The sequence below is a fragment of the Parendozoicomonas sp. 209JJ7-1 genome (assembly GCF_058147085.1).
This window is the reverse complement of sequence record NZ_JBYVJU010000017.1, coordinates 1-57,671: the sequence shown is the minus strand read 5'-3', so window position 1 is coordinate 57,671 and position 57,671 is coordinate 1. Positions and strand designations below refer to the sequence as shown.

Genomic DNA, 57,671 nt, shown 5'->3' with positions numbered 1-57,671 from the left:
TTGTTTTTCCGGGTTCCGCTTTATCTTCTATCTCGGGATAAAACCGGGCCTGCATGCAGGCCCGCCGGTTTATTAGTGGTCGGTGGTCAGGTGATCTTCCAGCAGTGTGTTTTCACGATCCATGACCCGACGGATATAAGTCATACCGAAGACACCGGACAGCGCGGCCACCATTCCGGACATGGTAGGAATGGTCGCCTGTGACACACCTCCCGCCATGGCACGGGCATCACCACCACCGGTTACGGCCATTACGTTAAAAACCTCGATCATCCCGGTTACAGTACCCAGCAGCCCCAGCAGCGGACAGAGCGCCACCAGGGTTTTGATCATGGGTATACCCTGATTGATCTTTTCCCGCGTCTGGGAAATCAGCAACCGCCGTACCTGCCTGGCATGCCAGGACTTACGTTCAGCCCTGGCTTCCCAGATATCGATGGATTGCTGAACATCACGGTGCATGGCTCTGCGAAAGTACAGGAAACGTTCATACATCAGAGTCCACAATACCAGGGTCAGCAGGCCGATCCACATCATGATCGGGCCGCCGGCTTCCATAAACCTGCGAATAGCATCCAGGATGTCATAAAGCATGATCATCATGCCGTCCTCCCTTATGCGCCTGCAGGTACACCAGCAGATTTACGGGACGCTGCACGCTGCTGGGCTGCCGCTTTCTTTTTCTCAAACTGAACTTCGGTGCGCTGGGCAACAATGCCAGTGCTCTGTTCAACAATAATGTTGATAATCTTCTTGGCACGGCCATTTACAATGGTGTGCAGAAGAACGGTGGGAATGGCAACAACCAGACCAAGTACCGTGGTTACCAGGGCTCCGGAAATACCGCCGGCCATAGCCTTGGGATCACCGGCACCAAAGATGGTAATGGCCTGGAAGGTAATAATCATACCGGTTACCGTACCCAGCAGACCCAGCAGGGGCGCGACTGCGGAAATAATTTTCAGCAGGTTCAGGCCGCTTTCAATCTTCGGCACTTCACGGACAACCGCTTCAGAGAGCTTCAGCTCCAGGGTTTCCGGATCGAGTTCCGGGTTATCTTCATAAACCTTCAGCACACGGCCCAGAGGATTGGCGGTACTGGCGGAATCACTCTTCAGCTGACCGTTCACCTTCAGTCCCATCACGGACAGAACCAGCAGACGGAACAGGCCCAGCAGCAGAGCAAAAACACCCACACCGGTGATGATGTAACCGATTACGCCACCCTGTCTCCAGCGCTCTTCCAGGTCGGGACTGTCAATCAGTGCAGCCAGATAAGAACCACCGCTGGGGCCTGTGGGATCAACCCCAAAAGGGGTCAGGCCACTGCTGGAGGCACCAAGATCACGACCCCAGCTCTGGTAAGGACCACTGGGCTGACGGGCCAGGGAAGAAAGGGTGCCATTTTCGTAGGTCAGGTACTGGCCATCTTCCGAAACCACGTTGAAGGAGCCAACCCGCACAACCTTTTGGTTAGTCTTTTCGCCATCGGGGGAAACAACGGTAGCATCAAAGGAAGCGATACGACCGGATTCCGTCATTTCACGCTGCATCTCGAACCACAGACGTTCAATTTCAGCGATGCTTGGCAGTTTCTCGGAACCGCTCATCTTGTCGATCAGCTGATCCAGGAACTCTTCACGACCGGGATACTGGACACTGGTCAGGGAGTTTTCCACAACACTGCGCAGGTCGCCGGTACCGGACGTCAGGTGACCGAAGAGTTCGGTCAGGTTACCCAAGCGGTCTTTCAGCTGACGCTGCTTCTCAACCAGCAGACGTTCATTCTCTTCAAACGTCTTTTCCAGACGGGCAGATTCACGCTCTTTGGCGGCGCGGGTCTTTTTGGCGTCTGACAATTGTTTCTTCTGGGTGTTGCGCTGGGACAGGAAACGGGCTTCACGCTTCTGGTTGCCCTTGGCCTCAGAAATCTTGCCCTGCTGAACCTGCTTCAGCAGCTGATCCAGAGAAGCTGCTTTCTCTTCCGCCATAGCGAAAGGAGTGCTTGCAGCCAGGGTCATGGACACAGCCAGCAGCGCAGATTTCACCAGGCTTTTCTTTCGAACGCTGGTTTTCATGGTTGTTTTTATGGTTGCTTTTATCATTGTTGTAACCATTACTGAGCCTCCGGTGCAGAAATCGGCAGCTTCAGAATATCGATTGAGGCTTGTTTACGGGCGATACGCAGACCTTTCTGGATAGCGCTGCGGTACTCGCTGTTGTCCAGCTGAACCCACTGACGGGCTTTCTGGTCCCAGGCACCTGAAACCTGTGTGTCAGTTGTCTGGTACAACAGGGCGATACGGCCAACCCGGAAGAATTTCACTTCCCGTTCAACACCGTCAATCTCTACGGTACCGTCGTATGTATCGATCTTGCGGCCGTATTCATTCTCAATCTTGTAGGCTTCCAGAACCTGACGGAATTTCTCCGCAGTGGAAAGGTCAGAGCGGTCCACATTGGCCCGCAGGAAAGCAATCCGTTCTTCACGCTCACCTTTCAGGAAAGGTATATCCAGCTCAACAAACTGCTCCAGTCCATCAATCATACGGATGATCAGGGGAGTCACCTGACGCTGGATAACAGTAACCTGTTTAATGGAGTCGCCTATATCTCCAAGACGGCGCTGCTGGTCATCAATCTGCTTCTGCAGACGGTTGTTATAGACATTCAGGCCGTCAATCTGCTTGCTGACGGTTTTGAATTCAGCGAGGAGGGTATCAGTCTGACTGACAATGCCGTCTATCTTCTGCTGTGAGGTTTGCGCAGCACGGGTTTTGTCAGCGCCAACATCCAGGACAGACTGGACACTTCCTGTCTGGGCACTCGCGGAACCCGCAAAACCGACAACTGTCAGTGCTATTGCGGCCGCCAGAGCTTTAGAGCGATTTGCTTTCATACGAACAGCTTTCCATCTGCGATTTTAGAGTTATTAGGTTTTTTTGTTATTCGACTGACTCGACGCCCTTACCTGTAACATCCTGGTACTGGATCTTTCGAGTATCAGTATCCGTTTTTATTATTTGCTTACCAGCGCAATCAGGACTCTATTTTTATATTTTTTCCCTGCCTGCGCCAGTGATGTTTGCCCGCATGCCAACACTGTTTCTTTCACTACAAGAGTTCTACCCTCATAGAGGTTGTTTGGCCCAAATGACACCGCAAATGGCCAGATCAGCCAGATAGTTTCTACAACCTGTTATTGAACGTAAAAACCCGGATTCCGGATACATTCACAAACACTTAAGCCTGCCTGAATGCAAGATTTAAGTAATTAAGCTTCTAAATAAACAGACGGGGGAATTAATCGGGAAAAGACAGCCCTTCGGACTGGCCCTGAAGGGGCGCTGACAGATGGAAGTGAGCGATAGCCCATTCTTCATCACTACCTTTCTGTTCTTCCAGCACCATACTCATACGCAGGGGTGGCATATGGCGCTTTTCTCCGGAACTGTCGGTTTTCAGGACATAAGATACGGCGAGATCATATCCAACATAAAGTGATGTGCCGGTGCGGAACCCATGGATATTGGACGGAGTCAATGAGGTTTCAGCCAGTTCACCAAAGTCCCTTCTAAAGCCTTTCAGCATCTCCTCCCGGCCACCGTGAAATACCTCATCGGCTCCGGTTCCGTAGGAATAGGTCTCCCCCGTGGAAAACCACTTGATCACGACATCGGCATCAAGGGTTTCATACACCTGACAGTAGCGCTCAACGAAGCTGAGCAGTTTCTCCATATTTTCACCGGTCAGCGAACCATTCTGCGTTTGTGTCATCAGATCGTCTCCTGCTTTACAGGCAATATAGACCCTAATTTTCTTTAATATTCTCCCTCGTAACAAAAATGGTCAGTGAGGCTAACAGCCTGGAGAAGTGGATATAAAAACCATCTCAGATATTCCCGACTATCATTCTTCCCTTATTTCGTCCCCAGCGGTTTCGAGAGTTTAACAACTGAAATTTTTCACTACTCACACTCGGTGGTCAGGGTATAATCCCGCGATTCTTTTTTCCCTGTTCCGTGAGGAGCCATGTCAGACTTTATCCAGGAAGTGTGCAAACGCCGCACTTTTGCCATTATCTCCCACCCGGACGCCGGTAAGACCACCATTACCGAAAAGCTGCTGCTGTTCGGAAACGCCATCCAGATGGCGGGAACGGTCAAGGGCAAGAAGTCCGGGCGCATGGCCACCTCCGACTGGATGACCATGGAAAAAGACAGGGGCATCTCAATCACTACCTCCGTGATGCAGTTCCCTTACAACGACCGTATGGTCAACCTGCTGGACACCCCCGGGCACGAGGACTTTTCTGAAGACACTTACCGCACCCTGACCGCTGTGGACAGCTGCCTGATGGTGATTGACGGCGCAAAAGGTGTTGAGGACCGCACCATTAAACTGATGGATGTGTGCCGTATGCGGGAAACTCCCATCTTCACCTTCGTCAACAAGATGGACCGTGAGGTGCGGGACCAGATTGAAGTGATGGATGAAATTGAGTCCATCCTGAAGATCGACTGCGCCCCTATCACCTGGCCCATCAGCATGGGCAAGAGCTTTAAGGGCGTGTACAACCTGTACACTGATACCATCCATGTATTTCAGCCTGGCATGGGCCACACCATTCCCGATGATGTGCAAATCAAGGGCTTGGAGTCCGACGAAGCCAAAGAACTGCTCGGCGAAATCCACGAAGAGTTTGTGGATGAAATTGAACTGGTACGCGGGGCCAGCCATGAATTCGATATAGAAGAATTTATGGCCGGCCAGCAGACACCTGTCTTCTTTGGTACAGCCCTGGCGAACTTCGGGGTTCGGGAGATGCTGTACTACTTTACCGAATGGGCTCCCAAGCCTTTGCCCCGTCCGACCAAAGACCGGGAAGTCGCACCCATGGAAGAGAAGTTCTCCGGCTTTATTTTCAAAATTCAGGCTAATATGGACCCGAAGCATCGGGACCGTATCGCCTTTATGCGGGTCTGTTCCGGCAAATACACCCGTAATATGAAAATGAAACATGTGCGTTTGGGCAAAGATGTGAAAGTGGCCGATGCCGTGACCTTTCTGGCCGGGGATCGTTCCCAGGTGGAAGAAGCTGTATCCGGAGATATTATCGGCCTCCATAACCACGGCACCATCCAGATTGGCGACACCTTTACGCAGGGAGAAGAGCTGCGCTTTACCGGGATTCCGCACTTTGCGCCGGAACTGTTCAAACGTGTCCGCCTGAAGGACCCGCTGAAAATGAAGCAGCTCCAGAAGGGCCTGAAGCAGTTGTCAGAAGAAGGCGCGACCCAGCTGTTTATGCCCCAGCGCAATAACGACCTGATTCTCGGCGCGGTGGGTGTGCTGCAGTTTGATGTAGTACTTCAGCGTCTGAAAGATGAGTACAAGGTTGATGCCATTTACGAAGCCGTTAACGTGCATACAGCCCGCTGGGTAGAGTGTGATGATCCGAAAATACTGGATGATTTCAAGCGCAAGAATATGGAGAACATTTCCATAGACGGCGGCGGACATCTAACCTACCTGGCCCCGACCCGGGTAAACCTCTCCCTGGCAGAAGAGCGCTGGCCGGATGTTCTGTTCCGGAATACCCGGGAGCATTAATAGCAGCATTAATAGCGCTGTCTGACCCAGTCTGAGACTGTAAAGTTACTGCCGGCAACTTTACAGTCTCAGGCTTACCATTCTAACCAGACAGGTTGCCTGTCTCTGCTACCTGTTTTTTAACAGAGGCTTTTACCGGTACCACCAGTCCATTGCTAAAGTGCAGCTCAAGGGCCACAACCTCACCTGTCATCAGTGTTTTATTCAGCCCCATCATCATAATATGCAGGCCACCGGGCTTGAATTTCACCCGTTTTCCAGCAGGTATAGTTATAGAGTCCTGATGTTCCATACTCATTCGGTTCTCTTTCTTAACCGTGTCGTGGAGCATAATGTTATCCGCCACCGGGGATACGACTTTCACAAGAGAAACATCCGTCTTGCCCAGGTTTTTAATATTCATATAGGCGGCGGTATTGGCACTGCCCGGAGGCATGGCTCTCACCCTTGGCTCAGTCACCAGAATATCATTGACCGGTGCCGCATTTGCCTCTGTTACAACTGCTCCTGCTGCAAAAAACAGTAAAAACACCAGTGTCAGCTTCTGTGTCATTATTTTGAACATTGACGCACTCCTGCTTTCCCGGATGAGTATTGGAGATATAGTGTAGGCTTATATTTTTATTAAAAAATAATACCGACTTTTGTACAGAAATGAACCAGAACCCACCTATGCTGTTCGACAGCCACTGCCATTTGGATTTCCCTGTCTTTGATCACGACAGGCACCAGCTTCTACGGCAATGCGCTGAGGCCGGCATTCAGCATATATGCCTTCCCGCCACAATTCAGGAGCACTGGAACAGACTCGAAGCCCTGACCGGAAAACATGCAGCAGGAAAAAATAGCACAGGTGTAACTGTCTGGGGCGCTCTTGGTCTTCACCCCTACTTTCTGGCCGACCATGAAGAAAAACATCTTGAGGAACTTGATCAGAAACTGTCTGCCCGAAGCCGCCATCTCGTAGCCGTAGGAGAAGCCGGACTCGATTTGTATATTCCTGACCCCAACCTTCCACGGCAAATTGCCCTGCTGACCCGCCAGATAGAAATAGCCACCCGCCACGGTCTGCCACTTATCCTTCATGTACGCAAAGCCCATGACCAGGCGGCAAGCCTGTTAAAGAAAATGAGGTTTCAGGAAGGAGGGATTGTTCACGCCTGGTCCGGCAGCGAGCAGCAGGCTCAAGTATTTATCAAGTTGGGATTTAAACTGGGTATAGGCGGCAGCCTGACCCACGACCGGGCGAAACGCTTGAGGAAACAGGTTACCAGACTTCCTCTGGAAGCTTTTGTACTGGAAACCGATGCCCCCGATATTCCACCCGCCGGCATGGCCGGACAGCGTAATACACCTCTTACGCTCTTGCAGGTACTGAAGGTGATGAAAGAGATTCGCCAGCAGCCCTCTGAGCAGCTGGCGAAGATTCTTTTTGCCAACACCTGTGCAGCACTGAAACTGCCAAATTGTTCTTAGAGCCTGTTACAGCTGTCTAGGTTCCATTCTCATTCTGAAGCGATTCCCGCACTGGGCGATTTCTTGAAAGAATAAAAAGAACAGGGTTGGTACACCGTTGTATACGGGCCAGCAGTTCGCTTGAGCGCATGGGGTGGTAAGAATACATTGATATCGCTGTCCGCTTCGGAACCACCGACTACACCCATAGATATCTTGGTGGCTGTTTTATCTGCAATCGTAAAGTTAAAGCATCGTAAACCGAGCAAAAAAAACATAGGAAATACCCACTTTGTACCTGCCAGGATCTCACTGTCTGGTTGGGCGCAGGCGCTCCAGCACTGGTCTTCTGGTATATTTCCCGAACTTACCGTACATAATTCTTTTGAGCGTTGGTCCAGACAGTCGTCCCTTGCTTTGAGCTGAGGAGAACATTGTGTGCAGTTCTTCTCGTGTGCGCAGTCAGTCGTCTTCATGCAGTCAAAAGCATCTTTTTGTTTACTCTTGCAGTCCGTTTGCTTGGTGCAGTGCGCGAATGTAGGAAATTTTGTGTTGAGATAAGCTGGATTCTCATCTTTGCTTCCAATAGTGACGACTGATACAACAGGATTAGAGCCGGTGCAGTATTCCACAAGAATATCGTCTCCAAGACATCGTGGAAAAAAATCCTGCTGAAAAGGCGTATGCTCTCTGAACGACAGTCCTGTCTCTAACTCAGACATTGGGTAAGCCATGCTGCTTTCCGGACTGACAAGGCCTGTGGCTATCAGGTTTATAATAAACAGTAGCCGTATACTAGAAGGCTGTGTAAGTTTAATATTCATCAGATCAATTGCCCCTGTATTAAGGAACCAGATGTTTGTCTGAAAATAGATTCACCTTGCAGGATTGTCTAACGCGGTAGAGAAAATATGTTTGGCTGACGCCGGTATTGAGCGAATGCACAAGACAGTTTCCTCCTGAGTGTTTTGTTCCCCAACCCTGTTGAATGGTGTAATCCATTTTGACTCATTGAAGCCGCTCTTTAGGTGGAGCGGATCACCCCATTAGTTACAGCTGTCTGGGTTCCATTCTCATTCTGAATCGATTTCCGCACTGGACGATTTCTTGAAAGAATAAAAAGAACAGGGTTGGTACACCGTTGTATACGGGCCAGCAATGCGCTTGAGCGCATGGGGTGGTGAGAATACATTGATATCGCTGGTCGCTTCGGAACCGCTGACTACACCCATAGATATCTTGTCGGCTGTTTTATCTGTAATCGTAAAGTTAAAGCATCGTGAACCCCACAAAAAAAGAAAAGGAAATTCCCACTTTGTATCTGCTACGATCTCACTGTCTGGTCGGGCGCAGGCGCTCCAGCACTGGTTTTCTGGTATATTTCCCGAACTTGCTTTACATAATTCTTTTGAGCGTTTGTCCTGGCAGTCGTCCCTTGCTTTGATCTGAGCAGAACATTGTGTGCAGTTCTTCTCGTTTGCGCAGTGATCCTTCTTTATGCAGTCAAGAACCTCTTTTTGTTTACTCCTGCAGTCCGTTGGCTTGAGGCAGTGCGCGAATGTAGGAAGTTTTGTGTCGAGATAAGCTGGATTCTCATCTTTGCTTCCAATAGTGACGACTGATACAACAGGATTAGGACCGGTGCAGTATTCCACAAGAATATCGTCTCCAAGGCATCGTGGAGAAGAATCCTGCTGAAAAGGCGAATATTCTCTGGACGAGAACCCTGTCTCTGACTCAGACATTGGGTAAGCCATGCTGCTTTCCGGACTGATAAGACCTGTGACTATCAGGTTTATAATAAACAGTAGCCGTATACTAGAAGGCTGTGTAAGTTTAATATTCATCAGATCAGTTGCCCCTGTGTTAAGGAACCAAATACCTGTCTGAAAATAGATCCATTTCGCAGGGGTGTCTAAAATTGTCTAACGCGGCAGAGAAAACCTGCTTAGTTGAATCCATTGCAGTCCTGCCCAAATGTCCGGATTATCCAAACAAACCCTATGGCAACATGGGCGTACTCCTGCACTATCAATGCTCTGACACCGTCTCCCAACGGGAACCCTATATCCCTCCAGCCTAATTCAGGTAATTCGGCAGCCAGAGAGCTATTTCAGGGAAGACAACCAGCAGCGCAGCCGCAACCCCCATCAGCAGGAAGAACGGCAGCGCTGCCCGTGCCACTGTGCTGATAGAGTTTCCGGTCAGCCCCTGCAGTACAAACAGGTTAAAGCCCACCGGCGGCGTTATCAGCCCCATCTCCACCATAATCACAATAAACACCCCAAACCACACCGGATCAAAACCAGCCTGAATAATCAGCGGCAGGGTAATAGGCAACACCATTACGGTAATGGAGATACCATCCAGAAAGAAGCCCAGAACAATATAGAAGACACCAAGTAACAATATCAGCTGCCAGGGTTCCAGAGAAAAATCCCGAATCTGTGAAGCCAAATCCTGAGGCAGATGCAGCAAACCCATGGCCGTAGAAAGAAAGCTGGCAGTAATCAGAATGGAGCAGATCATACTGGAGGTCAGCACTGCACTGATGGCGCTGTCCATCAGCTTCTGCACACTGAACTGCCCGGTTACAGCAACCAGTAATACCGCGGCCGCAACACCTAAGGCTGCCGCTTCCGAAGGTGTTGCCAGTCCAGAATAAATACCTCCCATCACCAGAGCAATCAAAAGCAGAATGGGTGACAGCTCCAGCAGGCCTGCTGTGATATCCCTTAGCCCGGCTTTTCCTTCCCGGGGTGGTGCCAGCGCAGGATTCATAAGGCAGCGAAACATAATCCAGCCGGAATACAGAGCCGCTACCAGCAGACCGGGGAAAACACCAGCGGTAAACAGGTCAAGAATGGAGACTTCCGCCAGAACGCCATAGACAATCATCAGGATTGAAGGCGGAATCAGCAGGCCAAGGCTGCCAGCGCCGGCCAGGGAACCTAAAGCTAAACGGCTGTCATAACCCCGTTCTTTCAAAGCCCCTGTAGTCATCTTGCCAATGGTTGCGGTTGTGGCGGAGCTTGAACCGGAAACAGCCGCAAAAACCGTACAGCCCATAATATTTGTATGGAGCAGTCTGCCGGGAATCCGGTCTACCAGAGGCGACAAACCATTAAACAGCCGGTTGGAAATATCCGAACGGAAAATAATCTCCCCCATAAAAATAAACAGGGGAACAGCCGACAGATGCCAGTTATTGGCGCTGACCTGAATCACCTTGGCCATGGTGACGCCAATACGGGTGGTATTAAAATCCAGAATAAAGAACAGCGCCGATACCGCTACCAGCAGCAGCGCAGAAAAGATTCTTACTCCTGCTCCCAGCCACAGCAACATCAGCAGCAGTACCGCCAGACCTGTTGATAGAGCGTCCATAATCACTGGCCCTCCACTGATGGCTGTTCAGAGCCTGTCCAGTTCCGCAACAGCACCGCTAACAACTGAATACAGAAGATACCCAGCCCGAGCATAACGATACTTTGGGGTATCCACAGGGGAATCTCGGCAATACTTTCGCTCACCGCCTCCCGTTTAAAGTTCCGGGCCAGACTTTTCCACAGGTAAAAACCAAGATAGAGGCTTACCCCCAGCGTCGCGGCCAGGGCAGCGGTTTCCACCAGTTTCTGGCCCAGGGCATTCAACCTACCAGTCAGCAGATTCACTCGAATCAACACATCACGGTTCAGGGCTTCACCAAGGGCAAGGAAAGTCATAGCGGCAACAGCGTAAGCGCCCACTTCATCCAAAACATAGGTGGAGCTGCCAAAGAAGGAACGAAGGATAATTTCCAGAAGGATATGAATGACAAGGCCCAGCATCAGCGCAACAGCCAGCCAGGCACCAATGCGCGCGAGCGCATCGGCAAAGCGACAGAACAACTGCATAAACGTTTCCTTTGTCGCTTACTGGCGGGCGGCGACTTTCTTACGATAGGCTTCCAGCACCTTGCGGCCTTTAGTACCGGCTTTTTCCAGCCAGCCGGTAGTGGCCACATCACCCGCTTTGCTAACGTGATTCTGGAAGGCGGGATTAATATCCATCACTACGGTGACATTCTCTTTCTTGGCCCGCTCAAAGTTACGGGCCTGACGCTCAATCACTTCTGTCCACTGGCGTTCCATCACTTCATCCGCAGCCTGGCGTACGGCTTTCTGCACATCTTTGGGCAAATCTTCCCAGGTATCCAGATTCATGGTCACCATGTTCAACGGTGTGCCGTAGTTGATGGGCATGTAGTGGTCGAGCAGCTGGGGGAATTTCACGGAGAGACCCGCTTCTGCTGAAGTAAGTACAGCTTCAATACCCCCTGTGGATAACTGGGGAATTACGTCTGACCAGCCCAATTGTACGGCGGTGGCTCCAGCCTGTTTGAGAGTGATTGCACCGAGTGCGTCGTAGGTTCTGATTTTCAGATCGGTCAATGCTTTGGTTGAGGTGACCGGTTTTTTCGCCCAGATCCCTGCGGATGGCCAGGGGGAGGCCCAGAGCAGTATCTGATTATTATCGAGCAATACTTCTTCGTACCAGCTCCGTGATACATCGAACAGGTCTTTGGCGTCCTGGAAGTCGCTGGTGATAAATGGCAGAGCGGAGAGGGAGAATACCGGGTGGATGCCCCCCAGAGTTCCGGTAAAGGTGTCGGCCAGGGGAACGGCGCCATCACCTACGGCGTCGAGCTGGTCTTTGGATTTAAATCCCAGGGCGGCGCTGAAGTGAGGGGTGATTTCCACCTTGCCTTTGGTTTTCTCTTCTACAAGCTTTTTAAACAGCAGGTCACCTTCACCGTGAATAGAGGTGCTGTTAAATTCGCTGGCCAGGTCCCATTCGTATTCTGCTGCATTGATAACTGATGCAGAGAAGCTGATAGCCAGACCTGCAAATAGAGCAGCCAGTGTGTTTTTTGCTTTCATCCAGTTATTCCTGTTCTTTTTGTTATACGGATTTAACTTCACGTTCCGAGTTACCGGAGTGAAACCGGATAGCTATTTCTGCTCCTTCAATACATCCCTGTATCAAGTACCCATAGGGCATTTCATCCATGGCCTTTGAAATAGCTATCCGGCCCCCCTTCTTCGCTGATGCCGAATCAACATCTAGAAATCAGCCTTTTATAAATTAAAAGCTGAACTCTTCTTCGGTGAGTTCCATCAAGTTATCAGCTCCGGACAGTAATGTATTTATATGACAGTTTGCCCGGGGCAGAATACGGTCGTAGTAGAAGCGTGCGGTTTTCAATTTGGCGCGATAGAAGGCGCTGTCACCTTCGCCATCGTCCAGCTTTTGCTGGGCAACAACGACGGCTTTCATCCAGAGATAAGCCACAACGGTATAACCGGAGAACATCAGGTAATCCCAGGCTGCGGCATTCACTTCATCAGGGTTACTGGCTACGGCTGTGGCCACTTTGGTATTTACACACTGCCACTGGTCCATCAGAGAACTGAGCTGCCCGGCATAAGGCGCTTCGCTGTTTTCGGCACAGAAAGCGATGACTTCCTCAATCAACGGCTTAAGAATTGCGCCTTTACTGGCCAGGATTTTACGGCCCAGCAGGTCGAGCCCCTGAATGCCGTTGGTGCCTTCGTAAATAGCGGTAATGCGGGTATCCCGGTATTCCTGCTCAATACCCCATTCCCTGACATAACCGTGGCCGCCAAGAATCTGGATGCCGTGGCTTGTAGCTTCCAGGCTGGTTTCCGTCACAAAGCCTTTTACGATAGGTGTCAGCAGGGCGAGCATGGTCTGTGCTCGCTCACGCTGCTCAGAATTTTCGCTGTTTTCCAGATCCACCATTTTGGCGCAGTAGTAACTGAGCAGGCGGTTCCCTTCGGAAAAGGCTTTCTGGGTGAGCAGCATCCGTCGGACGTCCGGATGAACGATAATCGGATCAGCGGGTTTGCTGCTGTCTTTGCGAACGGGAGCACGCATTTGCAGACGTTCTCTGGCGTAGTCCAAAGACTTCTGGAAAGAGCTCTCAATATGGCCGTTGGCCTGCTGGGCCACTTCCAGACGGGATTCATTAATAAAGGTGAACATGCAGTTCAAACCTTTATTCAGTTCGCCAATCAGGAAACCTTTGGCCCCATCAAAATTCATGACACAGGTAGCATTACCGTGGATACCCATCTTCTCTTCCAGGGAACCACAGCTAACGCCGTTCTTTTCCCCCGGTTCGCCGTTATTATCCAACTGATATTTGGGAACCAGGAACAGGGAGATACCTTTGGTACCGGCGGGCGCATCCGGCAGGCGGGCCAGTACAATATGAACAATATTCTCGCTCAGGTCATGGTCGCCGGAGGAGATAAAAATTTTGCTGCCGGTAATGGAATAAGAACCATCGTCGTTTGATTCAGCTTTGGTGCGCAGCAGGCCAAGATCGGAACCGCAATGGGCTTCGGTCAGGCACATGGTACCGGACCACTCCCCCTGTACCAGTTTGGGCAACCATGCCTGTTTCAGATCTTCACTGGCATGGTGAAGAATGGTCGCCACCGCACCCCAGGTCAGGTTTACGTACATGGTCCAGGCGTGGTTGGCGGAGACAATCATCTCGTGCACGGCCATGTTCAGGGATTTCGGCAGCCCCTGACCACCCAGCTCTTCGCTGTGGCCCAGGCTCATCCAGCCGTCTTTAACAAACTGCTTGTAGGCTTCCCGAAAACCTTCCGGCGCTTTGACTTCGCCGTTTTCCAGAGTACAGCCCTGCTGGTCACCGGTCTGATTGATTGGCGCGAGAACCTGTTCGGAGAATTTTGCCGCGCCGTCGAGAATAGCACTGACCATCTCAGAATCGGCTATTTCGCCGTTGGGTAATCCTGCGTAATGGGCGGGATAATCAAGAACATCATTAAGCGCAAATTCAATATCACGCTGGGGAACTTTATACGTCACCATTCACTCAAACTCCGGAGCCGACCGCTGTTGTTCTGGATATTGTTATTTTGAGAATTGTTATTCTGTTTATGGTTGCTTGTGCGGATCAAAACTCTTGCCGAGCCAGCGAAGCCGCTGACCCGACAGATTACAGTACGGAGCTGTATTAACGCGGTGCCAGACGGATAGCGCCGTCCAGACGAATGTTCTCACCGTTCAGGTGTGTGTTCTCAGCGATGTAAGCCACCAGACTGCCAAACTCTTCCGGATGACCCAGACGGTTCGGGAAAGGAATGGACTTGCCCAGGGATTCCTGGATGTCTTCCGGCAGGGTCTTCATCAGCGGAGTATTGAACAGGCCGGGAGCAATGCTCATTACACGAATGCCGTAGGAAGCAAGGTCACGGGCCATGGGCAGAGTCATGGCTGCCAGGCCACCTTTAGCGGCGGAATAAGCCTGCTGACCAATCTGACCGTCGGTACCGGCAGCGGAAGAAGTGAAGATCACCACGCCACGCTCGTTATCTTCCAGAGGCTCAGCCTTGGCCAGACGGGCAACAGCCAGACGGGTTACGTTGTAGGAACCGAACAGGCTGATCTTAACGATGCGCTCGAAGTCTTCCATGGGGGCGGGTTCGCCGGTCTTCCTGTTGATCATACGCTTGGCACCACCGATACCGGCAATGTTAGCGATGATACGGGCAACACCGTGGGCTTCTTCAGCGCCTTCCAGGGCAGCTTTTACGCTGTCGGTATCAGTGATATCACACTGGAACGCAACACCGCCGATATCAGCGGCAACACGCTGGGCACCTTCCAGGTTTACGTCCAGAATGGCAACCCTGGCACCTTTCGCCGCCAGTTCACGGGCAGTGGCTTCACCCAGACCGGAACCACCACCGGTAACAATCGCAGCGTGACCTTCAATTTTCATACTGTTTCCTCCAGGAACGTCTTCTCAGTTGTTCTGCTGTTGTTTTTTAGCGTAACGGTACCACCAATGCCCTCGCGCAGCATCTGCACCTGGGCATCCCGGCGGGTAATTACACCCTGCTGGTTGATGGAACCTTTCTCAGTAATTTCGTGATCTTTAATGGATGGGCCTTCCTGCAGTACCGAAAAACGATGAACACGCATAGAGCTGGCCGTATATTGCTGATTAAACGTCAGCATACGCTTTTCAACTTCAGCCAAAAGCCGGGCATTATTAATTAAGCCCTGTTCATTGGCTTCAAGGGGTGAACCGGTAAATGCCTTACACTCTTCAAAGTTAGGGAAAACCAGAATACAAACCGTTTCCCAATCCTGGCCCAGCACAATCACATCCTGGGCTAAAGGCAGCAGAGCATTCACCAGAGACACCCGCAGCTTGCCCACAGGCACCCAGGTGCCTGACTGCAGTTTAAAATCTTCAGATACCCGACCATCAAAAATAATACCGGCGGAGGGATTGGCTTCTTCCATCAAATAAGCAGCATCACCGGTTTTGTAGAAGCCTTTCTTATCAAAAGCCTCAGCGGTTTTCTCACGGTTTCGCCAGTAGCCGGGCGTTACCTGCGGGCCACGAACCCGCAGCTCATGGCGGCCTGCCACTTTGGCAAAACGAATCTCACAACCGGATACCGGCACACCGATATTATCGGTACGCACCGAGTCATAGTGGACACCCGTCGCCAGAGGCGCAGTTTCTGTCGCACCCCAGGCGGTAACAATGGCCACTGAATCCCGCCCAGCCTTTTGAGCCAGCTTACCCAAACGATCCCGAATGGACTGGGGCAACGCAGAGGCGGAATAGAACAGCATTTTCAATCGGCTGAAGAACTTCTGGTTCAGTTCATCATCCTGCTCCAACGCTGTAGCCAAAAGGTCATAACCCAGGGGAACGTTGAAATAAATTGTGGGCGCAACATCCAGCAGATTGACCAGAGTCGTATCAAACTGCCCGGTTACAGGCTTACCAGCATCAAGATAGAGATGACCGCCATGGCGCAACGTCATGGTAAAGACTTCATTGCCACCAAAAGTATGACTCCAGGGCAGCCAGTCCAATACAACCGGTGGCTCATCTTCCAGAAAGGGATAAATCTGCACCAGCTGCTGCTGGTTGGCAGACATCATCCGGTTGGTGTTAATCACACCCTTGGGAACACCGGTTGAGCCAGAGGTGAAAAGAATTTTGACGACAGTGTTTAGGCCAGTGGAGGCAAAAATTTCATCAATATTGCCAGGATCGGTCTCTACCAGGCTGTCCAGTTCCAGCATGCCGTCACAGCCATTGGTACCGGCAATGCAGATGCCGTAATCCAGGCTCAGACGAGCGACAACATCCTGGTACTGTCCGCCGTCTTCTACAAAAATCGCCCCGGGAGTCACCAGTCCAAGACAGTACTCCAGACGATTAAACGCCTCCGGAATCGTGGAATAAGCCGCAGACACCGGCACCACCGGAATGCCCGCATAAATAGAAGCCAGAATCACTGTAGCGCTGGCAATGGAGTTGGCAGAAAGCACCGCTACCGGGCGTGCAGCATTACAGCCATGGGAAAGCAGAAACTGCCCCAGACCCCGAGCACGGGAAAAAATCTCCCCATAGCTGATGGACTCCCACTCACCATTAGCGGTTCGCTGGGAGATAAAGGGCCTGTTGGGGTCTTGTTCCGCCCAAACCGGCAAATGTTCGAGTACACGCTCCGGGTAACCACCCAGAGGCACTTCTGAGCGCAGGATAAAGCCCTGCTCGCCGTCATCCTCCCGCACAATCTGTGGGGCCGGAAAAATATTACTGGTCATTGTTGTTTTTGTTCTCTTTCCCTGACCATTTCTCCAAACACTTCATGTTTGGAGACTTAAGAGGTACACGACCATGCATATTGGCTGGGTGAGGGAGTTTTGTTTTCCGCGCCTCAGGGCAGGGACTGCCCTGAGGCGCGGAAAACATAAAACCCAGCACCTGACCGGAACGCGATCAAAACCTGCTTAACACATTTACAACGTTGCGTCCGTACCCAGCAGGGTGGTGAACTCGTGGGAGAACACGCAGCCGTTACCGTGAGCCAGGGCAACTTCAGCGCCCTGAATCTGACGATCACCCGCATTACCACGCAACTGCTCAGTGGCTTCAATCAGCGTAAACAAACCATACTTACCCGGATGCGCAAACGACAGACCACCACCATTGGTGTTCACCGGCAAACCACCGCCAGGAGCGATATGACCATCAGCAACAAATGCGCCACCTTCACCCTTTTCACAGAAGCCCAGATCTTCCAGGAACATCACCGTGTTAATAGTGAAAGCGTCGTACAGCTGCACCACATCCACATCCTTCGGCGTCAGGCCAGCATTGGCAAAGGCACGGGCACCGGATTCCTGAGCCGGAGTCGTGGTCAGGGTTTCAGCTTCCTGCAGTTCGCGGTGCCAGTGAGCACCGGCTGATCCCAACATATAAACAGGCTTCTGTTTCAGGTTCTTTGCACGCTCAGCGCTGGTCACGATAATAGCCGCACCACCATCGGTCATCAGACAGCAGTCCAGGGCCTGAATCGGGTCAGCCACCATGGGAGAGTTGATAACATCTTCCACAGTAATCGGCTTGTTCTTCATGACAGCGTCAGGGTGCATGGCCGCCCACTTACGGGCAGACACCGCAACTTCCGCCAACTGCTCACGGGTGGTACCAAACTCGTGCATATGACGGGCCATAGCCATGGAGTAACCGGGCAGAGGCTGATCATTGCCGTAGATACCATCGTAAGTGGGAGTATCGAGGATACCGAAGTTACGCACAGCGCCAACATTGGAACCGTAAGCAATCAGCACGGTTTCACACAGACCGGCTTCAATAGCCATGGTGGCTTCCTGCAGATGGGACAGGAAAGAAGAACCACCGGTCTGGTCAGAATTAGACCACTTGGGACGAATACCCAGATATTCCGCCATCACCAGGGTGGGGAACATATGATAGAAAGTACCGCCGCAGATACCGTCGATATCAGACAGTTCCAGACCAGCGTCTTCTACCGCCTTGATAGCCGCATTGGCCATATGATCCATGGGAGAGCGCTGCAGACGAGAACCCAGACCATCGTAACCGACGCCAACGATAGCGCCTTTACCACGCAGTGAATAAGTCATTGTCTTACGCTCTCCCCTCAGAAGCCTGCTCTACCGCTCTGAACACTACAACCGGCTGGTCGGAATCCTTATAGGTACCGAAATCAACCTTCTCGATAGAGGCTTTCACCCGCATACCGATTTTTACGTCACCGGGGGCAATATCAACAACCCGGCTCAGCATACGTGCGCCTTCATCCAGGTCGATCAGGCACAGGTTGTAGTCACCACCCCACTTGGATGGACGACGTACGGCAGTGGTAGAGTAGACAGTGCCGAAACCGGACACTTCTTCAAAGGAGAGATCCCGTTTGCCTGTTTTGGGGCAGATCACCCGGGGGTAAAACACAAACTCGCCGGTACCGGCGGACTTCTGAATCATAAAACGGCCATCACGCAGATGGGCCAGGTACTGGGCATCGGGCCCTAACGCTTCCAGCTCATTACTCACCGGGATTAACCTCTTTGTCATTCTGTTCAGACCGCCAGACAGACAGCTTGCCGGACATTTTTCTCGCCGGGTCCAGCGAAGGAATATTCAGTGTACACGCTATTATTTTGAAGTAAACCCTTTATAAAGGGTTGCAAAAAACCTTAGATAAACTGGCAATATCTATCAGGAGAATAAGCAAATTGCACAAGAATAATAAGCGTGTGCACTTTTTTGATCATCCCGCCATGAAGTCACACCATGAAAGAGAAGAAAAAGTTTTGTCCTTTTAGGGCCTGCCAGACAACCAAAAGGACATGACACTTATCTTTATTTCTTTATGGAACAGAGCTGGATTCAAGCAATAAGTGCAATCAACTGCCCTGTTTTCCAGAATGGCCGCCCGCTCATCACAGGACAAGACAATAAGCAGCGAATAAGCGGCTCAGGAACAGCGCCATAACAAAATGGCATGCAATGCTATTCAGTAAACATTTCAATGCTGGGGAAATAATAAAGGGGTGAAGTTAAGTCTTGGACACAACCAGAAAAATCCGGAAGCAGATTAGGCAAACCCACCCCCGGATTTTTTAAGAGCCAACTGGATGGTTATCGAGCATCCTTTCTTAAATTCTGGGCAACATACAGCCAACGACCTCTAATCTCTTCAAAATAATCAACCAGCATATCAAAGGCATCTTTATTATAGGGTATAGAAGAATTCATCGAGTGTAATATTATCTGACCTTGTTGAGCAGGTAATTTACTAGAAAAACCCTGAAAATCAGCCTCACTCATAATACCCTTGGAATAAAGCTTGCCTGCAATTGAAATATAGGACGCATCATATTCCGTGAACACATTTGCATGCTTCCTCAAACTGTCTAACTGTTTTTGTGCCAGTGGATTTTGCGCACTCCCAATGGGGGGAGTCGGCTGAGCGGCTGCCTGATACTGCATTTGATCTTCTGGGCGATAGGGCCTCATACCAGGCAGTCCCCTCCTTTTTGAAGAAACGATCTCTGGTGACTCACTGCCTCCACCAGAATACGGAGGAGTATGATGTGTGGTGGGCTGATGTGTATACCCCCCTGAAGATGGATATTTTTCCCTTATCAATTCTTTGGGCACCCATTTCAGTTTCCTTATTGCTACCGTCAGCAGATGTTCAAATGAATCTTGATCGGCATGCTGCATACCAGCAAAGCCTTTTGCCAGGGTTGACCGGAAAACTGATTCTGAAGCTGCGGTTACAAACTGTTTGAACTCCCTCTTTAACTTTTTGCCTGCCCCCTTCGGCATAGCTGGCTTTTTAGCGGGTTGCGCAAGAATAACGGTGGTGAGTTCAATATGAGGATTGTTAATTCGATCATCTATAACCTTATAAAAGCTCTCATAGGTTGAAAAACCACCTACTTTTCTCAAAGCACCAGGTGCACGTACCCCCTGCCTTTCAAAAACACGTATTAATGATTTCCTTATATTTTCAGGGTGTTCCAGTTTAACTTTCCTTGTTTTGGCGTACATATCATCCAAAGCTGCTTCAGCAATGAAGAAAACAGCTTCCATATCTTCATCGGACTTTTTCAAGTCCAGAAAATTCAGCAACTTATATAAAAATGTTATAGATTGTGGTGTCCTTCCATGGGCAACAACCCCCAGCTGTTGCAATATATAACTGAGGAATTCTGCATTTTCAGGGGGAAGTTTATCCTCTTCAGCAAAACGTGCCTGCTGAATTACAAGAAGAGGGATAATCGCTGCCGGATAGTGTTGAAGAGCAGGCCAGTGGAAAGCCTCACGGACAACAGTATTTAAAGCACCAAACTGATTAAAGACAGATGACAGTGAATCTGTTAAATCCACCATATTAAAAACCTGGAGCAGGCTGGCTCGCGAGAAAGAAGTTGATGCATCCACCATATCAACCAATGGCGCAAAGTTCAGATTCAGCAGAGCCAGGGCCAGATCCCCCGTTAGCTCCTGGTTAATAATCTGGTTACCAATCATATCGAGAGTGTCTAAAAGGGGTTTGGCTGCCCCCGCCTGGGTTCTAATTTTATCCTGTCGCTTCTGAACGGGGACATCATCCAGACTCGGGCTGAAAATTGTTACCCCTGATACATGGGGCAACCCTGTCAGAACATCCTCGCCATCATCCATGGGAGAGGCGCTACGGCTGCTCCTGCTGTCATCACTCTCCGCGCCTGAGTCCGACTCTGACCCTGATGAAGAACTGTCACCATAATAATCCCGACTGGCAGCCTGTGCAGAAGGTCTGTTATGACGTTTATGGGAAGAGCTGGCATGATGCCGGCTGCGGGAGGAGCTGGAACTGCGCTCGGAATGTCGATGTTTATGCCTTTGCCCCCTTTCCCCTTCATCTCTGTGGTACCTGTAACCTGACGCAGCAGCCTCCCGCCCCCTTTGATGGTCATTCATTACACTATCATCACCCCCTTCCTGCATGGAAACGGGTAAACCCAGTAACTGCAACAAAATGTCAGCCTCGTTTAAAGTATCAGGCTCTGCACTTGGGATACCACCCGCTATATAGCGCCCAACTCTTTTTTTATAAGAAGCTCCCTTTTTGCTTTTTATATGACTTACGATCTTGCCCTGAGTCCGGGTATTACTAATCTTCAGCAGCAAAGCTGCCGCCAGAGATTCAGATTGATCCCCCCCCAGCACCTCATCAACTCCCCAGCCATCACTGGCCATTATTTGTGCCGCCTGCGCAGCTATCGAAGTATTAATAGTTTTTGGCCCGTTCCCCCCTGCCATCCCCAATGCGGGCAACACCACCAGAAAAGCGGCTCCAAAAAACGAATACAATACTTTTCGGGTATTTCCTGGCCAGTAAAACGCACACCTGTATATCGACCATATCGACTTCATATATTCACCTGCTGGCTACCGATATTATTGAGTTTTCTGTGCCCCCCCGGGGGACCGGGCATAGAAAGATAGCAGCTGTCAGCGATGTGTAACCTATAACCTTTCTCTGTCGTTTTTCAAACAGACAAAAACCATCACCATCAATTGATGAGAATAGAAATCAGTGCTTATAGCGAGAAGAAAAATAAAATGACAGGGTTTAATATATGTTCTAAAAAAGATGAATTACATTTAAGAATAAATTACCTGCCACTCCACCCCTGTGCAAATGTTTTGCCTCGACATTTCTGTGAATAAGGCTTAGTAAAGTCAGGTAGTGCTGTAACGCTGTTCCTTGATTAATGCTAGGGCTTCTTCTTCACTTATTGTCCTGGCAGTCGTCATCAAGCTAACCATTACACCTGCAGCGATTGAACACAGCATGGATGGGAATACAGCGAAACCGAAAACTTCCTGCATAGCTGGAATCGTCTGGAAGCAAACTGCCCCTAACATACCGCCAAATATGGCTGCCATTCCACCTTGCCAGGTAGCACGTAACCATAAACGTCCCATAACACCTGCTATAGCCTGACCAGTAATCAGCAGAGCAACCATGCTGGTGATATAGCTGATGATATCTTCCGCTGTAAGGGTACCTATTAAAGCCATCAGAATAGATAAAGTAACAGCGAACCTGGAATATACAACGACTTTGGATGCATCAGGCTGACGCCCTGTGAAAAGCTGGTAGATATCATTCACAAGAATGTTCATGGCGGCACTGGCGTCACCTGCTGCAGAAGACATTGTTGCACTCAAACCGGAGATCAGAGCGACCACGCCAAGCCAGAGGGGCAGGATAGTCATGGCAATATATGGGAATGCAAAATTAACCTGTTCCAAATCTGGATTGTGGGCATAGGCAGTCATTCCCAGAACAGGGGGAATGAAACAGAAGGCCAGACTAATCAGGCCGGTTACATAAAAACCGTTCCTCAGGCTTTTCTCATCGGAAGATGAATAAATTCTTTGGCGGAAGGAGGGCACTGCCAAAATGGCCATGATTTCGGAAAAGATAATAGAAAGAGCGTGAACAGGGTTGAGTTTATCTAATCCAAGAAAACTATACGCGCCTTCTGGAGCCGCAGCTTTCAAACCTGCAAAGCCTCCAACCGTATTCAGGGCGGCAATAGCTAATACAATAAATCCGATAAATAGAATAACAGCCTGTGCTGATGCGATCCATGTCACTCCACCATAGCCATCCTTGAGAACAAACAGTGCAACAATGCTGCCTACAATAATGCGTGCTGTTATTACATTCAGATCGGTCAACCAGGCAAGATACATACCTCCACCAATAATATGGGCACCCAGCCAGCCAACGGACGCCAGGTACATTCCGACTGTAACCGTGTTACGAATCCAGTGGTTTGCTTCATAATACACGCCTATTTCTTCAGATATGGTGTTGACTTCCCAATTGCGGGTGTGGGCGAAAAGTTTGCCGCAAACCGAGATCCCTACAGCCATACCAAGACCATAAAGAAGTGCTGCCCAGCCATTGGTATAGGCAAAACCTGTTGCTCCCATGCTGGAGCCAGTACCCACCTGCGTAGCAACGGAAGAGCCTGTGATGAGAATGAACGGCACACTACGCCCAGCCAGAGTAAAGTCATCCCCACTGCTTTTTGATTTTTTTCCAGCCATGACATGGCTTATGACAAACATAAGAATTATGTAGCCCGCAAAGTACAGTAACAGAATACTTTTACTATCCATTATCTATCTCAACAGGCGCAGATCTGCATCTACAATAGTCGGACATTTCTTATTTAAAAAATTTCAATAATGGATGCGATATGGAACCTGATATTTATGAGCATCTGGGGGTGACTGCACTCATCAATGCCGCAGGTACATATACCGTGGTTGGTGGTTCCAGGATGAGCCCTGGAACCCTCGCTGCTATCCAGCAGGCAGCCAGTCAGCATGTAGACATTCGAGAACTTCAGAAAGCTGTGCATAAAAAAATTGCGGAAATGACTCGCAATGAAGCTGCCTACATATGCACAGGAGCAGCCTGTGGGTTATATCTTTGTACTGGTGCCACTATCGCCAGAAAACATGGACGCCCCGTTTACCACTTAGACAAAAGTGCTATCAGAAAGAATGAAATCATTGTTTTCGCAGCACACAGAAACCCTTATGGGTTTGCCATAACCCAATTTGGCGCAACTGTTAGAGAAATTGGATATCCCAATACTATTTTGCCTCTGACAAAACAGGATCTGGAAATGGCAATTAATGAAAATACGGCCGCCATTTTTTTCTTTGAAGGAGAAAAAGGGGGATGGATTGCGCCGGGAGGCTTACCATTTGAAGAGACCATTGAGGTAGCCAGAGAGCATGATATCCCGGTTATTGTGGACGTTGCCGCACAAATTCCTCCTATAGATACGCTATGGCGCTATACCGAAGCGGGTGCGGATGCTGTAGTCATATCTGGCGGAAAAGATTTGAAAGGTCCACAAGCAAGTGGCCTTGTTCTGGGTAAAGAACAATTACTCTTCCATGTCACGGAGACAGGCTTTCCTAATTATGGCTATGGACGAATGTTGAAAACTGGCCGGGAAGAGATTGTCGGACTCTACTGGGCCTTAAAGGAAGCTTTGGAAACTGATCATGATGCCAGAGACCAATGGGCGGAAGAACAAATCAAAGTCCTAGCCAGCTCCCTTGAAAGGTCTATTTTTTCTGTTGAACGAGTCTACCCAAATGAAGCAGGTCAGCCAATGGGGCGTGCAAGTGTAAAGTTTCCAGCACATATTGAAGCGAAACACGTGCTTGAACTGTTGATGCAGGGGCCCAATCGAATAATGTGCAACTCCGAGTATCCTCACCAGGTTTTCGTAAATCCTATGACTCTCAGGGATGGCGAGATTAATCTCATCGTTAAAAAGTTTCTGGAAATCGAACAATTCCTCAAAGAGTAACGTTATATATCCATCAGTCCCCATAAGATGAGGGTTCGATTCCCGCTGCCCGCTCCAGAATATGCTCTTGTTGCTCAGTTGGTAAAGCGCCCCCCTGGTAAGGGTGAACTCGGCAGTTCAAACCTGCTCAAGAGTTCCATCTCTCATTTAATCTCTCACTTATCTGGTCTTGTTCATGCATTTCCGTGCGTAGTCGTATGAGTTGGTGCTGAAGGTGGATAGTGTGTTGTGAGGGTAGAGAGTGTTGTGAGGGTGGTAGAAGCTATGCAGGTGTGTATTGTCTTCATGTAACTTCTCCTTCTGGTGGTTGCCTGGCCGGAAAAGTTTAGTTGCCCCGGTAAAAGAAAACAAAATCCTCTACTTTAACTTTAGTGTGTCTACCAGTAGCCAGCGGTCACTGAAGTTATGCAATTCCTAATGTACAGCAGGGCTGCCCTGCTTATTGCCGTTATTTTTCATAGCCAGTATGTTTCCGCGGGCAAAAAAATGTATGACTTCTGGGGGTATGAGGTTGCACAGAATGATCGCCCTTTGCTGATGAGCACCTATGAACAGGTTGAGCGTATTGCTCGGGATTCTGCCATGTTGGAGCCAGAAAACGCACTGGGCTTTTACAATATAACAGCGATTCCTGAGCTTTTTACAGAACTCTTGTTCGGCGATCCAAATTACTGGCATGAGTGGCAGTCCATGTTAAAAACAAGAAAGGTTCTTGAACTGCAGGCAGGTGAAAAAGCCCCTCTCGATTTTAATGGCAGGGTTATCGTTAAGGTACATGGTGGTGTTACCCATGAGGGTACTCCCATAGTTGGTTTCGGCCTTAACGAAGGTATAAAAGCTAAAATGAAAGCCAGTACGTTTGGTAAGAACCTGGCCAGGTTTCTTTCGGACAGTAATATCCAGGTGACGCGGATTGACTTCATTGCCTGTGGTGGCGAAAAAGTTGCCTCAGCTTTTTTTGACGGGGTAAAAGCCAGTGGAAAATTGAAGGATATAGAGCTGTACGGATTTGCCGGACATCAAACATTTATTGGGAGTGAAGAACAGGTTGAGGAGGATGGACACGTCTTTTATGAGCGAGAGATTTTTGCCATCGAAGATGCGAAGGGAAATACAATGGGGGAGACAAATGTCCGTGATTTTTTTGTTCGCGGTGAACTTCCAAAGCTTCCCAGCCGTTATCTATTGCACTATAAGCAGGGAAAACCACGAAAAATCCCCTTGGTCGATACAGGTGTATACACCGAATACTGTGTTCTGTAGGTTCAGGGAGAGCCTCCCGGGGACAGATTTGAAAGAATGGGGAAACAAGAGCGTGTTTTCGCTCTGACTACCCCCGGCGTAAACGGAGCCTTATAAAAACGCACACCCGTCGCATTAAACAACCCATTGGCCACCGCCGGCGCGCAGGGTAAGGCTGCAGACTCACCAACACCCAGAGAAGGATACTCTGGCTTATCATCAAGAATCAGTTCTATCTCAGGCAGCTCGGTAAAATTGAGAATCGGGTAACCGCCCCATTCCAGGCTGGCCACCTTGTGTTCATCAAACAGTACCCGTTCCTTTAATGTACGACTGAGGGTTTGAATAATATTGCCATGGACCTGATGGCGGACACCGGCCGGATTAATCACCCGCCCTGCGTCCTGACCTGCAACCACTCGAATTATCCGAATATCACCGGTTTCCGGATTTACTTCCAGATCCACCATCCATGCCGCCATAGCCGCGCCAAAACCGGGAAACTTACTGTGCACATAATGACCATAAGCAAAACCACGGCCATGCAACCAGCCTTCGGTAACCCGTTTAAGTCCTTTATGCTTATCTTCAGCCTGCCAGCCTCCCCGTTCAGCCACCAGCTGTATTAAATCACAGGCACGGGCATTCCCTTCCAGGTGCTTCAGGCGAAAAGCGACAGGGTCAGTATTTGAACGCTGCGCCAGTTCATCAATAAAACCCTCATGGGCAAAATTGTTTGGCAGAGCGGAAACACCCCGCAGCCAGGAAGAACGCACCAGTGGCGCGGTATCATCACAGCTGATATCAATAGCCGCGTAGTTATATGGCGGAACAGAAGTCCTGTCCCCCATCTCAAACACTTTTTCATCAGCCCGAATCTTACCGGTCAACAGTAGCGCGAGATTGGTACCATCATTGGATGGGTAACGGGTTTTAAAGCGATAACCTCCAGCCGCTTTTCCGTCTGTGGACAGGCTGCCAGTAATATCCATTACCTGAGCCGTGCCTTTTGGCTCCCAGCCATGTTCCTGCTCTCGACTTAGCTGTACGCGCACTGGCCCGCCCACAGCCCTTGATAACAGGGTCGCATCCGAACCAACATCATCGGCGCAGTTACGGCCATAACAACCGCTGGCCTCCATACGGATAATCTCAATGCGATCTTCCGTCTCGCCGGTTAAACGGGAAATATCCGTCCTTAATGAATGAGGGTTCTGAGTACCGGACCACAGTCTGATACCTTCTGACGATACATCGGCCACAGCGCAGGACGGCCCGATAGAACCATGCATATTGTAGGACCAGAGATAAGTTCGCTTGAGAACTGTTTTTGACGACGCAAACTCAGCTTCGACATCCCCAGTGGATTTCAACGGCCTGTTTTTAGCGGGATTGTCCCGTAACGCCTGTTCAAGGGAAGACATATCCGGTAACGGCGGAAAATCTTTCCACTCAACCTTTAACTCTCTGGCTGCTTTAACAGCCTGCTCTTCCCGCTCGGCAACAATACCAATAAAGTCTCCCTCAATAACGATTTCGACAATACCGGGAATATGGGAGATGGAATCTGCATCCACCCGGCTAAGGCTTTTTCCTACAAAAGAACCTGTATCCCGGCCGGTGTACGGCGGCCTGACAACCCGGCCATGGAGCATACCGGGCATCCTGAAGTCATGAACAAAGGTCAGTTCCCCTGCGGCCTTGGCAGGAATATCTATCCGTTGTCGTGAACGGCCTATCTGACGGTAAGCAGCCCGATCTTTTAAGGAAACATCATCTTTCAGCAACAGGTCATAACGCTGCCCGGCCACCAGTTCCCCATAACTGATTGATTGCTGAGAGTTGGAAATCACCGAAATAATACCTCTATCCACCTGTAACTGTTCCGGTGAAATGTCCCACAACTCTGCCGCCTTACTCACCAGAAACTGCCTGGCCTGGGCTGCCGCTTTCTGCAGAGGCGCTGAGGTAATCTGGATAGTGGCGCTGGCAATGGTTGGCCCCTGGTTGGGTACGTCGCGGGGATCACCCAGCACCATGGTGATAGTGTCCGGCGCTATATCCAGCTCTTCCGCTACAATTTGCCCAAGGGCTGTACGAATGCCGGTGCCCAGGTCCACATGGCCGTTAAAAGCCAGCACTCTTCCATCATCCAGAACCGCAATAAACAGCTCAGGTTCCGTAGCGACATAGTCCGTCCGGTTGCCGGGCTGGCCAGGGGCAGGTTTGGGCGGTGGCACAGGATCGCGGTATACGGTCAAAATACCTTTGTCGTGTAACAGCTGCTGGCGCGAAGGAACTACAGAGGTTACTGCATTCATGGGTATCCGTTTTGTTATTATTCGCGTTATAATAATTTTAAAGTGTATACATTATATTTTGCGCAACGAAAACCCTTAAATAAAAGGCTTTCAAAAATCACATATAGTGTTACCGCTATAATTTTTAAATATTTCAGCTATGACACTGCCCCTTTAAGAGCAGTCACCGCCCGACCCCGTTCTGGCCGCCTCTTGTTTAAGAAGCATTGCTGACAAACTATTGCTAATGAGGATAATGAGCAAATATTCTTCCCCCTCCGAACAGGGCTACGTACTCTCTGAGCAGGTTGGCCACCTTATTCGCAAGGCCCAGCAGCGCCATACCTCCATCTTCCAGCAATACAGCAGTGATATGCAACTGACCCCCATCCAGTTTGCCGCCCTGTGCGTTATAGTGGAAAAGGACTCCAGCTCTCTGACCGAACTGGTGAAAGCCACCGATATTGATCAGGCCACCATTCGCGGTGTTGTCAGCCGTTTGAAAAAACAGGAGCTTATTGATCTGTGCTCCGACCCGGAAGACCAGCGCAAGGTTATCGTAAAAGCGACGGAAGAAGGCCGCAAGGTACTTTCCGATATGATGCCAGTGGCCAAACAGATTACTGAGAAAACCCTGGAAAAACTGAACCCCACAGAGCGGGTGGCACTGTTCCACCTGCTGGAGAAAATCACTTGAACACGACGCTCTCTCTGGTAAACCGTTCCTGATTTTTCAGAGCGGTTTACGGCCTGACAACCCTGTTTGCTTCCAGCGGAACTCCCTGCTCTCCCGATGACTCTAATAGATTCCATACTCTCTCTGGACACTATGAAAAATGATACGGGTTTGTACCTCACCAGGTGCCTTTAACAGGCCGGCAATCCCAAGGCCACTCAAGAAGCCAAGCCAATGCCGTTGGAATCAAAAGTGCACACGCCGATGCAGAGATACTCTCCAGCAAATACGGCAGCAAAAGCGCAAAAATCAGGTGGACCAAAAACGCTCCAAGTATAAAATGGAACCTTATCCTTTAATTAAATCTGTACCCAGCCATTTGACAGTGGAAATAAAAAGTGAAGAACCTCCGCTGATTCTGCACCATACAACCATGCATGAGATGAAGAGTCTGCTGGTTGCCATCAGGCACTATACCTATGCTCCCACTCATCCGAAATCTGGTGAGAGCAACCTTCAAAACTGGATAAAAGCACTGAGCGTCCTTAAATCCTGTATTCATCAGGTCCACGAAAGATTCACAGGAAAAAATCCGAACAGGTCACTTAATCCATTAGAATTATCTGGAAGCAATATCGCCATTACTGTCGACATGAGCGGACCCTCATGCTTAGCTATGGCTCAGCAATATATAAACAACGTGGATAAGGCCATTGAGCATTTTCATAAACAAATAACATCATTCGATCAGGTCTCTGGAGATATGGATACCGACCTGGATCAGAAAGCAGCCGGCACGCAGAAGACCGGCAATTAAAACCCTGAGCAGACAGCCATTAGCCGACAACCTCTTTCCTGACGTTCTCTTCCTGGGTTCCTATGTCTTCACAGGATGTTTTCGACTCCGAACAACGGGAATATTCCAGGGATCTTTCAGTGACCCTGCCCAGCCGTAAATTGAAAAGATCCCTTATATAATTCTGATACAACTTCCACGGACGCCGGGAGCCCTGCTTGGGGATACGTTCTACCACCCGCTGAATATAACCTGGCTGTATATCCACAAAAGGCTTCTGCTGCATACCCTGAACATTTCTGGCGACACACTGCTGCCAGCCTTTCTTGTCCATGTAGTTCATAATCTTGCAGAAATACGCCATTATCAGGTCGGCTTTCAGTGTCCAGGAGGCATTGATGTAGCCAAACACCATGCTCATATTGGGTACGTCTTCAAACATCACACCCCGGTAATACATCTTGGACGGGAGATGAACCTGTTCGCCATCCAGGGTCAGCTCCATTCCCCCCAGCAACTGCAGGTCAAGCCCTGTTGCCGTGATGATAATATCCGCCTCAAGCTCTTTACCCGACGCAAGCCGGATACCGGATTCCGTAAACGTATCAATATGATCCGTTTCTATGGATGCCTGGCCATTCCTGATGGTCTTAAACAAGTCACCGTCCGGCACAACACAGAGACGCTGGTCCCAGGGCTGATATTTCGGCGAGAAGTGCCTCATATCATACCCTTCGGGCAACTGTTTCTTAGCCAGTTTAAGAATCAGGTTACGTGCGGAATCAGGAAATGTTCTGCAGTACTTATAAATCAACCATGACATGGAAATATTCCGGCCACGGGTGACGCGATAAACCCATTTTTCCGGCAGAACCTTACGCAGCCCGGTTACAATGGGGTCATCCTGGGGCAGGGTCATGATATACGTGGGCGAGCGCTGGAGCATGGTGACATGTTCCGCTTTCTCTGCCATGGCCGGTATCAGGGTGACAGCGGTTGCTCCGCTGCCAATAACAACCACCTTTTTGCCGCTGTAGTCGTAATTCTCGGGCCAGTGCTGAGGGTGGATAATATCCCCGGCAAACCTCTCCTCCCCTTTAAAATCCGGACGGAACCCCTGCTGGTAGTTGTAATAGCCAGTACAACACATCATAAACTGGCATTTCACAATCCGGGGTGAGCCTGCGGCCTTATCGGTGACCCGTAAATTCCAGCGGGCGCTGCCGGAATCCCAGTCAGCGGATGTCACCCTCTGGCCGTAGCGAATTCTCTCCCCTATGCCATTTTCTTCAACAGCCTCGGCCAGGTATTGATAAATATCTTCCCGGTCAGCAATACCGTGGGGACTGGTCCAGGGTTTGAATTTATAGCCAAAGGTGTACATATCGGAATCGGAACGAATACCCGGATAACGGAAAAGGCTCCAGGTTCCACCTATATCGTCACGCCCTTCCAGAATAATAAAGCTCTTCCCGGGGCAGAGTTTCTGTATATGGCAGGCGGCCCCTATTCCTGAAAGACCGGCACCAATAATCACCACATCGTATTCTTGTTCTGTCATGTGCTGCCTTATTCCTTGTTTCTCTGCCATGGTGGCCACTTGCATTAATCGGAAATTTTTTCGGCACGGCGGAACTTCTCAACCTGCCGGTTTCTGCGCGTAATAATACTGAGGGCAATAGACTGGTATTTGGCAGGGAAACAGCGCTGAAGAAAATCAATAATCTTCGCATCTGTTCCCACAAGAATTCTCGGACACTCTTTTTTCACACCAGACAGAATAATCTGCGCGGCTTTTTCAGATGTGGTTTTTGCCAGCCTGTCGTTAAATTCCTTTTTCTGCTGTTCCTCGGAAAAATCCGGCCCGGCCAGATCCAGCTTACGAGAGTTGTTGACTATATTGGTTTTAATTCCACCGGGGTGCACACAACTGACATTTACACTTTCACCCGACAGTTTCAATTCCATACGCAGGCTTTCGGTAAAACCGCGCACACCAAATTTGGCCGCATTATAAGCCGTTTGATTGGGCATACTGATCAGACCGAACAGGCTGGAGATATTAACGACATGTCCCCATCCTGCTTTTTTCAAATAGGGAAGGAAGGCCCTTGTACCATGAACCACGCCCCAGAAATTTATGTCCATCAGCCAGTCAAAGTCTCTGTCTGACATAGACTCAAGGCTGGCATTAAGACTGACACCGGCATTATTGAAAATCATATTGATAACACCAAACTTTCCGGCGATATCATCAGCCCAGGCATAAACCTGATCAGGCTGACTTACGTCCACAGTCTGGTAATGTACATCTTTGGTATAGCTGTGACACAGATGTTCTGTTTCCCTCAGCGCCTTCTCATTAACATCCGACAGCGCCAGTCGGCACCCTTCCCGGGCACACTCAACAGCCAAGGCCCGGCCTATACCGGAACCTGCACCTGTAATAGCAACAACGCCTCCACGCAAATTCCGCAGCATATGAATACCTCACAACTCAAAAGCACACTAATACAGATCCGATGATCTGCAGACCTGTTGTTATTATTCTCCGGCCTGTGAGCATAGAAGCAGGCAGGTAAAGAGCCGGACAGCTCTGGATGCTTAATATTGCTCAAGTTACCAGTGTACGACAGGTGAACACATGTCAATTCAATGGTTATTTTACGTCAAACTTGTCAATATGAGTGTGTTTAAAGGCCATTGGCGTTAAACCGGTCCAGGATTTGAACGACTTGGAAAAGTTGGATGTATCGGTAAAACCCAGCCGTGTGGCTATATCATCCAGGGCAACACCCTGTTCCAGAAGCTCCCGGGCCTGCATCAGCCGGGCCTTGGATTTCAGCTGCTGATAGGTCATACCATGTTCTTTCAGGCGGCGCTGCAAGGTACTGGCAGACATAAACACCTGCGCCGCTATCTCTTCCAGGGAAGGTTTTGCGCCTTCCATCCGACGAATCCTGTCCACCAGAGTGGAAACCAAATCCCTTGGCTCAAGGTCTTTTATCTCATTTTCGCAAAGTTCTGCCGCAACAGTGGTCAACTGTTTATCAGAAGTTCCGAAGGGATACGACATCCACAGGGTTGGCACCTGGATTTCCATATCCGGCTGCCCGAACCTGACCTCTATATCCTGCTCCTGAAAATACGCCGGCAAATGCTCGGGTTCCGAAACAGTCATAATTATTCTCGTTCGTCCGGATAACCGGCAATCAGCCAAAAGGCTGCGTACAATGGCGTCACAGGTCACCAGGGTGGAAATCTCGAACATAATGGCCAGGCCGGGATGATCCCCCTCTTTATAACCAGAATAACCAGAATCCTTGATGAATTTCATGGTGCTGTATGTCGGACCAGGAAGCAGCTCAGCACGGGTAGTACTGGTTCTGGTGCGAAAGTACTGGGCCAGAAGAATACTGGCCTCGCTCAGGGTGTTCGCCCCCTGGATCGCGATACCCAGAGCGCCATGGCTGTTCATTCCCATAAACTGCCCGAATTCCACCGCCGTCTGGTAATAATCTCCCAGAGCATCAATCAGGTTTGCAGTGATCCGGTTCATGGTTTTATCCGCGATACGGGCCGGAGGCGTAATAAGCAACGCCAGGGGGCAATCACTTCCCCTCACCAGCTCTGCCGCGCTGATCCCACGCAGATGGGCAAAATCCCTGCAGGCGGCCAGATACTCTCCGGCATAGGAGTAGTCTCCCGTACCGTATACGTTAAGAGACATACTCTGACCTCTCAGCACCATGACAATGAGACCGTATCACCTGTATGGACACGCAACAATTGACCATAATTCCCTTATCCGCTGACCAACAGTCATTGTTTTCATACAGGCGTTGTCAGGAAAATCCACGGTCAAAAATAATAAGAACATTGATGAGATCCAGGATATGAACATTAAACCCCGCAGAATGGCATTTCCGTTTTCCAACATGAAAGCCAGGCTGTTCTTTCATAACAACAGCCTGAAATCGGCTTTCGTCGCTGCCCTGTCTTCAACATTCCCCCCCGGCGAAGGGGAGTTTATAGATTCCGTCCGCAATTACCGGGACCAGATCACTGACCCGGTTCTCAAAGAACAGGTGCGGGGATTTATAGGGCAGGAAGGCCATCACAGCCACCAGCACAAACAGGCCAATATAGCCCTGAAAAAACTGGGCTGGGACTCCCCCAGACTGGAGAAACAACTGGAACGGGATCTGAACCGTATACACCGCCGGTGCAGCCACAAGTTCCGCCTGGCCCTGACGGTGGGTATGGAACATATGACAGCGATCATGGCGGAATTTATCCTGAAAAACGCTGATATTATCGCGGACGCAGAGCCGACAGCCCGCGACCTGTTCTACTGGCATGCTGTCGAGGAGATAGAACACAAAGCTGTCGCCTTCGATGTTTATATGCAGTGTTGTGACAATGACCAGAAATATCTGCGCAGAACACTGAGTTTTATCAAAATCGCCTTTTTTGTTCGTATCTCCCTTTACGTGGTCGCCCTGCTCTGGTGGGCGAAAATCTGGCCAAGCTGGAAGGACATCAAAGACTTCAGTAATTTCCTCTGGGGAAAACGAGGGATCATGACCCAGATACGCCAGCCCTATAAAGATTTCTTCCGTCCCGGCTTCCACCCCTGGGATCACCAGAACCAGGATCTGGTCGAAATGTGGAAGAGAGATCTATATCGCCCTGAACATGACAGGGGCAGTGAGCTGTACCAGGACCAGGAAGTTCCGGCCTGAAGAGCTCCAATCCAAGAAGCCCAGTGACAAAACCAGAGACGGTCCGCTCAAGCGGTCTTTTTGCGGAACAGCGCAACCAAGACCTCATTGCATTTCTGGTGGCAGAATTTTATCCGTGCCATCACTTCAACAATGCCGTCATCCGAAACATAGAATATGCCGTGTTCCGGATGGCACACCAGCCAGTGCTCCTCATCTATTCGGTAAAAGCCTAAAGGCACGAAATTATCTCCATCCCCCATCCAATCCATATAGATACAGTCACCAGGTCTGACCTGTCGAAAGCAGGGGGACAGCTTGCCCTCCACAGAATCAAATTCACCAAGCTTGATATTTGTCCAACTACACATCTTTGCGCCTGTTACACAATCAACCGGGTGGGAGACCAGTTCTTTCAACGGCATCGAGACTGCATAACCTTCCTCGTGATTCTTAATCGCAGCGTCAATCTCAATGCATTCGCACTCTTGCAACATCTTCTCGAACATACTGAGTCTTTGGTAATTTATACTCGGATCTGACCTCATTGCACTTTTAGCCCGCCCGGGAATCTGGTCAGGGTGTTCAAACTCGCCGTTAGACTGCATCAGCAGCCATTCACCCACAAATGCGACGCTGGATGCATTTTTCAGAAGCGTGATAATATGACCCGGAGCCATAGGATTAGTGGCCAGTGTTGTTTGATAGGCACCATCAATATTGCAATCCATCTGCACGGACAGTGACGAATCATTACACATCCCGGTTAAAAAGGTTTTCTGGTCACCCGGGCATTCCATTCTGACACACTGGATGGCCTTCTGTTTTTCTTTCGCCTCAGCGCCATCCCTTATTTCCTTAAGAGCTGCTGCTAAACGTGCTTGATTCAACCATCTGGTTACGACGAATGAACCCACCGCAATGCTGACCGGGGTAAGAACACGTGCCCACAGGGGTTTATCGGAGACCAGTCGGTAACCCAGATACGCGGCCCCCAGGCTGCCAAGCACAAGACCACTGATATAAACCCCTTTGCACATAGTCTCGTGACTGTCCAGCGCGGCTTTTGTCTGCCGTCTGACAACCTCATCATAAGCCTGATGGCCAGTCATCCCTTTTAAACCTGTTGGTAATGGTGCAGCCATGTGCAAGTCCCCCATTCTCTCCATAAAGCATGTTCAGCTTTGACCAGAGGCGGAAAGAAAAAGTCATGCCCCTGCAGGGGATGTAAGAGGAACTGACATGCCCGTCAGCTATTCGGTTTAACGCACATCTTTCAATCTCATATTGTTAACAATATGAGATTGAAATCTGCATTTTATTGGCTTAACCTTCAAAAAAAACAAATATTGTCAACAATTAGCGTTTAACCTATAACCCAAGTGCGTATATCACAAATTCATATATCAAGAGCATGAGCCGCCCACCTGAAACCCATTCCGACAGAGTCTTTGAACAGCTCCAGCAGGCCATTGTCCAGGGGAAAATCTCCGCCAACAGCCGCCTTAGCGAAGCGGAGCTGGCCAGTCACTACGGCGTCAGCCGGGGGCCATTGCGGGAAGCGATTCATCGTCTGGAAGGCCGGGGGCTGGTTGTACGTACCCCCCACAGCGGCACCCGGGTTATCTCCCTGAGCCTTGAAGAGCTGCTGGATATCTTCCAGATACGGGAAGTGCTGGAAGGGCTGGCCTGTCGTCTGGCCGCCGGGAATATGTCTTCGGAACAGATTGACGATATGTACAGGCTGTTGGAACACCACAGCCAGCAGGCAGAATTTCGTGAAGGTGTCGCCTATTTTCAGCAGGAAGGTGATCTGGACTTCCACTATCGCATCGTACAAGCCTCCGGCAATCGTCGCCTGTTTGAAACCCTTTGCGGTGAGCTTTACCACCAGGTGCGCATGTACCGGAACCAGGGCAGCACCGGTGGTAACCGCCCGGAAAGAGCCCTGGCTGAACACCGCGCCATTGTTGATGCCCTGGCAGACGGTGACGCTGAAATGGCTGAACTGCTGATGCGCAGGCATATCCGTACATCCCGGCTGCGCCTGCAAAAGAACTGGCGCTTTCACGATGAGCCGCACGACGAACAAAATAGCAAATAAGCAAACAGCGTGCAGACACTGCACCACGAGAAATAAAGAGGGAAGTGAAGAATGGCAGAATCAACCGTCAGCAGTACATCCCCCGGCCGTCGCTTCAGAGATGCGGTAGCCAGTAATAATCCTTTGCAGGTTGTAGGCACTATCAATGCCTATACCGCCATGATGGCGGAGAAAGTCGGCCACCAGGCCATCTACCTGTCCGGTGGCGGTGTAGCCAACGCGTCCTACGGCCTGCCGGACCTGGGCATGACATCCCTGAACGATGTACTGGAAGATGTACGCCGTATCACGTCAGCATCCTCACTCCCCCTGCTGGTTGATATCGATACTGGCTGGGGCGGCGCTTTCAATATCGCCAAAACCATTCGGGATATGGAAAAAGCCGGAGCTGCTGCCGTGCATATTGAAGATCAGGTTGCCCAGAAGCGTTGCGGCCACCGCCCGAACAAGGCGATTGTCAGCAAAGAGGAAATGGTTGACCGGGTAAAAGCCGCCGTTGATGCCCGTACCGACGATAACTTTGTGATTATGGCCCGCACCGATGCTTTGCAGGTGGAAGGTATAGACGCAGCCATCGAACGGGCCTGCCTGTGCGTAGAAGCCGGTGCCGATATGATCTTCCCGGAAGCCATGCACACTCTGGAAGAGTACCAGCGCTTTGTAGATGCGGTAAAAGTGCCCACTCTAGCCAATATTACCGAGTTTGGCGCAACACCGCTGTTTAACTGCGAACAGCTGGCCAGCGCAGGTATTGATCTGGTGCTGTATCCCCTGAGCGCATTCCGCGCCATGAATAAAGCGGCACTGAACGTATACCAGACCCTGCTGAACGACGGTTCACAGGAAGCTGTGCTGGATACCATGCAAACCCGCATGGAGCTGTATGATTTCCTGGGTTACCACGACTACGAACAGACCCTTGATCGTCTGTTTGCCGATGACAAAAACAAATGAGCGTTAGAAGTACCTGAAAACCATAACAACAACTTCCGGGCGAACAGAAACAGCCATGAGCGAAGAAAAGTACAACGCCGCCCACGTTAACAATAAAAATGGATATGTGACGATGTCTGATAATAAAACAAAAGAAAGTGCAAAAAAGCTGAATGGCGCAGGACTGCGTGGACAGTCTGCCGGTGAAACCTCACTGTGTACCGTGGGTAAAACAGGCGCAGGCCTGACCTACCGTGGCTACGATATCAAAGAGCTGGCGGACAAGGCCGAATTTGAAGAAGTGGCTTACCTGCTGCTTTATGGCAAACTGCCCAACAGCGCCGAACTGGATGCCTATAAAGGCCGTCTGGCAAGTATGCGAACACTGCCCAACGCCCTGAAAGTAGTGCTCGAGCATATCCCCGCGTCCGCTCACCCGATGGACGTGATGCGTACTGGCTGCTCCATGCTCGGCAATCTGGAAACGGAAACCGACTTTGCCGACCAGCACGATCATCTTGATCGTATGCTCGCCGCGTTCCCCGGCATCATCAATTACTGGTACAACTACAGCCACAACGGCATTCGCATTGATGTGGAAACCGGCGCAGACTCCATCGCCGAACAGTTCCTGTGGACCCTGCACAACAAAAAACCCGACCCTCTCCATGTAAAGGTGATGCAGGCCTCACTCATTCTTTACGCCGAGCATGAATTTAACGCCTCCACCTTTACCGGCCGGGTCTGCGCCTCCACCCTTTCCGATATTCACAGCTGCGTAACGGCGGCTATCGGCTCCCTTCGCGGCCCCCTCCACGGCGGTGCCAACGAAGCTGCGATGGATATGATCGAACAGTGGTCCACCCCTGATGAAGCGGAAGCCGCCATCATGGACATGCTCGCCCGGAAAGACAAAATCATGGGCTTTGGCCACGCCATCTACCGGGAATCCGACCCCCGTAATGCCATTATTAAAGAGTGGTCCAAGAAACTGTCCGACCATGTGGGCGACACCCACCTCTATAATGTCTCCGAACGAGTAGAGGAAGTGATGTGGCGGGAGAAGAAACTGTTCTGTAACGCAGACTTCTTCCATGCTTCCGCCTACAACTTTATGGATATTCCCACCAAGCTGTTTACCCCGATTTTTGTCTGCTCAAGGGTAGTCGGCTGGACAGCACACGTAATGGAACAGCGTGCCAATAATCGCATTATCCGCCCATCCGCCGATTACACCGGCCCGGACAGCGCGAAATGGGTTGATATTGCTGATAGAGCGTAGATGCCAGAAAGGCAGGGGGAGGTGTTGTGTTTGCAAAGGCCAGGGATTGGCCTGAGAGCGCCTTCGGGCAGGGAAAGCCCTGTAGCGCGGCAAACACAACACCATTTCCTGCCTGAACGCCGAACTGAAGAGCCTCCTTAAAATTGCTGATGTTATGGCTGAATACATGAACACCGAATACAGAAAGCCTCTTCCCGGCACCCAGTTGGAGTATTTTGATACCCGCGCCGCTGTGGAAGCCATCAAGCCCGGTGCCTACAACACCCTGCCCTACACCTCCCGGATTCTGGCAGAGCAACTGGTACGCCGCTGCGACCCGGAAACACTCAACGACTGCCTGACACAAATTATCGACCGCAGACGTGACCTGGACTTCCCCTGGTACCCTGCCCGCGTCGTTTGCCACGACATCCTCGGCCAGACTGCACTGGTCGACCTCGCAGGCCTGCGGGACGCCATTGCCGAACAGGGGGGCGACCCATCCCAGGTTAACCCGGTCGTTCCCACCCAGCTGATTGTTGACCACTCCCTGGCCGTAGAACATGGCGGCTTTGAACCCGACGCCTTTGAAAAAAACAGAGCCATTGAAGAACGCCGCAACGAAGACCGTTTCCACTTTATCGAGTGGACCAAAACCGCCTTTAAAAACGTCGATGTCATTCCCGCCGGCAATGGCATTATGCACCAGATCAATCTGGAGAAAATGTCCCCGGTGATTCAGTCCCGGAACGGCGTTGCCTTCCCCGATACCTGCGTCGGCACCGACAGCCATACCCCCCATATTGATGCCCTGGGTGTTATCGCAATAGGCGTCGGCGGTCTGGAAGCGGAAACCGTAATGCTTGGCCGGCCTTCCATGATGCGTCTGCCGGATATTGTTGGCGTAGAACTCACTGGTCAGCGCCAGCCCGGTATTACCGCCACAGATATTGTTCTCGCCATTACCGAGTTTCTGCGAAAAGAGCGGGTAGTTTCGTCTTATCTGGAGTTCTTCGGCGATGGTGCAGCCTCTCTGACTATTGGTGACCGTGCCACCATATCCAATATGACTCCGGAGTATGGAGCCTCCGCCGGTATGTTCTCTATCGATGAACAAACCATCGAATATCTGAAGCTGACCGGCCGGGAGCCTGAGCAAGTAGCACTGGTTGAAAACTACGCAAAAGAAACCGGCTTGTGGGCAGACAGCTTAAAGACTGCGGAATATGAACGTGTGCTGCGCTTTGACCTGTCCACCGTTGGCCGCAATATGGCAGGCCCTTCAAACCCACACCGTCGTCTACCCACCAGCGACCTGAGTGAGCGTGGCATTGCTGTAAACCTCGATAAAGCTCTGGCCGAAGAAGCGGAAGGGAAAATGCCCGATGGGGCGGTCATTATTGCCGCCATCACCAGCTGCACCAATACCAGCAATCCCCGCAATGTGGTTGCTGCCGGTCTGGTGGCCCGTAAAGCCAATGAACTGGGCCTGGTTCGCAAACCCTGGGTGAAGTCTTCCTTTGCCCCCGGCTCCAAAGTTGCCAAACTCTACCTGGAAGAAGCTGGCCTGCTGCCAGAACTTGAGAAACTGGGCTTTGGTATTGTCGCCTTTGCCTGCACTACCTGTAACGGTATGAGCGGCGCACTGGACCCAGAAATTCAGCAGGAAATTATTGACCGGGACCTGTACTCAACAGCAGTTCTCTCCGGCAACCGCAACTTCGACGGCCGCATTCACCCCTACGCCAAGCAGGCATTCCTGGCTTCACCACCACTGGTGGTGGCTTATGCCATTGCCGGTACCGTGCGCTTTGATATTGAGAAAGATGTTCTGGGTACCGACCACAGTGGCAACCCGGTCACCCTGAAAGATATCTGGCCCAGCGACGAAGAAATTGATGCCATTGTTGCCGAGAGCGTAAAGCCGGAACAGTTTAAGCAGGTGTACATTCCCCTTTTTGACCAAAATAATAGCGACCTTGGTAAGGTCGAACAGGCAAAAAGCCCTCTGTACGACTGGCGCCCAATGAGCACCTATATCCGTCGCCCTCCCTACTGGGAAGGTGCCCTGGCCGGTGCACGCACAATGAAAGGTATGCGACCTCTCGCTGTGCTGGGTGACAATATCACCACCGATCATCTATCCCCTTCCAACGCCATTATGATGGACAGCGCGGCAGGGGCTTATCTCCATAAAATGGGTGTACCGGAAGAAGACTTTAACTCCTACGCCACCCACCGGGGTGACCACCTCACCGCCCAGCGGGCCACCTTTGCCAACCCGAAACTGCTGAATGAAATGGTGCAGGAAAACGGCGAAGTTGTGCAGGGTTCCCTTGCCCGTATCGAGCCGGAAGGCAAGGTCACCCGGATGTGGGAAGCCATTGAAACCTATATGGAACGCAGCCAGCCGCTGATTATTGTGGCCGGCGCTGACTACGGCCAGGGTTCCTCACGGGACTGGGCCGCCAAGGGTGTACGGCTGGCGGGCGTGGAAGTGATTCTGGCGGAAGGTTTTGAGCGTATACACCGTACCAACCTTGTGGGCATGGGCGTTCTGCCACTGCAATTCAAAGACGGCGTTAACCGCAAAACCCTGAATCTGGACGGCACGGAAACCTACGATGTCGCAGGCACACCGGCTTCCGGAGCCACACTGACTGTTCTGGTTCATCGCAGAAATGGGGAAACAGTTGAAGTGTCGGCAACCTGTCGCCTGGATACCGCAGAAGAGGTTCTGGTATACGAAGCCGGTGGTGTACTGCAGCGGTTTGCCAAAGACTTTCTGGAGTCCAAATAGCTATGTCAATAACTATGGCCGCCAAACAGCAGATAAAAATCCCCGCAACCTATATGCGGGGGGGCACCAGCAAAGGAGTGTTCTTCAACCTTGAAGACCTGCCCCCGGCCGCTCAGGTTCCGGGGGACGCCAGAAACGCACTGTTGCTGCGGGTTATCGGCAGCCCGGACCCTTACGGGAAACAGATTGACGGTATGGGAGGCGCCACTTCCAGTACCAGCAAAACCGTAATTGTGTCCAAAAGCCAGCAACCAGACCACGATGTGGATTACCTGTTCGGCCAGGTCTCCATTGATAAACCCTTTGTGGACTGGAGCGGCAATTGCGGCAACCTGACAGCGGCCGTTGGCGCTTTTGCTATAAGCCAGGGACTGGTTGAGCCGAACCGGTTGCCGGCCAACGGTCTGGCAACCGTGCGAATCTGGCAGGCCAACATCAAAAAAACCATTGTCGCCCATATTCCCATAACCGATGGTCTGGTGCAGGAAACCGGTGATTTTGAGCTGGATGGCGTCACCTTCCCGGCTGCGGAAGTACAGGTTGAGTTTATGAACCCGGCCGATGGTGAAGGGGCGATGTTCCCCACCGGCAATCTGATTGATGAGCTGGAAGTACCTGGCTTGGGCACATTTAAGGCCACCATGATTAATGCCGGTATTCCCACTATTTTTGTCAATGCTGCGGATATTGGTTACACCGGAACAGAATTGCAGGACGCGATTAATGGTGATAATAAGGCACTGGCCAGATTTGAAACCATTCGCGCCCATGGGGCTGTGCGTATGGGGCTGATCAATCATATTGATGAAGCCGCCCAGCGCCAGCATACACCCAAGATTGCCTTTGTCTCTCCGCCGAAAGATTACATATCATCCAGCGGCAAATCTGTAGCAGCCAAAGATATTGATCTTTTGGTCCGGGCTCTGTCCATGGGCAAACTGCACCATGCCATGATGGGTACAGCGGCTGTGGCTATAGGAACAGCAGCGGCTATTCCCGGAACTCTGGTCAACCTGGCTGCGGGAGGCGGAGAGCGGGAAGCTGTTCGCTTTGGTCACCCGTCCGGCACCCTCCGTGTAGGTGCACAGGCCACCGAGGTTAACGGGCAATGGGTTGCCGATAAAGCGATTATGAGCCGCAGTGCCCGGGTGTTAATGGAAGGCTGGGTACGTGTACCTGAAGATACTTTTTAAAGCGCCTTTAAATTGCTTTTAGGGGCTGTTGACGTTTCGTCAAAGATCTTGAAATGAGACCGCAAATCCGCAGTATTGCGGTTACTACACCTGCATTACTACGGATTTGTAATGTCTCGTACCATGCTCACTGACGAGCACGGTCTTGGCAACAGGTATACCAACTTTAAGCAATGCGCCTTGAACCGAGTTGAGGAGCCGGAAAAGGTTAACGATGGCTAATTCTGCGGACGCTGGAGAAGAATCCGGCGAGTCAAGAGGTGTCTGTTGCAGCGGGTTTATCTGGTCGCTGTAGCATTCTTGTTCAGGGCGAGCAGGCACCCTCACTGTCGCTGAGACCGGGAAACTCCGGCGGGGGGACATAGGTTGGGCTGCCTTCTACGGTGGTTATAAGCAGCTCCTTTGGCATTTCTGGAAATTGTCCACGAACAAAGAAGTCATCCGCTCTTATGAAATAAGGCTCCTCGTCCTTATAAAAACCAACCATGTTCGGAAGCCCTTGTGGGTTAAACCGGCTGACACCAACCTCATTAACCCTGAACCCATTGACTTCGATATTGTTCACTTTGGCAGCTTTCAGGCCAGCGAGCAGTTTTGGAATGACTTTCTCACCGCAGCAGGAAAAGACGTCTATCTGATCGACTTTTATTTGATAGATTTGAAAAAATTCGCCAAGCTGCTGGCCAAATTGTTCGGTGTTATAAGTGATTTTTCTATTAGAGAATTCAAACTGTAATTGATCCCCTCCGCCATGCATTTCCAGGACCACTCTACCATTGAAATGTAATGGATTTTCCTTTGTAAGAGACAGAAAAACAAAGCGCCAGGATTCTGTAATCGACTGTCTTTCCGCTGCAGAAAGCGACATAGTTTCTATGGGTGGGGTGGTAATAATGGCGGCATTCAAGAATCCAAGATTATTTTCCGGGAGTCTCATAAGGGGTGAATTCTTGTATAGAGTTGTAACCTGACTGAGAGTGCTGATGAGCAGAGGCCTGTCTTCTGTTAAGACCGGCTCACCAAATATATTGTACATGTAGCTGGGCGTAGGGGCGAATACCTGTAAGCTCAGGATAATTGAACTCCCAAGGAACAAAATTTGTGTCAGGGCCTTTCGTGTCATCATCAGAGTAGGCTGTCAGAACTTAGCTGATTAATAGGACCCGAAGTGTGACTTTTAACGGACTCCGAAGAGGGGCATGACTACTGTCTAATACATGGCTACTGTCTAATATTTGTTCAGCAAAAACACACCAGACAGTGACTGTCATGTTCCTCGAAGAGTTTATCATCAGTGTCTTCTGTCTGATCGACGATTTGTACTCCACCCTGCTGCGTACCCCCATCCGGCAGCGAGGTTTTCCTCCCAAGCTCTCAGATAGCGAAATGCTTCTCGGGGATAAAGGATATATACGCCCTGACTTCAAGAAGGAATGTGAGGCGCTGGGGTTGCTCTGTTCAGTTCTGGGGAAATTGATGCAATCACCCTGGGGCTACGCTTAAAAAGCAGAATCTGCTCGAAACAAACTCACAAAAAGTTGCCTGGATGACTGATGGCAGAACAGAAGATTCTCTAGAACGGATGCAATATAACCGTGCTCTACCCGAAAAACGGCATGATTGGGATGGCAAACCAGCCAGCTATCTTTGGTTTCGCGAATCAGCCCAAACGGTATACTGCATTTATTTTCACCATCAATAGCCTCAATATAAACAAGATCCCCCGGGCGGCTCTGGGAAAAACAGGAATCAAACTTTTCGGCTACACACTCTGAATCAGTAAATTCAATCAATGTTCTCGAACAAATTTCATTGTTCTTACTGCTCTCCAGCTCCTGGGTTTTCAGGTCTTTTAAAGGCACATTATAAAGTTCACCCCCTTGCACGGGAACACAGTGGTACCTATCCAGAAGCCCTTCAAATAAACGGAATCTCTGCACAGCAGGATTCATAGTACCTTCAATCAGTTTCGCGGCTTTATCCTCGATTTCATTGTAGTTTCTTCTGCCGGCCCCCAACAGCCACTGGCTAACACAGGCTATTCCTGCAGGATAACGCATCTTCCCATCCCCCGGCAGTCCAGAAAATAACCACCACAGACAACCTCCCGCCAGGTCTCTATCCGCAACAAGAGTGACCGAAGAGTCTTTCCTCTTGCACATGGATAACAGGAACTCTTTCTGGTCTTTGGGGTTATTCATACGTGCGCTTTCAACAACCTGTTTTCGCACACTTTCTGAAAAGTTGCTCCTTAATTTCACCATTAAAGGATTCAGGCAGCGCCTCTCCAACACCAGAGAACCTGCCCCAACTCCGGCAGCGGAACCTATAGCGACAATGATACGTTGTTGTAGCGGCTTATCTTTCAACAGAAACAAACCACCAATAGCTGCAACCCCCATCGCAAACCAGGAGAAGCCACTGTAAACAGCCTTAACGCCGGAAACGATATTATTCAGGGAACTATTTGTGCGCTGGTCTACAATCTCCTCAAACATCTGCCGCCTGGTAAGTGGGCTTTCTATCTGTACTCTTTCGGTCTGTACTGCTCCCAGTGGTGCTGACATAGCCGTGACTCCCCATTCCATATGAAGTTAGATATTTTATTTGGACAGGCTTCAGGGGAGAAAAATCAACAACACATTAAAAACGTATCAAGATTGTTATGGGAAATAACATTAAAGTCAGCGGGCAAATCAATGAACCACCATTCAGGCATTCCAATATTTGCGAAAAGAGGAATACCTGAACGGTTGAAACAGCACTTATCAGTGCCAGAGCGAGAATTTATTTCCAGGGAATGGGGTAGGCCTCAAACCGGTTAAAATTCTTGCTCTCATCATTTGGATCAGATGATGAGTATACCGTCAGCAAACAAGGCTCACCGCCACACTGGGCTACGACGCCAGCCTGATACCCCCTTGCCGTGTTCAAATCCTTTTGGATCATAAGTAGCACCCATAACCTGCTGCTGAGCATAGGTTTTGGTCTGGGTATCATATTGAAGAATCCGGCTTGGCTGGCCGTCATCCAAGCCTCTGGTATCATAATCAAAGAGATAAATATAGCGGCAGTCTGGTGTCCAGGTCGCAGACCACTGACGGGGAAAAGAGTTATCCCCATTGGTAATAAACTGCTCTTCTACTTTATTGCTGTTCAGGGAGTATCTGGCCAGTTTGTTGTAGCCTGGTTCAAAAAAGTGACCCGGTTGACTCAGATCAGTCGCCAGCATCCAGATATCCCCTCCACACTGGGCAGCATAACCACTAAGCCAGAGTGGAGACTCAGGTACGGCAGTGGCACCTTTGGCTTCTGTTTCGCTTAAAGAATGAACTGAAAGGCTGGCAAACTGATCATCCGTATTGTTAAACCTGGCTTGAGTCAAAACATCAAAGGCAACATTTGTTACATCTGTTGCATTTAAAGGAGAGTTGTATTTATAGACGTACGACCCCAGCAGATACACCGTTGAATTATCCTTTATTGAAGGAACCAGAGTCGAATACGTTCCCTCAACAGGCCCCCTGAATTTACCTCCCACATTCATTTCCGGGGGTGACACATCATAGCCATCACTTAGCAGTCTTTGGTCAACCGTGGATATTCGATAAACCTTGTTCTCACTTACTTCCCCACCTTGAATACCCAGAACCATCACCGAATAATTATCAGCAGCTTTGGCTATTGCCCGGGTAAAACCCTGAGCAGCGTTTGGCCCATTGAAAGTTATCGGGGAAAACTCAGTTCCGGAATCCAGATCATAGACATTGACCTTATTCTCCTCTATCGGCAGAGAATAGACGGTATGGCCAACGATAACAGACTGGCCGCTGGCTTCATCCAGTTTGAGATGAACCTGCTTCTTTTCAAGGTCTATGGAGGTATCTCCCGCGACTGCGTATTTGCCATCATCAGACACACTGACACCGGGGCTGATGTCCCCCTGTGACAGGTCAACCGTGAAAAGAGGCTTCAGATCCTGGGCCAAGGCATATACAGACAGCAACGCTGCCCCGAGAAGCAGGCTGGTATAAACCTTCTGGTATTTCAACGTGTTCCTCACCTATTGTTTCCGGTAGAAACCCTTATAGAGCGCAGCCCACAGAATAAATTCAGTCGCACTGTAAAAAATGTGAGTAAACTGACTTGCCTGTTAGAAAACCATAAAAAAACCGGCCACAGTCAGCCGGTTCTTACCACAATTCCATAAAGAGCCTGTTCACAATCTGCAGAATAAAAAAGTCATCTTTCCTGTGATACGGCGGCTGGCGGGCAAAGAACAACTGTTTTTCCGGCACCGATAATCCTTGCCTTCACCTGTCTTCTGGCGGCCCACTTCCCGATTGTGTCCGGGATAATTCCCAGCATATCTTCACCGGAATCTATCTCTATCCTGTAGTCTTCCTGCACATTGAACTCTTCAGACTGTAAACAGTAATTGTCTAAAGGTTTTCTGTCGGAGCCATACCATTGCTCTGGACTTACATCGCAGTTATGGAAGCGGTAAAACAAACGACCATGCCTGTGTAAGTTATGCAGCGCCCAATCTGGAGTATTCTCCTCACTGCTTAACAAAAAGGCATGCATAAGCGGTTGTCTGTTCTTCTGAATGTAACCGGCATCAAGAAGCTCCAATTTTACATAGGCCAGGCCATCATACGTTCTTACTTTTTTGTCGGTTGTAGAGAAATAAACCGGCGCTGTGACCTCTTCCCCAGGCTTAATACTGATCACTTCAGGCTCCTGCGATTGCCTGAAAGAGCGACCGAAACTGTTTCTGTCAGGAATACCTTTCTGTATTCTCCAGTCAGCATCATTATCCCGCAGACGTATCTGCTGCAGCTTGGAAGTTTCATTGATAAGGGTAATATCGAAGGCGTAGTGAATGTTGTACCGTTGCTCCTGACCCGCATACCCTGCCGCTCCTTTATCTTTGAACCATACCGGCACCGGTGAATCATCTTCAATGGCAATAACAGGAAGAAAACACGTTTTACCCGAAGATTCTCTCATACCAAGTGGATAATGGTGTGCCCAGTACTTCCGGGTATAGTCAGTCAGATGGCTGCCTGTATGAATAGCGTTGAGCCTGCTGTCTGAGAAAGTACCGGAACTTATGGTACATCCATAAAACTTCACTTGAGCGCAGCCTGCATAACCGGTATCACAATTCTCTTCACTGCACATACGGCATGTGTAATGAAGAGAGTGCGGAGGAAAAGTGTCTCCTGAAGCACCGGACAGCGTTACGGTAAAGGATTCTTCCCCCGGAGGGAAAGTGGCACTATTGAAATAGACTGGTATGGGCTGATGGTCCCCTGAAGAAATTCTATAAGAAGCCTTGCTGTCCGATGAAGATGCTGAGAACCCAAACCGCATGCCTCCGGTGGGACTCTCAATATCCACTTGCTGGGGGTGAATGCTTTTGTTGTACAGGACAAGAGAGAGGTAATGCTTTCCCCTGTCATCTGCGTATCCGAATGAGGCCAAAGAAACTGCTGCTAAAAAAACGGTAGTGATTTTAACAACGAGCATACTTCTCACAGAACATATTTGTGAAATGTTCATGGCACAGCGCTCTCATTTAAGAGTGGCGAAAAATGAAGCTTGAACCTAATAAAAATAATCTATGCAGAAATAGAAAATATAACTCTTTACTCTAAACGACAGTTTTTCTCTTATAAGTGACGAACCACTGTGACATATGATAACAATCATGCCGACACCCTGAAAAACAATGGGACCCCAGCATCCGCAGACCTTGTCAGACTATAAAAAAACCGGCCATAGTCAGCCGGTTCTTATCACAATCCCAGAATATCAGCGGAGATATTCCAGATATTCCTGACCTGAAATCACATCGCCATATTTGCTGTCGATATCGAACAGGTTGGCTTCATGGGGCTCGGGATGACGATCACCCACACAATCCCGCAATACCATAGTACGGAAGCCATGCTGAACAGCATCCACAGCAGACGCTCGAATACAGCCACTGGTGGAGCAGCCCATCAGCACAACTGTATCCACACCCTGAGCATGAAGAGTGGTCGCCAGAGTTGTACCAAAAAAGGCGCTGGGATACTGCTTGCTGATCACCAGCTCACCATCAGCAGGCGCGACCTCTTCACAAAAGGCCGCCAGAGGATTGCCTTCCACCATATCTTTCATAACCGGTGCCTTCTTCACCCATACGCCACCATCCTGAAATGTTTCAGGCTGGTAACGAATATTGGTATGAATAATCAAGGTACCGGACTCCCGTGCCGCAGCCAGAACCGGCGCGGCACAGGTAACGGCATCCACGACACCAGGCGCATATAGCGGCGCGCCTTCTGTGGTGTAACCCTGCATAAAGTCGATAACCAGCAGCGCGGCCTTGTTGCCAAAGCCGATACGGTTACCCCATACGCCTTTGTAGTTATCTTCAGCACTCTTGTCAGGCGCTGTCATCAGTAAGCTCCGGACAGCAAAGCACCTGCACCTGGAACAACAGCTTCCAGCTCCAGTGCTTTGAGCATCTGGTAAGTGGTAGCAACAGCAGCGGTCACAACAGGCTTGCCGGTACGGGCTTCAACCATGGGAATAGCGGGCAGGGAAGGCATCTGTACGCAGGCAGACAGTACCACGGCATCCACATCGTCCAGATTCATGGAATCAACAATATCCGGCAGGTTCATGGGATCGTGACGGGCCACATCCAGGTTATTGGGGATTTCCAGGGCACGGTAATCCAGAACCTCAATACCTTCGCTGCGGATATACTCAACCACCAGTTCGGTCAGGGGCTTCATGTAAGGAGCAACCAGTGCAACCTTCTTGGCTCCCATCGCTTTGATACCTTCCACCAGGGCACCAGCACTGGTAACCACTGACGTTTTGGCATCATTTTCAATGGTGCGCTGGGTCAGGCGCTTTTCGGACTCACGGTGATAACCAAGGCCCATGGCCATAATCGCTACCAGGCAGGCATAACCCATAACATCAACCTGAGCATCACTCAGCTCAAGGGCGCAACGATCGGACTCTGCGTCCATTGCTGCCAGCTCTTCTTTCTTTACGGTTTTCATCCGCATCCGGCTGGAATGAAAGGTAAAACGCTCCGGACGAATCTGCTGACGGGCAGTCAGCATGGCCGGGATTTCGGTTTCCATGGTGATGTTGGAGCTGGGGACAATCTGCCCGATACGGTAAACCTTGCTCATTGTTTTTATCCTTGTATCTCGTTTATTCGTTTCCAGCCGGAAGAAAGGGAGTATGTTTTCCGCGCGACGGGGCTTTCCTGCCCCGATGCGCTCTCAGGCCATCCCTGGCCTGCTAGCGACTTGATACATGGATGTATCACTGGAGCGGAAATACCAACCCGAGTCCGAGCCCGGAAACCCGATGCGTTTAAAAACTCTTACAGCCTGCAGCCAAGGAAATCCCCAAAGCCTTCAAAGAAACCAACAAAATCATCCCAGGGAATCATATGACCGGCCTTCTCCACATGGCTGATCTGGATAGACGGCAGCAGCTCTTTAAACTCCGCCTCATCCACAGGCTCAATCACACCGCCCTTACCGGCCACCATCAACAATGTAGGAACCTTCACTTCTGGGAGATACTGATGAATATCCACAGTGTGGAACTCTTCAAAACTGGTCACAATCGCAGGGGAATAACAGGTGTGCAGCCACTCGCAGCGTAACTGTAACTGCTCATCGGTCCAGGTCGCGCAGTAGCCACGCATGGTTTCAATATCACAACCAGCGGTGGCATCACGGATAGAGTCAACATACCAGGGCAGCTTGCTCGGATAGGGCCTGCGGCCAGGGCCGGATACCGGCGGATCAACCAGAACAAGTTTCTCCATACCTGGCGCGCCTTTAGCCGCCGCACGAATACCAAAACGGGCACCCATGGAGTGACCAACCAGCACATAATTATCCAGATTCAGAGCCGCAGCGAAGGCGATAATATCGTCCGCGCAGGTATCCGTATCGTAATCCAGCTCCGGGCCGGTGGACGACAAACCACGGCCACGGACATCAAGAACATAGGTATCAAACTGTTCTGCCAGGCGCTCCGCAACAAACTCCCAGGTAATGGCCGGGCTGGTAATGCCCGGAACCAGAATCAGGGTTTGACGTGCTTTTCCAGTAGAAGAGCTGTCGTCCTGGCCGCCGTATCGAAGGTAGTGCTGGCGAATGCCGTTGGCATTCACGTTCGCACCATAAAGAAACTTGCTCATTATTATTCTCTGTTTTTTTAGCCTTCGCGAAGGGTATCTTCAAAGGCGTTGTAACCATAACACCAGGCCGGGTCTTCCTGGGTCTGGAACCAGGTATTGGCAATGGAAATCTGCTGTACCTTGGTAGCCCGGTCTTTACGGGTGGCTTCGTACATTTTGAACGCCGTCTGGTAATCATCCAGACCGGTTTCCTGGAAACAGCGGGTCAGGATAGCCGCATCTTCAATGGCCATGGTGGCACCCTGGGCCATATGGGGACGCAGAGGATGACAGGCATCCCCCAGCATAACCAGACGACCACGGCTCCACAGGGGCAAAGGGTTACGGTAGCGAAGGGGCCACTTGGTGACGTGGTCCGTGCACTCAACCAAAGCCTGAACAATAGGATGATAACCTTCAAAAGCTTCAAACAGCTCTTCCCGGTTACTGAGCACATTAGACTGGTCGCCGAAATCCCATGGCTCATGGGGAACACCAGTTACGTAATAATATTCACTCTTATCACCACGGGTGTGATAAACCATCATATGGCGATCTTCTGTCCACCACTTGATGCAATCCTCAAAATCAAGGTCATACTTTTTGAGCTTCTCACCATCGATCAAGGCACGGTGAGCGACTGTACCGCCGTAAATCGGCTCATCAGCCCCCAGCAGAATGTCACGGATACGGGAGTTGATACCATCAGCACCAATCACCAGATCAGCACGGGCTTCGGTTCCGTCGGCAAATTTCAGGCAGACATCATCACCGGAATCATCCACATCCTCCAGGGACTTGCCAAAGTGCAGGCGACTCTGGTCCAGGGATTCAATCTGCACAGCGTGCATATCGCCACGATGAACAGTGATGTAAGGAGCGCCATATTCCTTAACGGCAAACTCCCCCAAGGGGATACGGGAAATATATTCACCGGTCTCACCGTCCCGGTTCAGCCAGAAGTCAGGGTGTGAGCCCATTTTGCACAGGGCTTCTTCCAGCCCCATCTTCCGGAAAATATGCATGGCGTTGGAGCTGACATGGATACCGGCACCCAGGCGGGAAAACTCCGGTGCCTGTTCATAAACATCGACGTCAAAACCGGCCTGTTGCAGCAGACGACCCGCAGCAGCGCCGCCCAATCCCGCGCCAATAACGGCTATCGTCTTATTGTTCTTATTCTGCATTAACCACTCCAGGTGCTTTATTCAGGGACTTCTTTAGAAACCTGTTCTTTTAATATTCAGTATGAAATCATTGATAATTAGAGTGTACACACTGCATATTCCCAAAGTAAACACTTTACCTTTCTGCACCCTGCGCTTTACTGGGAAAAAGCGGGTTTCACCGCTTTAAAGCACGATTTAAAGAGAAAGCACTACGATGATGCAGAGGATATAAAGAATCTCTTGCCCCTCAACAATTCGCTTAACATTTTCACGAACACATAATAAAGTGAATGAAAAATACAATGTACACACTAATTAACTCCAACAAGAATCCATAAAAACAGGGAGATGAGTAATGCCTGTCAGCAATGCGGAACTCACCAGCCACTTTGAGCATGTTCTGTCCCTCTCAAAAGTCGACAGCACCCAGAGCGTCGCCATCCTGAAGAGTCACTACTCCAACGAGAAAATCGTGCGGGCTTCCATGGAAGCAGCACAGCGACTGGGAGCGCAGACCTATATCGTAGAACTGCCGTCGTTTAATGCCCCCATGGCCATGGGCAATGATATGACCGCCTACTGTGGTGATACCGCCCTGACCGGTAACACCGCAGCCCAACGCGCTCTGGAAGCGGCGGATATGATTGTGGACACCATGATGCTGCTGCATTCCCCCGAACAGGAACAGATCCTGAAAACCGGCACCCGTATTCTGCTGGCCGTTGAGCCCCCGGAAGTGCTGGTCCGTATGCTGCCCACAGAAGAAGACAAGGCTCGCGTAGTTGCTTCACAGGAACTGTTGGCCAAAGCCAGTAGCATGCGGGTGACCTCCGCTTCCGGCACAGACTTTCTCGCGCCCCTGGGTCAGTACCCCGCCGTGACCGAATATGGTTATGTGGATGAACCCGGTCGCTGGGATCACTGGCCCAGCGGTTTCCTGTTCACCTGGCCCAATGAGAATGAAGCGGAAGGCACCATTGTTATTGATGAAGGGGATATCCTGCTGCCCTTTAAAAGCTATGCCCGGGACAAGATCACTCTGGAAGTCGAAAAGGGCTTTATCACCAGGATTCACGGTGGTTTTGAAGCGGAGTACCTGCGGGAATATATGGCCTACTTCAAGGACCCCGAAGTCTACGGCATCTCCCATATTGGCTGGGGGCTGCAGCCCCGGGCCCAGTGGACCGCCATGGGCCTGCACGACAAAAACGACGGCATGTGTATGGATGCCCGGGCTTTTGAAGGTAACTTCCTGTTCTCAACCGGCCCCAACACTGAGGTAGGCGGCACCCGTAAGACACCCTGCCATATGGATATTCCCCTGCGTAAGTGCACGGTTTACCTGGATGATGCTCCTGTGGTGAAGGACGGCACGGTAGTTGCTCCTGAAGTAGCTGTGCTGAAATAGTATGAGTATGTGCCTGGACTCGATGTTGGTATTTCAATATTGGAGTAACGTATCTACCTCCGTTATTGTTACGTTATTAGAAAAACAATAAAAATATTTTTCGCAGGATGCTGTAATGGAGAAATCCCTGAATCTTGTTGTTAACGGCGAACCGGTAAGCTTTGATCTTCCACCGGAAACCCCTCTGCTTTATATCCTGCGGAATGATCTTGAACTGAACAGCCCCAAATACGGCTGTGGCCTGGGGGAGTGCGGTTCCTGCACTGTTCTGGTGAATGGTATGGTTGCCCGTTCCTGTATGCTGCCCATTGGCCGGGTACAGAACTGCGAAATCACAACTCTGGAAGGGCTGGGAACCAAAGAATCCCCGGATATTGTTCAACAGGCTTTTATCGATCAACAGGCCGCCCAGTGTGGTTACTGCCTGAACGGCATGATTATGACCACCAAAGCCCTGCTGGCCCAGGACAGCAACCCTTCCGACGACAAGATCAAATCAGCTCTGAAGCACAACCTCTGCCGCTGCGGTACCCATGTGGAAATTATCAATGCAGTTAAACAGGCTGCCCAGAACCTGCAGCAACAGGCGGAAGGAGCAAGCGACCAGTGATCTCCGAAAGTCCGGTGAAAGACCAGCTTACCTTAGATATACACGAACAAAATCTCTTATACGGTGTCGTTATACGGCCACCGGTTTATCGAGTAGTAAACGGTCATTTCTTCTGCTCACCTTTTATTAATCTTGATAACTCCATACTCACCAACCAAAAAGAAAATATCCGGATTGTCCAGAAAGGCAACTTCATTGGCGTTGTTGCCGACACACCTGAACAGGCAACCAAAGCCGCACAGCAGTTAAAAGTCTCCTGGGAGCAGGCACCTGCCCTACCGGAAACATCATCCTGTGGAACAGACCTTACCAGTGGCCAGACTTTTTCCCGGAAATATCACTGGCCAAACCGTATAGCCCGTAAAGACCAAAAGGGCTGGATTACGGCCTGCGCTCAGAAAGGCACGGTGGATGTACAATCTGCCACACCTCAGCTACTGCACTCGGAACTTTCTGCACTGACCGGCTTGAATAATCTCTCCATCAACAGTCAGCGTTCTGATGCTTTAATCCGTGACTGCCGGGATGATGCCGCCGCCGATGCCCTGATCTTATCTCAGGAAACAGGCCATCCCGTCGCAGTCTGGATAGATGCCGACAGCGCACGAGACCGACATGCCTTAGGTCAGGCCCAACAGATTAATCTGGAAAGCTGCCATAACAACAGCAATGAAAACAGCTCGCTGCGTTACAAACAGCACAGCGCTTCCAGTACCGCGCCCGTGTTGGCTTATCTGCTTATTCATGGCAATACACAGCCCAATCCCTGTGGTGAATCAGCGTCGTTTTCTTTCCCTTACCATTTTGACCAGCAGCATATTACCAAGCCGGAATCCGGTTATCAGCCTGGAGAATTTGCAACATCTCAAACAACGTTTGCCAGGGAATCCTGGATGGATGAACTGGCGGAAGAACAGCAGCAGGACCCGGTTAACCTGCGCCGAAAACAGCTAAAGGATCAGCGCGGTATTGAGCTGATTAACTCAGTGAGCAGCAAAGTAAACTGGTCTCCCGCAGCAACCCATTACGGTCTGGCAGAGTCGCCTTTTCAGGATATTGTTCACGGTCGGGGCTTTGCCTACAGCCATCGACAAGATGCGGAAAATAACGGGGAAGAAGATAACGGCACCCGTTCGGCCTGGGTTGTGGATATCGCCGTTAATAAACTAAGCGGCGAAGTGACTTTGAATCGGCTGGTTGTCGGCCAGGATGCGGGCAAAGCCATTACTCATAACGCTGAGGATTACGAAGCACTGAAGCAACAGTTACAGAGTGAGCTTCTCTCTTCATCATCCACACCGTTGCTGGAAGGCCAGAGCTTTGATCAATGGTCATTGTCTGAAGCAGCATCTGAACAGAGCTCCGTCCTTTCTCCCCAAACAGCAAACTCATCACTTTCGCTGCGTGCAGAACCGGAACAAGAAAACGGCAGCAAGACCAGCCCTGTTCGTTATGCGCCGGGCGTGCTTGATCCGGCAATAGCGGCTGTTTCCAATGCTATTTATAACGCTACCGGCCTGCGTTTCCGCCAGCCGCCTTTTTCACCCGAGTTGATTCGGGAAGGTTTAACCGGCAATGGACTTATTGAGAACAAAGAACAATCGTCGTCTGACAAACCCTCAACACCCGGCTGGAAAAAATGGGCCACAGCAGCGGCCGTTTCCGTAGCAGGAGCTGCAGCCCTTGCCTGGCCCTGGAAAGGAGCCATTGCCCCCATAACCCGCCCACCGGCCAATCTCTACTCTCCGGAAACCATTGAACGGGGACGCCTGGTGGCAGAAGCCGGAGACTGCGCGGTCTGTCATACTGAGCTGAAAGGCGGTGCACCCAATGCCGGTGGTCGCCCTTTTGAAACACCTTTTGGCACGGTATTCAGCAGCAATATCACTCCCGATGAAACCACCGGTATTGGTAGCTGGTCGTTTGAAGCCTTTGACCGTGCCATGCGCCAGGGCATCAGCCGTGATGGTAAACAGCTCTATCCCGCGTTCCCCTACACTTCTTTCGCAAAAATAAGCGACAGCGATATGCAGGCTTTGTACGCCTATCTGATGGCCCAGCCTGCGGTCAAAGCGGCGACACCCAAAGCCGAGATGAACTTCCCCTTTAACCAGCGTCCGCTTATGTCTGGCTGGAACGCCATGTTCCATGACCCCAAACCCTTCCAGCCTTCACCGGAGCGTTCAGCCCTCTGGAACAGGGGTGCCTATCTGGCAGAAGGACTTGGACATTGCGGTGCCTGTCATACCCCACGTAATTTATTTGGTGCTGAGAAAACCGGCAGCAGTTACCTGGCCGGTGCTATGGTCGACGGTTGGGAAGCGCCACCTCTTAACCAACTTTCCAATGCCCCTGTTCCCTGGACCGAAGACAGCCTGTTTGAATATCTGCGCACAGGCTCCTCCGAACAGCATGGCGCTGCGGCAGGGCCTATGGCTCCTGTTGCTGCAGGCTTAAGTAAACTGCCGGAAGCAGATGTTCGGGCTATTGCCCATTATGTTGCGTCGTTTATGAATCCGGTCAGCGAAACAAAAATCGAACTGGCACAACAGGCACAGACCCTGACCCGGCAAACAGCCACCCGCCATCTGGAAATGGAGCAGAGCCAGCGTATTTTCGACAGCAGCTGTGCCGCCTGCCATACAGAAGGAGAGCTTCTGTCGTTTACAGGTGCGTCCACCAGCCTGGCGCTTAACAGCAATATCCACAGCGACCAGCCGGATAATGTGATTCAGGTCATTCTCTATGGTGTTCAGTCCAAGACTCTGGATATCCCCGCCCTTGGGATTATGCCCGGGTTTAAGGACAGCCTGAATAATGAGCAGGTGACCGGGTTAGTTAATTATCTGCGGGGGCGTTTCGCGCCGGAGAAACCGGCCTGGAATAATGTAGCGGAACGGGTGGCAGAGTACTGGAATAATCCCGGAACCCATTAAAATGCCAGTTCACTCGCTCTGGCAGCTGGACGTCTTTTTTTTAACCAGATGGAACCCCGGAACACTGACCGAACGCTCATCCTTGAGTAGAGGGTCAGATCACTATCTGTCCGGTTAAGCATAACCAGAAGTCCAATAGAGGCTGAATCGTCAAGGTTATCCTAGATAACAATGGTAAATTCATTAAGAGCAAGAGGAAGTTGAATGAAGTCCGGGGAAGGTGAACATACCTGCCCGGACAGGCACCTTGGCAGATTGGATTGTGACCTATTCTTGTTCCTGGCGTTTTATATTCAGTTTTCTGGAGTGCTCTGATATGAATGCTGGCACCCTCAACCGTATCCGCCTCTCTTGTATCGATATCTCTGTAAGTGGCCTGATAAAGGCGACGCGCGGAGTTTGTCTGGCCGGGGGGTTGTGGTTCTGTTCCCCAATTGCGGTGGCGGGCCTTGATCAGATCATTGCCAGCATTGAGGCGACGCTGGGGCGTTTGCCCGAGAAAGAGAAGGTTCTTGTTGTTCTGATGAGTATTCAGGAGAGCAACACGGCGATATTCAAAGAAGCTTCCAACCCCCAGGGACTGGCTGATATTACTGGTCTGATAATCCGTTTCAGGGAAAACAAGAGGGTTATTTTCGCTCTTTTCAATGTAGCAGATTCTGGCAGCGCCCCCCCTGGCGTTGTGCTCTATGTGGTCCAGATGGAACGCCAGGACATGTTCATAAGACAGCGCTTCAAGGTGATGCTGACGGGTGTCGATCAGAGCAGGGTTATGTGCCCGGAAGCGGATTTAAATCAACATGAGGACTTCCCGTCCTGGGCAGATTCATACAGTATTCTACGAAAGATAGGCGTCAGGGACATTTACATTACCGGCTGTAACAACGATACCTGTATGACAGTGGCGGAAGCGTGGAGCAGGGTCAAGCATG

General features: G+C 50.5%; 48 protein-coding genes and 1 tRNA gene. 19 read left to right on the top strand and 30 right to left on the bottom strand.

All coding sequences use genetic code 11. The features are described 5' to 3' along the window. Nucleotides 1–72: 72 nt before the first annotated feature. The 4 genes from ACY2RQ_RS16115 to ACY2RQ_RS16100 all read right to left on the bottom strand — a co-directional run bounded on the left by ACY2RQ_RS16115 (nt 73) and on the right by ACY2RQ_RS16100 (nt 3,777). Nucleotides 73–603 carry a MotA/TolQ/ExbB proton channel family protein gene (locus tag ACY2RQ_RS16115; RefSeq protein ID WP_490114015.1) on the bottom strand — a complete coding sequence of 177 codons (531 nt, stop codon included), beginning with the start codon at nt 601–603 and terminating at the stop codon, nt 73–75. A gap of 11 nt (nt 604–614) precedes the next feature. Continuing rightward, nucleotides 615–2,117, bottom strand: a complete 1,503-nt coding sequence (locus ACY2RQ_RS16110; RefSeq protein ID WP_490114014.1) for a MotA/TolQ/ExbB proton channel family protein — start codon at nt 2,115–2,117, stop codon at nt 615–617. Beyond that, nucleotides 2,117–2,899, bottom strand: coding sequence for a DUF3450 domain-containing protein (locus ACY2RQ_RS16105; protein WP_490114013.1), 783 nt, complete (start codon nt 2,897–2,899; stop codon nt 2,117–2,119). The genes ACY2RQ_RS16110 and ACY2RQ_RS16105 overlap by 1 nt, the downstream gene beginning before the upstream one ends. A 404-nt stretch (nt 2,900–3,303) precedes the next feature. Then, nucleotides 3,304–3,777 (bottom strand): nuclear transport factor 2 family protein, encoded by a 474-nt coding sequence (locus tag ACY2RQ_RS16100; protein ID WP_490114012.1) that lies wholly within the window; start codon nt 3,775–3,777, stop codon nt 3,304–3,306. A 255-nt stretch (nt 3,778–4,032) separates the two neighbouring features. On the opposite strand from ACY2RQ_RS16100, the gene ACY2RQ_RS16095 reads away from it, so the two are divergent. Then, nucleotides 4,033–5,613, top strand: coding sequence for a peptide chain release factor 3 (locus tag ACY2RQ_RS16095; protein ID WP_490114011.1), 1,581 nt, complete (start codon nt 4,033–4,035; stop codon nt 5,611–5,613). Between the two features lie 82 nt (nt 5,614–5,695). On the opposite strand, the gene ACY2RQ_RS16090 is transcribed toward ACY2RQ_RS16095, so the two are convergent. Beyond that, entirely contained in the window at nt 5,696–6,178 is a 483-nt protein-coding gene (locus tag ACY2RQ_RS16090; RefSeq protein WP_490114010.1) for a copper chaperone PCu(A)C, read from the bottom strand. A 107-nt stretch (nt 6,179–6,285) separates the two neighbouring features. On the opposite strand from ACY2RQ_RS16090, the gene ACY2RQ_RS16085 reads away from it, so the two are divergent. Further along, a complete protein-coding gene (locus ACY2RQ_RS16085; RefSeq protein ID WP_490114009.1) occupies nt 6,286–7,089 on the top strand; it encodes a TatD family hydrolase in 804 nt (267 codons plus the stop codon). A 29-nt stretch (nt 7,090–7,118) separates the two neighbouring features. Here ACY2RQ_RS16085 and ACY2RQ_RS16080 read toward each other — a convergent pair whose 3' ends face one another. The 12 genes from ACY2RQ_RS16080 to ACY2RQ_RS16025 form a co-directional block, all read right to left on the bottom strand. Continuing rightward, entirely contained in the window at nt 7,119–7,892 is a 774-nt protein-coding gene (locus tag ACY2RQ_RS16080) for a hypothetical protein (RefSeq protein ID WP_490114008.1), read from the bottom strand. A gap of 249 nt (nt 7,893–8,141) precedes the next feature. Beyond that, the gene (locus ACY2RQ_RS16075) at nt 8,142–8,915 is read right to left on the bottom strand and encodes a hypothetical protein (RefSeq protein WP_490114007.1); all 774 of its coding nucleotides are present in this window, start codon (nt 8,913–8,915) and stop codon (nt 8,142–8,144) included. Nucleotides 8,916–9,147: 232 nt separating this feature from the next. Then, the gene (locus tag ACY2RQ_RS16070) at nt 9,148–10,455 is read right to left on the bottom strand and encodes a TRAP transporter large permease (RefSeq protein WP_490114006.1); all 1,308 of its coding nucleotides are present in this window, start codon (nt 10,453–10,455) and stop codon (nt 9,148–9,150) included. 2 nt (nt 10,456–10,457) lie between these two features. Continuing rightward, complete coding sequence (locus ACY2RQ_RS16065; protein ID WP_490114005.1) at nt 10,458–10,964, bottom strand: TRAP transporter small permease; 507 nt, start codon at nt 10,962–10,964, stop codon at nt 10,458–10,460. An 18-nt stretch (nt 10,965–10,982) separates the two neighbouring features. Continuing rightward, the gene (locus tag ACY2RQ_RS16060; RefSeq protein ID WP_490114004.1) at nt 10,983–11,990 is read right to left on the bottom strand and encodes a TRAP transporter substrate-binding protein; all 1,008 of its coding nucleotides are present in this window, start codon (nt 11,988–11,990) and stop codon (nt 10,983–10,985) included. Between the two features lie 205 nt (nt 11,991–12,195). Then, the gene (locus ACY2RQ_RS16055) at nt 12,196–13,977 is read right to left on the bottom strand and encodes an acyl-CoA dehydrogenase C-terminal domain-containing protein (RefSeq protein ID WP_490114003.1); all 1,782 of its coding nucleotides are present in this window, start codon (nt 13,975–13,977) and stop codon (nt 12,196–12,198) included. A gap of 145 nt (nt 13,978–14,122) precedes the next feature. Beyond that, nucleotides 14,123–14,890: an SDR family NAD(P)-dependent oxidoreductase gene (locus ACY2RQ_RS16050; protein WP_490114002.1), complete on the bottom strand. Its 768-nt coding sequence runs from the start codon at nt 14,888–14,890 to the stop codon at nt 14,123–14,125. Next, complete coding sequence (locus tag ACY2RQ_RS16045; protein WP_490114001.1) at nt 14,887–16,746, bottom strand: feruloyl-CoA synthase; 1,860 nt, start codon at nt 16,744–16,746, stop codon at nt 14,887–14,889. The genes ACY2RQ_RS16050 and ACY2RQ_RS16045 overlap by 4 nt, the downstream gene beginning before the upstream one ends. 195 nt (nt 16,747–16,941) lie before the next feature. Next, nucleotides 16,942–18,090, bottom strand: coding sequence for an acetyl-CoA acetyltransferase (locus tag ACY2RQ_RS16040; RefSeq protein ID WP_490114000.1), 1,149 nt, complete (start codon nt 18,088–18,090; stop codon nt 16,942–16,944). Between the two features lie 4 nt (nt 18,091–18,094). Further along, on the bottom strand, nt 18,095–18,541 hold the full coding sequence (locus ACY2RQ_RS16035) for a Zn-ribbon domain-containing OB-fold protein (RefSeq protein ID WP_490113999.1): 447 nt from the start codon (nt 18,539–18,541) through the stop codon (nt 18,095–18,097). A 567-nt stretch (nt 18,542–19,108) separates the two neighbouring features. Continuing rightward, entirely contained in the window at nt 19,109–21,397 is a 2,289-nt protein-coding gene (locus ACY2RQ_RS16030) for a hypothetical protein (protein WP_490113998.1), read from the bottom strand. A 309-nt stretch (nt 21,398–21,706) separates the two neighbouring features. Then, complete coding sequence (locus ACY2RQ_RS16025; protein WP_490113997.1) at nt 21,707–23,089, bottom strand: sodium:solute symporter family protein; 1,383 nt, start codon at nt 23,087–23,089, stop codon at nt 21,707–21,709. 152 nt (nt 23,090–23,241) lie between these two features. On the opposite strand from ACY2RQ_RS16025, the gene ACY2RQ_RS16020 reads away from it, so the two are divergent. From ACY2RQ_RS16020 to ACY2RQ_RS16010, 3 genes are all read left to right on the top strand, one after another. Next, nucleotides 23,242–24,375, top strand: coding sequence for an aminotransferase class V-fold PLP-dependent enzyme (locus tag ACY2RQ_RS16020; RefSeq protein ID WP_490113996.1), 1,134 nt, complete (start codon nt 23,242–23,244; stop codon nt 24,373–24,375). 63 nt (nt 24,376–24,438) lie between these two features. Beyond that, nucleotides 24,439–24,514, top strand: a tRNA-Thr gene (locus ACY2RQ_RS16015). 443 nt (nt 24,515–24,957) lie between these two features. Next, the gene (locus tag ACY2RQ_RS16010) at nt 24,958–25,638 is read left to right on the top strand and encodes a hypothetical protein (protein WP_490113995.1); all 681 of its coding nucleotides are present in this window, start codon (nt 24,958–24,960) and stop codon (nt 25,636–25,638) included. 2 nt (nt 25,639–25,640) lie between these two features. Here ACY2RQ_RS16010 and ACY2RQ_RS16005 read toward each other — a convergent pair whose 3' ends face one another. Further along, nucleotides 25,641–27,938: a xanthine dehydrogenase family protein molybdopterin-binding subunit gene (locus ACY2RQ_RS16005; RefSeq protein WP_490113994.1), complete on the bottom strand. Its 2,298-nt coding sequence runs from the start codon at nt 27,936–27,938 to the stop codon at nt 25,641–25,643. A 235-nt stretch (nt 27,939–28,173) separates the two neighbouring features. Here ACY2RQ_RS16005 and ACY2RQ_RS16000 point away from each other — a divergent pair, with 235 nt between their 5' ends. Then, on the top strand, nt 28,174–28,614 hold the full coding sequence (locus tag ACY2RQ_RS16000) for a MarR family winged helix-turn-helix transcriptional regulator (protein ID WP_490113993.1): 441 nt from the start codon (nt 28,174–28,176) through the stop codon (nt 28,612–28,614). Between the two features lie 292 nt (nt 28,615–28,906). Beyond that, a complete protein-coding gene (locus tag ACY2RQ_RS15995) occupies nt 28,907–29,410 on the top strand; it encodes a hypothetical protein (protein ID WP_490113992.1) in 504 nt (167 codons plus the stop codon). A gap of 19 nt (nt 29,411–29,429) precedes the next feature. Here ACY2RQ_RS15995 and ACY2RQ_RS15990 read toward each other — a convergent pair whose 3' ends face one another. The 3 genes from ACY2RQ_RS15990 to ACY2RQ_RS15980 form a co-directional block, all read right to left on the bottom strand. Beyond that, nucleotides 29,430–30,950 carry a flavin-containing monooxygenase gene (locus tag ACY2RQ_RS15990; protein ID WP_490113991.1) on the bottom strand — a complete coding sequence of 507 codons (1,521 nt, stop codon included), beginning with the start codon at nt 30,948–30,950 and terminating at the stop codon, nt 29,430–29,432. Between the two features lie 44 nt (nt 30,951–30,994). Further along, nucleotides 30,995–31,870 carry an SDR family NAD(P)-dependent oxidoreductase gene (locus tag ACY2RQ_RS15985; RefSeq protein ID WP_490113990.1) on the bottom strand — a complete coding sequence of 292 codons (876 nt, stop codon included), beginning with the start codon at nt 31,868–31,870 and terminating at the stop codon, nt 30,995–30,997. 178 nt (nt 31,871–32,048) lie between these two features. Continuing rightward, nucleotides 32,049–33,119 (bottom strand): AraC family transcriptional regulator, encoded by a 1,071-nt coding sequence (locus ACY2RQ_RS15980; protein ID WP_490113989.1) that lies wholly within the window; start codon nt 33,117–33,119, stop codon nt 32,049–32,051. 166 nt (nt 33,120–33,285) lie between these two features. Between ACY2RQ_RS15980 and ACY2RQ_RS15975 the strand changes: the two genes are divergently transcribed. Continuing rightward, entirely contained in the window at nt 33,286–34,134 is an 849-nt protein-coding gene (locus ACY2RQ_RS15975; protein WP_490113988.1) for a metal-dependent hydrolase, read from the top strand. Between the two features lie 47 nt (nt 34,135–34,181). Here the strand turns inward: ACY2RQ_RS15975 and ACY2RQ_RS15970 are convergent, their stop codons facing one another. Beyond that, a complete protein-coding gene (locus ACY2RQ_RS15970) occupies nt 34,182–35,258 on the bottom strand; it encodes a hypothetical protein (protein WP_490113987.1) in 1,077 nt (358 codons plus the stop codon). 269 nt (nt 35,259–35,527) lie between these two features. On the opposite strand from ACY2RQ_RS15970, the gene ACY2RQ_RS15965 reads away from it, so the two are divergent. The 5 genes from ACY2RQ_RS15965 to prpF all read left to right on the top strand — a co-directional run bounded on the left by ACY2RQ_RS15965 (nt 35,528) and on the right by prpF (nt 42,404). Then, nucleotides 35,528–36,217, top strand: coding sequence for a GntR family transcriptional regulator (locus ACY2RQ_RS15965; RefSeq protein WP_490113986.1), 690 nt, complete (start codon nt 35,528–35,530; stop codon nt 36,215–36,217). A 51-nt stretch (nt 36,218–36,268) separates the two neighbouring features. Continuing rightward, a complete protein-coding gene (prpB, locus tag ACY2RQ_RS15960) occupies nt 36,269–37,171 on the top strand; it encodes a methylisocitrate lyase (protein ID WP_490113985.1) in 903 nt (300 codons plus the stop codon). Nucleotides 37,172–37,283: 112 nt separating this feature from the next. Beyond that, nucleotides 37,284–38,432 (top strand): bifunctional 2-methylcitrate synthase/citrate synthase, encoded by a 1,149-nt coding sequence (gene prpC, locus ACY2RQ_RS15955; RefSeq protein ID WP_490114053.1) that lies wholly within the window; start codon nt 37,284–37,286, stop codon nt 38,430–38,432. 166 nt (nt 38,433–38,598) lie between these two features. Beyond that, on the top strand, nt 38,599–41,211 hold the full coding sequence (gene acnD / locus ACY2RQ_RS15950; protein ID WP_490113984.1) for a Fe/S-dependent 2-methylisocitrate dehydratase AcnD: 2,613 nt from the start codon (nt 38,599–38,601) through the stop codon (nt 41,209–41,211). 14 nt (nt 41,212–41,225) lie between these two features. Continuing rightward, entirely contained in the window at nt 41,226–42,404 is a 1,179-nt protein-coding gene (gene prpF, locus ACY2RQ_RS15945) for a 2-methylaconitate cis-trans isomerase PrpF (protein ID WP_490114052.1), read from the top strand. Nucleotides 42,405–42,708: 304 nt separating this feature from the next. Here prpF and ACY2RQ_RS15940 read toward each other — a convergent pair whose 3' ends face one another. Further along, nucleotides 42,709–43,530: a hypothetical protein gene (locus ACY2RQ_RS15940; RefSeq protein WP_490113983.1), complete on the bottom strand. Its 822-nt coding sequence runs from the start codon at nt 43,528–43,530 to the stop codon at nt 42,709–42,711. 143 nt (nt 43,531–43,673) lie between these two features. Here ACY2RQ_RS15940 and ACY2RQ_RS15935 point away from each other — a divergent pair, with 143 nt between their 5' ends. After that, on the top strand, nt 43,674–43,907 hold the full coding sequence (locus ACY2RQ_RS15935; protein ID WP_490113982.1) for a hypothetical protein: 234 nt from the start codon (nt 43,674–43,676) through the stop codon (nt 43,905–43,907). Here ACY2RQ_RS15935 and ACY2RQ_RS15930 read toward each other — a convergent pair. Beyond that, a complete protein-coding gene (locus ACY2RQ_RS15930; RefSeq protein ID WP_490113981.1) occupies nt 43,904–44,971 on the bottom strand; it encodes a hypothetical protein in 1,068 nt (355 codons plus the stop codon). The genes ACY2RQ_RS15935 and ACY2RQ_RS15930 overlap by 4 nt on opposite strands. Nucleotides 44,972–44,992: 21 nt before the next feature. On the opposite strand from ACY2RQ_RS15930, the gene ACY2RQ_RS15925 reads away from it, so the two are divergent. Next, on the top strand, nt 44,993–45,229 hold the full coding sequence (locus tag ACY2RQ_RS15925; protein ID WP_490113980.1) for a hypothetical protein: 237 nt from the start codon (nt 44,993–44,995) through the stop codon (nt 45,227–45,229). A gap of 56 nt (nt 45,230–45,285) precedes the next feature. Here ACY2RQ_RS15925 and ACY2RQ_RS15920 read toward each other — a convergent pair whose 3' ends face one another. From ACY2RQ_RS15920 to ACY2RQ_RS15895, 6 genes are all read right to left on the bottom strand, one after another. Then, nucleotides 45,286–46,455, bottom strand: a complete 1,170-nt coding sequence (locus ACY2RQ_RS15920) for a hypothetical protein (RefSeq protein WP_490113979.1) — start codon at nt 46,453–46,455, stop codon at nt 45,286–45,288. A 191-nt stretch (nt 46,456–46,646) separates the two neighbouring features. Beyond that, a complete protein-coding gene (locus ACY2RQ_RS15915; protein ID WP_490113978.1) occupies nt 46,647–47,894 on the bottom strand; it encodes a hypothetical protein in 1,248 nt (415 codons plus the stop codon). 330 nt (nt 47,895–48,224) lie between these two features. Further along, entirely contained in the window at nt 48,225–48,857 is a 633-nt protein-coding gene (locus ACY2RQ_RS15910; RefSeq protein ID WP_490113977.1) for an N-carbamoylsarcosine amidohydrolase, read from the bottom strand. Further along, complete coding sequence (locus ACY2RQ_RS15905; protein ID WP_490113976.1) at nt 48,857–49,609, bottom strand: maleate cis-trans isomerase family protein; 753 nt, start codon at nt 49,607–49,609, stop codon at nt 48,857–48,859. Before ACY2RQ_RS15905 ends, ACY2RQ_RS15910 begins: the two co-directional genes overlap by 1 nt. 197 nt (nt 49,610–49,806) lie before the next feature. Beyond that, a complete protein-coding gene (locus tag ACY2RQ_RS15900; protein WP_490113975.1) occupies nt 49,807–50,637 on the bottom strand; it encodes an alpha/beta fold hydrolase in 831 nt (276 codons plus the stop codon). Between the two features lie 17 nt (nt 50,638–50,654). Continuing rightward, nucleotides 50,655–51,803 (bottom strand): FAD-dependent monooxygenase, encoded by a 1,149-nt coding sequence (locus tag ACY2RQ_RS15895; protein ID WP_490113974.1) that lies wholly within the window; start codon nt 51,801–51,803, stop codon nt 50,655–50,657. Between the two features lie 337 nt (nt 51,804–52,140). Between ACY2RQ_RS15895 and ACY2RQ_RS15890 the strand changes: the two genes are divergently transcribed. The 4 genes from ACY2RQ_RS15890 to ACY2RQ_RS15875 form a co-directional block, all read left to right on the top strand. Beyond that, the gene (locus ACY2RQ_RS15890) at nt 52,141–53,193 is read left to right on the top strand and encodes a 2,5-dihydroxypyridine 5,6-dioxygenase (RefSeq protein ID WP_490113973.1); all 1,053 of its coding nucleotides are present in this window, start codon (nt 52,141–52,143) and stop codon (nt 53,191–53,193) included. 115 nt (nt 53,194–53,308) lie between these two features. Beyond that, on the top strand, nt 53,309–53,803 hold the full coding sequence (locus ACY2RQ_RS15885) for a (2Fe-2S)-binding protein (protein ID WP_490113972.1): 495 nt from the start codon (nt 53,309–53,311) through the stop codon (nt 53,801–53,803). After that, a complete protein-coding gene (locus ACY2RQ_RS15880; protein ID WP_490113971.1) occupies nt 53,800–56,739 on the top strand; it encodes a c-type cytochrome in 2,940 nt (979 codons plus the stop codon). The genes ACY2RQ_RS15885 and ACY2RQ_RS15880 overlap by 4 nt, the downstream gene beginning before the upstream one ends. A gap of 316 nt (nt 56,740–57,055) precedes the next feature. Next, a partial coding sequence (locus ACY2RQ_RS15875) for a hypothetical protein (RefSeq protein ID WP_490113970.1) occupies nt 57,056–57,671 on the top strand: 616 nt, incomplete at its 3' end.

Coding starts and splice junctions, on each gene's coding strand:
- ACY2RQ_RS16115 (WP_490114015.1), bottom strand. CDS start 603: ATGATGATCATGCTTTATGACATCCTGGATGCTATTCGCAGGTTTATG.
- ACY2RQ_RS16110 (WP_490114014.1), bottom strand. CDS start 2,117: ATGGTTACAACAATGATAAAAGCAACCATAAAAACAACCATGAAAACC.
- ACY2RQ_RS16105 (WP_490114013.1), bottom strand. CDS start 2,899: ATGAAAGCAAATCGCTCTAAAGCTCTGGCGGCCGCAATAGCACTGACA.
- ACY2RQ_RS16100 (WP_490114012.1), bottom strand. CDS start 3,777: ATGACACAAACGCAGAATGGTTCGCTGACCGGTGAAAATATGGAGAAA.
- ACY2RQ_RS16095 (WP_490114011.1), top strand. CDS start 4,033: ATGTCAGACTTTATCCAGGAAGTGTGCAAACGCCGCACTTTTGCCATT.
- ACY2RQ_RS16090 (WP_490114010.1), bottom strand. CDS start 6,178: ATGTTCAAAATAATGACACAGAAGCTGACACTGGTGTTTTTACTGTTT.
- ACY2RQ_RS16085 (WP_490114009.1), top strand. CDS start 6,286: ATGCTGTTCGACAGCCACTGCCATTTGGATTTCCCTGTCTTTGATCAC.
- ACY2RQ_RS16080 (WP_490114008.1), bottom strand. CDS start 7,892: ATGAATATTAAACTTACACAGCCTTCTAGTATACGGCTACTGTTTATT.
- ACY2RQ_RS16075 (WP_490114007.1), bottom strand. CDS start 8,915: ATGAATATTAAACTTACACAGCCTTCTAGTATACGGCTACTGTTTATT.
- ACY2RQ_RS16070 (WP_490114006.1), bottom strand. CDS start 10,455: ATGGACGCTCTATCAACAGGTCTGGCGGTACTGCTGCTGATGTTGCTG.
- ACY2RQ_RS16065 (WP_490114005.1), bottom strand. CDS start 10,964: ATGCAGTTGTTCTGTCGCTTTGCCGATGCGCTCGCGCGCATTGGTGCC.
- ACY2RQ_RS16060 (WP_490114004.1), bottom strand. CDS start 11,990: ATGAAAGCAAAAAACACACTGGCTGCTCTATTTGCAGGTCTGGCTATC.
- ACY2RQ_RS16055 (WP_490114003.1), bottom strand. CDS start 13,977: ATGGTGACGTATAAAGTTCCCCAGCGTGATATTGAATTTGCGCTTAAT.
- ACY2RQ_RS16050 (WP_490114002.1), bottom strand. CDS start 14,890: ATGAAAATTGAAGGTCACGCTGCGATTGTTACCGGTGGTGGTTCCGGT.
- ACY2RQ_RS16045 (WP_490114001.1), bottom strand. CDS start 16,746: ATGACCAGTAATATTTTTCCGGCCCCACAGATTGTGCGGGAGGATGAC.
- ACY2RQ_RS16040 (WP_490114000.1), bottom strand. CDS start 18,090: ATGACTTATTCACTGCGTGGTAAAGGCGCTATCGTTGGCGTCGGTTAC.
- ACY2RQ_RS16035 (WP_490113999.1), bottom strand. CDS start 18,541: ATGACAAAGAGGTTAATCCCGGTGAGTAATGAGCTGGAAGCGTTAGGG.
- ACY2RQ_RS16030 (WP_490113998.1), bottom strand. CDS start 21,397: ATGAAGTCGATATGGTCGATATACAGGTGTGCGTTTTACTGGCCAGGA.
- ACY2RQ_RS16025 (WP_490113997.1), bottom strand. CDS start 23,089: ATGGCTGGAAAAAAATCAAAAAGCAGTGGGGATGACTTTACTCTGGCT.
- ACY2RQ_RS16020 (WP_490113996.1), top strand. CDS start 23,242: ATGGAACCTGATATTTATGAGCATCTGGGGGTGACTGCACTCATCAAT.
- ACY2RQ_RS16010 (WP_490113995.1), top strand. CDS start 24,958: ATGTTGGAGCCAGAAAACGCACTGGGCTTTTACAATATAACAGCGATT.
- ACY2RQ_RS16005 (WP_490113994.1), bottom strand. CDS start 27,938: ATGAATGCAGTAACCTCTGTAGTTCCTTCGCGCCAGCAGCTGTTACAC.
- ACY2RQ_RS16000 (WP_490113993.1), top strand. CDS start 28,174: ATGAGCAAATATTCTTCCCCCTCCGAACAGGGCTACGTACTCTCTGAG.
- ACY2RQ_RS15990 (WP_490113991.1), bottom strand. CDS start 30,950: ATGACAGAACAAGAATACGATGTGGTGATTATTGGTGCCGGTCTTTCA.
- ACY2RQ_RS15985 (WP_490113990.1), bottom strand. CDS start 31,870: ATGCTGCGGAATTTGCGTGGAGGCGTTGTTGCTATTACAGGTGCAGGT.
- ACY2RQ_RS15980 (WP_490113989.1), bottom strand. CDS start 33,119: ATGTCTCTTAACGTATACGGTACGGGAGACTACTCCTATGCCGGAGAG.
- ACY2RQ_RS15975 (WP_490113988.1), top strand. CDS start 33,286: ATGAACATTAAACCCCGCAGAATGGCATTTCCGTTTTCCAACATGAAA.
- ACY2RQ_RS15970 (WP_490113987.1), bottom strand. CDS start 35,258: ATGGCTGCACCATTACCAACAGGTTTAAAAGGGATGACTGGCCATCAG.
- ACY2RQ_RS15965 (WP_490113986.1), top strand. CDS start 35,528: ATGAGCCGCCCACCTGAAACCCATTCCGACAGAGTCTTTGAACAGCTC.
- prpB (WP_490113985.1), top strand. CDS start 36,269: ATGGCAGAATCAACCGTCAGCAGTACATCCCCCGGCCGTCGCTTCAGA.
- prpC (WP_490114053.1), top strand. CDS start 37,284: ATGTCTGATAATAAAACAAAAGAAAGTGCAAAAAAGCTGAATGGCGCA.
- acnD (WP_490113984.1), top strand. CDS start 38,599: ATGAACACCGAATACAGAAAGCCTCTTCCCGGCACCCAGTTGGAGTAT.
- prpF (WP_490114052.1), top strand. CDS start 41,226: ATGGCCGCCAAACAGCAGATAAAAATCCCCGCAACCTATATGCGGGGG.
- ACY2RQ_RS15940 (WP_490113983.1), bottom strand. CDS start 43,530: ATGATGACACGAAAGGCCCTGACACAAATTTTGTTCCTTGGGAGTTCA.
- ACY2RQ_RS15935 (WP_490113982.1), top strand. CDS start 43,674: ATGTTCCTCGAAGAGTTTATCATCAGTGTCTTCTGTCTGATCGACGAT.
- ACY2RQ_RS15930 (WP_490113981.1), bottom strand. CDS start 44,971: ATGTCAGCACCACTGGGAGCAGTACAGACCGAAAGAGTACAGATAGAA.
- ACY2RQ_RS15925 (WP_490113980.1), top strand. CDS start 44,993: ATGAAGTTAGATATTTTATTTGGACAGGCTTCAGGGGAGAAAAATCAA.
- ACY2RQ_RS15910 (WP_490113977.1), bottom strand. CDS start 48,857: ATGACAGCGCCTGACAAGAGTGCTGAAGATAACTACAAAGGCGTATGG.
- ACY2RQ_RS15905 (WP_490113976.1), bottom strand. CDS start 49,609: ATGAGCAAGGTTTACCGTATCGGGCAGATTGTCCCCAGCTCCAACATC.
- ACY2RQ_RS15900 (WP_490113975.1), bottom strand. CDS start 50,637: ATGAGCAAGTTTCTTTATGGTGCGAACGTGAATGCCAACGGCATTCGC.
- ACY2RQ_RS15895 (WP_490113974.1), bottom strand. CDS start 51,803: ATGCAGAATAAGAACAATAAGACGATAGCCGTTATTGGCGCGGGATTG.
- ACY2RQ_RS15890 (WP_490113973.1), top strand. CDS start 52,141: ATGCCTGTCAGCAATGCGGAACTCACCAGCCACTTTGAGCATGTTCTG.
- ACY2RQ_RS15885 (WP_490113972.1), top strand. CDS start 53,309: ATGGAGAAATCCCTGAATCTTGTTGTTAACGGCGAACCGGTAAGCTTT.